The sequence below is a fragment of the Undibacterium sp. Ji49W genome (assembly GCF_049340205.1).
GTDB lineage: Bacteria > Pseudomonadota > Gammaproteobacteria > Burkholderiales > Burkholderiaceae_D > Undibacterium.
Map to the genome: position 1 here is coordinate 1 of NZ_JBMPOW010000019.1, position 56,854 is coordinate 56,854.

Here is a 56,854-nt window from a genome sequence, read left to right on the forward strand (position 1 = left end):
GCTTTGTGCGTTGTTGGGGCTCTCGCTATGCTTTACATGCTACTCTTTCAAAAATTGAATCGCGTACTTATATGACAAGCACGCAGGTAATAAAGAATGAAATAAAACAGGGTATGAACTATTCATTATTTGATGATGCAAGCAACATGCAGCCATGGGTCGAACCCATCTGCGATGGCGCTCTCATCCTCAGGCATTTTTCAGTACGGCATGAAACTGAAATCATGGAAGGTATACAGCAGGTATTGAGCAGCCATCCTTTCCGTCAGATGCGTACGCCGAACGGTCATCGCATGTCTGTCGCGATGACTTGCTGTGGTGACGTGGGCTGGGTATCGGACAAGGATGGCTACCGCTATAGCCCTTATGATCCGGAAAATGGCACGCACTGGCCAGACATACCGGAACATCTTGCTGCACTTGCCATGCGGGCTGCACTGGAAGCCGGCTACCCGGGCTTTCAACCCGATAGCTGCCTGATCAATCAATATCAGACCGGGTCACGCCTTAGCCTGCATCAGGATAAGGATGAGAAAAATTTTGCTGCTCCCATCGTGTCTTTTTCATTAGGCATACCGGCGACCTTTCTTTTTGGTGGCATGCAGCGCAGTGATTCCGTTCAGCGTTATCATCTGGCGCATGGGGATGTTGTGGTCTGGGGTGGCCCAGCCCGATTGCGTTACCATGGCGTCGCCCCCATCAAGGACGCAGCACATCCCTTATTAGGTACACAAAGAATCAATCTGACATTTCGCCAGGCCATGTAGTGCTGCGTTGAAATACAGACGGACTATCCAACATTTCAGACCAAGACAGACCAATCAACCATGCCAGTGTCACTAGACAATCTCCTCGTTATAGGAATTTCTTCCCGCGCCTTATTTGATCTGGAAGCAGAGGAAACGCTGTTTCAGGAACAGGGGCTGGATGCGTATCGCCAGCATCAACTGCAAGAAGAAAACAGCGTACTAAAACCAGGCGCAGGCTTTGGTCTGGTCAAAGCCTTACTGAAACTGAATGAACTGACACCCGGACACAGGTTGGTGGAAGTGGTTATCATGTCGCGCAATTCATCCGAAACTTCTTTGCGTATTTTCAATTCCATCGCCCACTACGGCCTGGATATTACACGTGCGGCCTTGTCTGGTGGTGCGCCTTTGGCACCGTATCTGCTGGCGTTTAATGTCAGTCTGTTTTTGTCACTGCATGAAGATGACGTACAGGCGGCCATCAATTCTGGCGTGGCATCGGCGATGCTGTATCGCTTACCGGATAACGCGGCAGATCCGGAACAGATCCGTATTGCATTTGATGGTGACGCCGTGATTTTTTCGGATGAATCTGAACGCATTTATCAGGAACATGGCGTAGAAGCCTTTGAAGCACATGAAAGAGAAAATGCCCGAAAGCCTTTGCCACAAGGCCCCTTTGCAAGGTTACTGGTGGCGCTTTCATATTTGCAGAACAATTTCAAAACACCAGATGGCCGTGCCTTCCCTTTGCGCACGGCATTGGTGACAGCGCGTGCCTCACCCGCTCATGAACGAGTAATACGTACGCTGCGCGCATGGAATATCGCAATCGACGAAACCTTCTTTATGGGTGGCGTGAATAAATCCGCCGTGCTGGCGGCCTTCAAACCACATATGTTTTTTGATGATCAGCACGGTCATTGCCTGCATGCGTCGAATGTCGTACCAACCGGACGTGTGCCCGTCAAGCAGGACAAATAAATCCCGCATAAAACAAAAAAGCCAGCCGTATCAGTCATACTGAATCAGGCTGGCTTTTTTACGTGCTATGAGTGCTTAACGCTGTGCCACCGCATCCACCACGCACAAGGCGGTCATATTGACGATACGACGCACTGTGGCCGATGGCGTCAGAATATGTACCGGTTTGGCGCAACCCAGCAAGATAGGGCCAATCGCCACATTATTACCCGCCGTTGTTTTCAGCAGGTTGTAGGCGATATTGGCTGCATCAATATTCGGCATGACCAGCAGATTGGCATCGCTCTTCAAGGTCGAATCGGGCATCATTTTCTTGCGATAGCTGGTATCGAGTGCAGTATCACCATGCATTTCGCCGTCGACTTCCAGATCAGGTGCGTCACGCTGGATTATCGCCAGTGCCGCACGCATTTTTTGTGCGGACTCGCTATTGCTGGAACCGAAATTCGAATGCGACAACAAGGCTGCCTTAGGGAACAAGCCAAAACGGCGCATTTCTTCTGCTGCCAGGATGGTGATTTCGGCGATTTGCTCTGCGGTCGGATTTTCATTCACATGGGTATCGACCAACACCACCTGACGGTCTGGCAAGACCAGGCCATTCATCGCGGCATAGACGTTCACGCCATCACGTTTACCCAACACCTGATTGATGTAATTCAAGTGCAGGCCAGTGGTACCAAAGGTGCCGCAAATCATGCCATCTGCATCGCCTTTATGGATCATCATGGCACCAATCAGTGAATGACGACGGCGCATTTCCAGCTTTGCATATTGCTCGGTCACACCCTTACGCGCAGTCATCTGGTGATAGGTTTGCCAGTAATCACGATAGCGGTCATCGTGCTCAGGATTAATCACCAGGAAATCTTCGCCCGCCTTGAGACGCAAGCCAAATTTTTCTATGCGCTGATCAAGGATGTGTGGACGTCCCACCAGGATAGGCGTCGCCAGTTTTTCATCAACAATGACCTGTACCGCGCGCAGGACTTTTTCTTCTTCACCTTCGGCAAAGACGATACGTTTGCGTTCTGCTGGCGCTTTTTTGGCGATCTGGAACAGCGGCTTCATGAAGGTGCCACTGTGATACACGAATTGCTGCAGCTTCTCTACGTAAGCCTGCATGTCTTTGATAGGACGTGCTGCGACACCGCATTCTTCTGCTGCCCTTGCCACTGCCGGGGCAATCTTGATCATGAGGCGTGGATCAAAAGGCTTGGGTATCAGGTATTCAGGGCCGAAAGACAGGTTGCTGATACCGTAGGCAGAAGCAACGACATCGGATTGCTCGGCCTGAGCCAGTTCAGCAATCGCGTGCACGACCGCAATTTCCATTTCACGTGTGATGGTGGTTGCACCACAATCCAGAGCACCGCGGAAAATGTAAGGGAAACACAGGACATTATTGACCTGATTAGGAAAGTCAGAACGCCCGGTCGCCATGATGGCGTCATCACGTACAGCTTTGACTTCGTCTGGCAAGATTTCTGGCGTAGGGTTAGCCAAGGCCAGAATCAGGGGATTTGCTGCCATCAGCTTGACCATGTCCTGCTTCAGCACGCCAGCGGCCGACAAACCGAGGAAAATATCGGCATCAGGAATCACATCACGCAGGCTACGGGCCGTCGTTTCTTGTGCGAAACGCTCTTTGTCCGGGTCCATCAATTCAAGGCGGCCTTTGTACACTACGCCGGCCAGATCGGTCACGAATATATTTTCCAGCGGGAAGCCCAGGTCCACGATCAAATCCAGACAGGCCAATGCCGCCGCACCGGCGCCAGACACCACCAGCTTGGTGTTTTTAATGGTTTTTCCAACGACTTTCAAGCCATTCAGGATTGCTGCGCCGACGATGATCGCTGTACCGTGCTGGTCATCATGGAAGACCGGTATGCGCATACGCTCACGCAGTTTGCGTTCTATATAGAAGCATTCCGGTGCCTTGATGTCTTCCAGATTGATACCGCCAAATGTCGGTTCCAGAGAGGCAATGATATCGACCAGCTTGTCTGGGTCAGATTCGCTGATTTCGATGTCAAATACATCAATACCGGCAAATTTCTTGAACAGGACGCCCTTGCCTTCCATCACTGGTTTGGATGCCAGCGGGCCGATATTACCCAGGCCCAGCACCGCAGTACCGTTGGTGATTACACCAACCAAGTTGCCACGTGCCGTGTATTTAAAGGCTGCTGTCGGGTCAGCCACGATTTCTTCACATGGGGCAGCTACACCGGGGGAATACGCCAAAGCCAGATCACGTTGATTCGTCAATTGCTTGGTTGCAGTGACACTGATTTTGCCCGGCGTCGGGAATTCATGATATTCCAGCGCCGCCTGACGCAATTGTTGACGTATTTGCTCTTTTTGATCTGACGAATCCATGTGCTTGGCCTTCTTTCTATTTTTGCTTACGGAAATCTTACTGCCCGTGATTCTAGCAGAGGGAACACTCTAACTTTATACGTATTTGTACGACTCATATGCTTTTGGCGCATAACCAAATGCGATTTATTCTGTTATACCGAGCAATATAGCTATTAACTATTAACTTAATAAAATCAATTGTCTTTTAAAATCAATTATTAAAATCTATTATTCTTCTCACGTTGATAGCAAACGCAAGCAAATTCCAGTAAATCACCAAGGAGAGCATTATGAGCACCCAGGCAAACCCATCCGTCACCATCAAGAATCTTGAATCCGCTTTTGCCGGCGAATCCATGGCCCACATCAAATACCGCTACTTTGCCAAACTGGCACGTGAAGCCGGCGCCATAGAAATTGCCGAAGCATTTGAAGCCACCGCCGACCAGGAAGTCATGCATGCCTTTGGTCATCTGGATTTACTGTATCCCAAAAGCCAGTTGACGCCACAACGTGCGCTGGAAATTGCCATTGAAGGTGAAACCTATGAATACACTGAAATGTACCCAACATTCCGCCATCTCGCTGTGGAAGAAGGCAACCACGCTGCTGTCGCTGAATACGATGAGCAAATCGCAGAATCTAAGGAACACGCTGAAAACTTTAAGCGGACTTTAGAAATCGCGGCCAAACGCTTCGCCGCGCTGGCAAGGGTAGAAGAACGTCACGCCAATCACTATCGCGCCGTGCTGGAAGCCAATCAGGCTTGAATCCGGCAAGGCTGGCACTGAATCAAGAATCAATCAAACAAAATCAAACAAAATCAAACAATACAGAGGACAACATGAAAACCTACCAATGCATCGTATGCGGCTTTATTTATGACGAATCCACAGGCTTGCCAGAAGAAGGCATCGCCGCTGGCACACGCTGGGACGATATCCCGGCAGACTGGGAATGCCCGGATTGTGGTGTCGCCAAAGCTGATTTTGACATGATAGAAATCTGAGGTTTGCCATGAAACCCATCACCATCATCGGCTCTGGCCTGGCAGGCTACACTCTCGCCAAGGAATTTCGCAAGCTCGACAAAACCACGCCCTTGCTGATCATCACTGGCGATGATGGTGGTTTTTATTCCAAACCCATGCTGTCAAATGCTTTTGCCTTGGGCAAGCAGCCGCAACAATTGCAAAGCCAGACGGTAGAGCAAATGGCTGCTCAGTTGAATGCCCATATCCTGACCCGGACCATGGTCAGCAGCATCAACACCGCCACGCAAACAGTGCGGACCAATATGGGTGAATTTGAGTATGCACAACTGGTGCTGGCACTGGGGGCGCAAGCAATACGCCTGCCCATCGCTGGCAATGCCGCTGATCAGGTCCTGTCAGTCAACAATCTGGCTGACTACAAGATATTTCGTGAAAGGCTGACGCAAGCGGGTGACAAGGTGAACGTCACCATACTCGGCGCCGGACTGATAGGTTGCGAATTCAGTGATGATCTGGCCAGTGCAGGCCACATCGTTACGCTGGTAGACCCCAATGCCCTGCCGCTGGCTGCACTGGCACCAGTCGCCATTTCGCAAGGCTTGCAAACTGCGCTGACAGAAAAAGGCATACAACTGAAACTCGGCGTCACGGCCAGCCAGATTTATCGGCGCGACCAGGCATTGCACGTCACCTTGTCGAATGGTGAAAGTTTTGTCACGGACGTCATCTTGTCGGCAGTAGGTCTGCGTGCCGACACCCGCCTGGCGCAAGCAGCCCAGTTGCACACCGGACGCGGAATCATCGTGGATGAATATGGTCAAACCAGCGCCAGTAAGGTCTATGCACTGGGTGACTGTGCGCAGTACACCCTTGACGACGGCAGTCAGAATACCATGCCCTATGTAGCACCACTGATGGCAGCAGCCCGATCAATTGCATTAAGCCTGAGCGGCCAGCCTTCACGCATAGAAATGAAGCTGGCAGCGGTCCTGGTCAAAACGCCCAGCTATCCGGTCGCCCTGATCGCGCCTGCCGCCCACGTCAGCCCATCAGGCACATGGGAATCCGAGCACGGCGCCGGTGTCACGACCAGTCGTTTCTTTGACGAAGACAGGATAATACGCGGCTTTGCCGTTGCGCCACACAGTGCCAAATCGAGAACCACACTGATCGGTGAATTGACAGAAGCACAGACTACAGCCATGACATCCCTGGCTTGATTGTGCTGATTGTGCTGAATGTGTTGATTATGTTGATTGGCAAACACCAGTCAACGCCTGGGTAGGTAAGCATTTGTACCGAATTAAGCCAGTCCATGTTGTATCCCCGGCTTCATTCGGTACAATGCAAGCATGCTTTCCGAATTTGACCTCATCAAGCGCTATTTTGCGCAACACCATATTCAAGACAGTCGCGTCGCCCTGGGTATAGGGGATGATTGCGCCCTGCTCAACCCCAGTCCGGGCATGCAAATGGCGATTTCCAGCGACATGCTGGTTTCTGGACGTCATTTCTTCCCCGATGCTGACCCACGCATGCTGGGCCACAAATGTCTGGCCGTGAACTTGTCTGACCTGGCAGCCATGGGGGCAAAACCTGTTGCATTCACCCTTGCCCTGTCGCTACCGGAAGCCAATCCAGCCTGGCTGGCTGAATTTTCAGCCGGCTTGCTGGCCCTGGCGGATGAACATCAATGCCATCTCATCGGTGGTGATACCACCAAGGGCCCATTGAATATCTGCATCACGATTTTTGGCGAACTGCCCCCCGGCACAGCGCTGCGTCGTGATGCTGCCCGCAGCGGTGATGATATCTGGGTATCGGGCAGTCTGGGTGATGCCCGCCTGGCGCTGGCGGCTTACTGGAATGAAGTATCACTGGACCCGCAAGTACATCAGCAGGCAGCATTGCGCATGCATACTCCCAGCCCGCGTATTGCTTTGGGTATGGCGCTGCGCGGTATCGCCCATGCGGCACTGGATATTTCAGACGGACTGGCTGGCGACCTGGGCCATATCCTGGACAAGTCGGGCGTCGGCGCTACGCTGTTGATAGACCAGTTACCGGCAGGGCCAGTATTACAAACACAGCCACAGGATTTACGCAGGCAATTTACCCTGAATGGCGGTGATGACTATGAGCTGTGCTTTACCGCAGCAGTCAGCAACAGGCAGCAGATATTGGCTGCGGCAGCACAATCGAACACCGTCGTCACCCGCATAGGCCAGATACAAGGTGCCAGCGGTTTGCGCCTGCTGGATGATGAAGGCAAAGACCTGCATCTGACTTATCAATCTTTTGATCATTTCGTCAATCCATGACTACTCTCGAACAAGGCCAGACAGCCATCGTCACCCACCCCACCTGGCGTTTCATGCTGCGCCACCCCGCCCATATACTGGCGCAGGGTTTTGGTAGCGGCCTGTCGCCGATTATGCCGGGTACATCCGGCACCTTGTTTGGCTGGCTGAGTTTCCATGTTTTTTCCACGCGCTGGCCAGAAATTTTTACCACGACCAACTGGGCTATCATCATCCTTCTGGGGTTTATCGTGGGTGTCTGGGCTTGCCACATTACCGGCAGGAACATGGGAGTCGCCGATCATGGCAGCATGGTATGGGATGAAATCATCGCCATGTGGCTGGTGCTGTTGTTCATCACGCCTGCCAGTTGGCAAACCCAATTGTGGGCCTTTATCATTTTTCGCTTTTTTGATATGGCAAAACCGCCCCCTATCGGCTATTTTGACCGCCGCTTCAAAGGTGGCTTTGGCGTGATGTGGGATGACATCGTGGCGGCCTTCTTTTGCCTGCTGACTTTTGCCCTGTGGCGCGCACTGTGAATACATTAATTTTCACGTAAACAAGAAGGGGGACATGCTTGCATGTCCCCCTTCTTGTTTCACGATCACTTCAGCGTTTACATCAGCATTCACACCGGGCAAACGATTGCGATTTTATTCGTCCTTTACACCATCAATACCCAGTTCCTGGATTTTGCGTGTAATCGTATTGCGGCCTATGCCCAGGCGAATGGCGGCGTCATTCTTGCGGCCATGGGTATGGCGCAAGGCTGCCTTGATGACGACAGATTCAAAGCTGCGACCCAGCTTGTCAATGACTTCAGACTGGCCTTCTGCCAGCATGGCTGCCGCTTCGGCTTCCAGCAAGGATATCCAGCTTTCACCGCTGCGATACACAGGCTTTTCCATAAAGGCACTGGCACCAGCCTGCACAGGCGCTGCTGCCGTATATTCCGCCGGACGTGCATGGAGATCGCTGCCATTCATACCGGCTGGCGGGCTTGCCGGTGCTGCGATTGGCACCAGATCTTGCGGCAAATCAGGGATTTCTACTGTCTGCCCCGGTGCCATGACGGTAATCCAGTTGCACAGGTTTTCCAGTTGCCGGACATTACCCGGAAAATCCAGGCTGGATAAAAACTGCAATGCCGGTTCTGACATGCGCTTTACATCAACACCCAGTTGCTTGGCGCTTTGATTCAGGAAATATTTGGTCAATAGCGGTATGTCTTCGCGGCGTTCGCGCAGGCTTGGCAAGCGCAGGCGAATGACATTTAAACGATGGTACAAATCTTCACGGAACAGACCGTCTTTGACACGGGTTTCCAGATTCTGGTGCGTCGCCGCGATCACGCGCACATTCGCCTTCATAGGCTGATGCCCACCTACACGGTAAAAATGGCCGTCCGACAAAACGCGCAGCAGACGTGTCTGCAAATCAAAAGGCATGTCACCGATTTCATCCAGGAACAGGGTGCCGCCTTCGGCTTGTTCAAAGCGTCCGCGTCGTGTGGTTTGCGCGCCGGTAAAAGCGCCACGTTCATGGCCGAACAATTCTGACTCCAGCAAATCCTTGGGGATAGCCGCTGTATTCAATGCAATAAACGGCTGGGATGCGCGTGGGCTATGCTTATGCAGTGCACGTGCCACCAATTCTTTACCGCTGCCGGATTCGCCGGTAATCAGCACCGTCACATTCGATTGTGACAAACGACCTATGGCGCGAAACACATCCTGCATGGCTGGTGCCTGCCCCAGAATTTCCGGGGTTTCTGACATGCTTTGCTCAACACTGGATTCACGCAGACTTTCATCCAGTGCACGGCGTATCAGCTCGACTGCCTTGTCCAGATCAAAAGGCTTGGCCAGGTATTCAAATGCGCCGCCCTGAAATGCCGCGACCGCCGATTCCAGATCCGAAAACGCCGTCATGATAATTACAGGCAAACCCGGATACTTGGCCTTCACGGTTTGCAAGAGTTCCAAACCGGAAGCACCATGCATGCGTATGTCAGAGACCAGCACTTGCGGTGTATCGCTTTGCAAAGCGTTCATCGCATCTCTTGCATTGGTGAAGCTGCGCGTTGCCAGATTTTCCCTCGCCAATGCTTTTTCCAGCACCCAGCGAATTGAATCGTCGTCATCCACTATCCAGATTGGTTTCATATTGTCGTTCTGCATTCTGTGTTAAGCATATCAATAGAAGGAGCACTTTTGGTGCAACCACTTTTCCTTTACCTCACTTCAAGGTAAGGGAATGAGTATCCGGAAATCTGTGTACCCTGGCCTGCTTTCACATTCGATGACACCCAGATGCTGTTCAACGAAAGTTTGCGCCAGTGTCAATCCCAGACCGCTGCCGCCCTCCTTACCCGAGACCAATGGGTAAAAAATCCGGTTGCGTATCTCGGGTGGAATTCCCGGACCGTTATCAATGATATGCAAATCTAATGCCAGCCTGTAGCGAACCTTCGCCAGCGTGATCTGGCGCACCACACGCGACTTGAAAGTCAGCACTGCATCGCCCTGTCTGATTCTTTCATGCAAGGCTTGGGCAGCATTATGGGCGATGTTCAACACCGTCTGTATCAACTGTTCTTTGTCACCACGAAATTCAGGTATCGATAAATCATAGTCGCGCTTGATGGTCAGCCCCTGCGGGAATTCAGCCACAATCAGGCTACGCACGCGCTCACAGACTTCATGGATATTCACGTCGCCAACGATATGCGGCAGCCGGTGCGGTGCCAGCAAGCGGTCCACCAGAGTCTGCAGGCGGTCAGCCTCCTTGATGATGACCTGTGTATATTCGCGCAATTCACGCAGGTGGCGCTCGGGCAATTCCAGTTCCAGCAGTTGCGCGGCACCACGTATTCCACCCAGAGGATTTTTGATTTCATGGGCCAGATTACGTATCAGTTCCTTGTTGGCCTTGCTTTGATCGAGCATGCGCTCTTCTCTGTCGAGCTTGAGTTGCTGCACGTTTTCGCGCAACTCTATCAGTACCGGCGTATCAGGATTATCCAGCGCTGTCACGATGCTGTGCACATGCAATGCTTCACGCCCGGCGCGTTCCAGCGTCAGGTCTTGGCGCTTGTCGGCAAACTGGTGTGCCACCGCCTGATGAAACACCTCGATCAACTCTTCGCCGTTCAGGAACAGGTCTGTCAGCTTTAAATTCGTGAGTGATTTGAATGAACTGTCCAGCAAATTTTCAGCAGAGGCATTGGCAAATAAAATACTGCCCTCCGCATCCAGCACGATAACGGCTGAGGTCAGCAAATCCAGTCCGGCAAATGAGGTAAGTGGAGTTTTCAAACGTTATCCATAAAAAAAGGCCGCACACAGCGACCTTTACGCAAGCATCATGCCCGGACTGGTGCCTGTTGGCACCATTTCCCGACATGGGCGACTTATTTCGAATTGGCTATCTCTCGTTTAAGCGCTTCTATGTTCTTTTCGGTGCGACTGATGTCTTCTTTCATCAAATTGGTGCGTTCCTGGTATTTGGCGTAATTCTTTTCATCGCCTCGCCTTTCCGGCTCACCATTATTGAACTCTTTTTTCAAATTCGCGAGCTTCTGCTCTTCCGCCTTCAATTCGTCCTGCAAAATCTGCTTGCGGTCTGAGTCCCTGGCTTTTTGCGTTCCCTCATCTACTTTGGGAAAGTCGGTAGGGCTGCTGGCTGGCTTACCTTGAGGCTTTTTGCCTGCCGCCGGTAAAACAGGGGCCGGTACCACCGTAATGCCCTGCAATTCCACCTTTTTGCAACCTTTGACTGCGCCCGTGTTCTTGTATTCTTTTTTACCGTTCTCGTCGACGCATAAATACACATCGGACTGTGCATGGGCGTAAGCCTGCACACCAATCAGGAGAATGAAAGCTGACAATAGTCGATTCATATTAAAGCAATAATCAATCACGGACTTGTAGTGTATGCGATGCAGCGATGCAACACAATTACGAAAAAATTAGCATTTGTAACAAAAAAAGCGGGGTTGCCCCCGCTTTTTCTGTTTTTACCCTAATTACAGAGAGTAGTACATGTCGAATTCGACTGGATGAGTCGTCATGCGGAAGCGTTGTACTTCTTGCATTTTCAAGTCAATGTACGCATCAATCATGCTGTCACTGAACACACCACCGCGTGTCAGGAATTCACGATCTTTGTTCAATGCATTCAGTGCTTCTTCGAGGGAAGCGCAGACTGTCGGGATCAATGCATCTTCTTCTGGCGGCAAATGGTACAGATCTTTGCTCGCTGCTTCGCCAGGATGGATTTTGTTTTGAACGCCGTCCAGACCTGCCATCATCAGTGCAGAGAAGCACAGGTATGGGTTCGCCAGTGGATCAGGGAAACGTGTTTCAATACGGCGACCTTTTGGATTGGCAACGTAAGGAATACGGATGGAAGCAGAACGGTTACGTGCGGAGTAAGCCAGTTTAACCGGTGCTTCATAACCTGGGACCAGACGCTTGTAGGAGTTGGTACCCGGATTAGTGATCGCGTTCAATGCTTTTGCATGTTTGATAATGCCGCCGATGTAGTACAGGGCGAAATCAGACAAACCGGCATAGCCGTCGCCAGCAAACAGGTTTTTGCCATCTTTCCAGATGGATTGATGCACGTGCATGCCAGAACCGTTGTCGCCAACGATAGGCTTAGGCATGAAAGTCGCTGTCTTGCCGTAGGTATGCGCTACGTTCCAGACTACGTATTTCAGGTTTTGTGTCCAGTCAGCACGCTCTACCAGAGTAGAGAACTTGGTGCCGATTTCGTTTTGACCAGCGCCAGCCACTTCGTGGTGATGCACTTCAACCGGGATGCCCAGGGATTCCAGGATCAGGCACATTTCAGAACGCATGTCCTGGAAGCTGTCGACTGGAGGAACCGGGAAATAACCGCCTTTAACGGTAGGACGATGGCCAGTATTGCCGCCTTCCAGTTTTTCGCCTGTTGTCCAGGAAGCTTCTTCGGAATCGATCTTGACGAAGGAACCGGACATGTCCACTTTCCAGCGTACGCTGTCAAAAATGAAGAATTCTGGTTCTGGGCCAAAGTAGGCGGTATCACCAATGCCGGAAGATTTCAGATACGCTTCAGCGCGTTTTGCGATGGAACGTGGATCGCGGTCATAGCCTTTGCCATCGGATGGCTCGATGACGTCACATTGCATGAACAATGTTGTTTCTTCGAAGAAAGGATCGATATTGGCAGTATTAGGATCAGGCATCAACAACATGTCGGATGCTTCAATACCTTTCCAGCCAGCGATAGACGAGCCGTCAAATGCGTGGCCAGATTCGAATTTATCGATATCGAACTGGGAAACTGGAACAGTAACGTGCTGTTCTTTGCCTCGGGTATCAGCAAAGCGAAAATCAACGAACTTAACTTCGTTGTCTTTCGCCATTTTCAAGACTTCTGCGGCTGTCATTGCCATGTGAAACTCCTCAAATAGAGCTAAAAAAAATTCGGAAATTGCTGAGCCCTGCACCTGCCAGCAACCAAGAACGAGTGAACAGTCCTACCTCATCCACTCTTGAATTCAACTGGCGGCTAAACTCAGTGAGAGATGATAGCAGAATCCATGCCATCAACCAGCCAAAGCATATTCAAATTTGATATTTGTTAAATGCTTGTTTTTGTGGCGTTTTCTTTGTGCATGTCGGCACATTGCCACAAATAAACAAATCACGAACCGCTACAATTTGGTGCAAATATGAATTTATGCACCAATTAAATGCATTTATCTTGTGAAAATATATTTTTGCACAGCTTAGGTGCGCATCCATGATGCTTGTTTAAATGGTATTGCTTTGTACTTCATACACATTCAATTAATCTGGAGTCGCTGCGTAGTCTTGCCTGGTAGCATAGAAATACTGAGGTACTGAGGCATTGTCCGTGGCAACGGCACCTTGCCAGCTTAATCTTGCAACTGCCTCTTATTCAACTCGTCAATCACAAAGTATCTGGATGGTCGTCGTTTGATCAGCATCAAGCAAGTGTCAATAGGTCGACTAAATTCAACAAATGAGATTGACTCTCATTTGTTGAATCGCTATCGTCACCCTGCCTGTTTATTAAATCGCATTCTTTGCCGACAGGTTTTCGCCCGTAGCAATTGTGCGAAGCTCTCTTGTGCGCCGTCCGCCACATTCATTGATCATCATGCATGCATATTTACGCCAATTTTTTACCCGGCCTTTGCTGTTCGCCTTAGCGATCTTTTTGCTGTCCCTGTTTGTCAGCTTTTCGCTCATACCAGAACTGCGGGACTGGAATATCGATGACACATCTTCCGTAAAATTGGCACATGCGTCGAACACTGCGAGGCACGACCTACTGTTCAACTATCTGATCGGCTTCGTTTTCAGTGCCATGCTGGCTTATCTGGTCAGGTTACTGCTGGAAGCACGCCAACAAAAGCACGGTTTGAAAAAAATCATCGAGAAGAGAACTGCCCAACTGGCGCAACGCGAGGCAGAATTACGCCGCGCCCAGGCCATGTCAAAAACCGGTAGCTGGATCAGCAGCCTGGATAATCAGGATATACGGTATACAGAAGAAGCCTGCCGCATCTGGGGCATCAGCCCGGGTAGTAAAATAACTTGTACCACCCTCATACAACGCATCCATCCGGACGACAAAACCTTGGTAATCAATACCTGGGCCAAGGCGATGACAGGCCAGGATATGGAAATCGAACACAGGATACTGGTCGACACCCAGACCCGCTGGCTACACATACAAATCAAGCTGGAACGGCAGGCAGACGGCAGCGCCATCAATCGCTATGGCACCGTGCAAGACATCACCGAACGTAAGCGCGTAGAAGAAGATTTACGTATTGCCGCGATTGCCTTCGAAGGCCAGGAAGGCATGGTCATCACCGATGAACGCAGAACCATATTGCGCGTCAATCAGGCATTTACCCGCATCACCGGCTACACCAGGGAAGAAGCCATAGGCAAGCAAACTAGCCTGCTAAAGTCCGGCATGCACGGCAACAGCTTCTATGCCGAAATGACTGCCTATCTTGAAAAGAGTGGCTATTGGCAGGGCGAAATCTGGAACCGCCGTAAAAGCGGTGAAGTGTATCCCGAATGGCTTACCATCACCGCAGTCAAATCCGGCAATGGCAACGTCGTCAACTATGTTGCCACCATGCTGGACATCACCCAAAGAAAAACCACAGAAGCAAAACTCGAACATCTCGCCTACCACGACGCCCTGACAGGCCTGGCAAATCGCCGTCTGTTGCTGGACCGGTTACAACACACGCTGCTGAGCAAATCCCGTCATAACCGCTTTGGCGCCCTGCTGTTTCTTGACCTGGATAATTTCAAGAGCATCAATGACACCATCGGCCATGGCAAAGGTGATCTGTTATTACAAGTGGTTGCCAAGCGCCTGGCGCATAGCATAAGGCAAGGCGATACGCTGGCACGCCATGGTGGCGACGAATTTGTTTTACTGCTGGATGATCTCAGCGACAATCTACGCGAAGCAGCAATAGAAGCGCAAATGATCGCCGCCAAAATACTGTCCGACCTGCATCAGCCATATGACCTGGAGCATTTTGAATATCACAGCAGCGCCAGTATCGGTATTACCCTGTTTGGCAGACAAAACGACAATGCAGAAGAATTGTTGAAGCAAGTTGAAGTCGCGATGTACGAAGCCAAAGCCAGCGGTGGCAACCTGTTTCGTTTCTTTGACCTGGACATGCTTGATATCGTCAATGCCCGCGCCGCCATGGAAGCAGATCTGCGTCTGGGATTGACGCAACAGCAGTTCGTCCTGCACTACCAGCCCCAGGTAAATGCGGCAGGTACCATCATTGGCGCAGAAGCGCTGGTACGCTGGCAGCACCCATTGCGCGGCCTGGTTTCTCCCGCCGAATTCATTCCCCTGGCTGAAGAATCAGGGCTTATCATCCCACTTGGTATCTGGATCTTGCAGACCGCCTGCCAGAAGCTGGCCGAGTGGCAGCGAGATCCGGCAACATCAGCGCTGACGCTGGCTGTCAATGTCAGCGCCCGCCAATTCAAGCAGATTGATTTTGTGGCCCAGGTGCAGGACATCATCCGTCATGCAAGCATCGATGCCAGCAAACTGAAACTGGAATTGACAGAAAGCCTGCTGGTAGATAACGCAGAAGAAACCATCGCAAGAATGAATCAGCTCAAAATGCAGGGAGTCGGTTTTTCCCTGGATGATTTCGGGACTGGTTATTCTTCCCTATCCTATCTGAGGCGCCTGCCCCTGGATCAATTAAAAATCGACCAGTCTTTCGTACGTGAGATGCTCAACAATACCAATGATGCCGTCATCACCCGCACCATCATAGGACTGGGACAAAGCCTGGGACTGGCAGTGATTGCCGAAGGCGTAGAAACGAGCGCGCAGCAAAAGTTTCTGGTACAGCAGGGCTGCCAGGCATTTCAAGGTTATCTATATGGTAAGCCGAGCCCCGATTTAATATACACTAAAGGCTAACCCATTCAGCAACAATGCACGGAGACCAATATGTCCACCACTGATCATCTTCAGACAGCGCGCCAGCGTGGCCAGGAACAAGCCCTGGATTATGCCGGCGCAATCACCCCGCAAGAAGCTTTTGAATTATTGCAAAACGATAGCAAGGTCTTGCTGGTGGATGTACGCACCAATGCCGAACGTGACTGGGTGGGTCGCGTCAACATCAATCCATCGCAACATCAGGCCGTGCAATGGAGCCTCTACCCAGGTGGCGTCCCCAATCCTGATTTTCTGACACAACTGCAAGCTGCGGCACCCGACAAAACCACAGCCCTTCTTTTTCTATGCCGCTCTGGCGTGCGTTCGCGCCATGCAGCCAAACTGGCAACAGAGAATGGTTACACCAGCTGCTTTGACATCCTGCAAGGCTTTGAAGGCGACAAAGACGCCGACGGCCACCGAAAAACCGTAGGCGGCTGGTGCCAACTGGGCCTGCCATGGCTGGGTGCTTAAGTCTTTTTCAACAAAAAAGAAAAAAGCTTCCAAGTTGAATTTTATTTTGCTAGAATAGCGGACTTCGCTGTTACGGCAAATGACTGCGAATGTAGTAGGAGAGGTGGATGAGTGGTTTAAGTCACACGCCTGGAAAGCGTGCGTAGGTTTATCCCTACCGGGGGTTCGAATCCCCCCTTCTCCGCCAAGAACAATGAAAAAGCCCTTGATGATCAAGGGCTTTTTCTATTTCTGCATCTGACTCTGAATATCTGAATTAAGCTACGCGGTCGCTTCAGTCACCGCCAGAGGATATCCGAGACGGCAATCCCATCTTCAATTGGCATCAATCAGACAACGTATGACGCCTCATCGCAGCAAGGTGCATGTCTGTGTAGTTTGTACTCTCTTAAAGCGAAAATCTTACAGACCTTGTCTGTATCCATCGCATCCATCCATTGTTGTACCTGATCCTTGGCCTTGTCGGCCAGCCACTTGCCGTGATCTTCCACGCACAATACAGCTGAGAGCATTGTTATTTTGTTTGTCCCTGCATTGATGCGAACAGGCATCTGGCCTCTGGTAGTGGATAACTGATCTTACGACCTTGCCTGCGTTTTATGGGCGTGCGCATTCCGAAATGCTCAGCACATGCATATTCTTAGTCGAAAAGATTCGTTTTGTCGTACAAAACTGACTCCTATACTGGGCCGACTATCCACCTGTCCATTACCATATATGAAAAAAAATCTGCGTGTCCTTGCCCTCGCCGCCAGCGTCTTCCTTATGGGGAATGCCGTGGCCGAAACCAAAGAAGTCGTCATCGCTTATCAGGACATGGTGGTGCCTTGGCGCTATGCGCAGGAAACGCAAAATCTGGAACAAAAGACTGGATATAAAGTCACTTTCCGCAAACTGGCCAGCGGTGCTGATGTCATCCGGGCACTGGCTTCTGGCTCGGTGCAAATCGGTGAAGCAGGCTCGGCGCCGATTGCATCAGGTTTGTCGCAAGGTTTGAATATCCAGTTGTTCTGGATTCTGGACAATATCAATGATGCCGAAGCGCTGGTGGTACGCAATGGCAGCAATGTCAAATCACTTGCTGATCTGAATGGCAAACGCATCGCTGTGCCATTTGTTTCGACTTCACATTTCCATACGCTGCTTGCGCTGGAACATGCCAAAGTGGATGCACGCAACGTCAAGATTATCAACCTGCGTCCACCAGAAATTGCTGCTGCATGGGAGCGTGGCGATATTGATGCGACCTTCATCTGGGATCCTGTACTGGCCAAAGTCAAGAAAACCGGAAAGACCCTGATCTCCTCTGGCGAAATCGCCAAACAGACCGGCACCGCGACCTTTGACGGCATTGTGGTGAATAAGGATTTTGCCAAACAGAATGATGCCTTCCTGACCGAACTGGTGAAGCTGCTGGCAGAAACAGATGCCGACTATCGCAACAACAAGGCGAACTGGAAGGTGGATTCTGCGCAGATCAAGGCGGTAGCCAAATGGGCTGGTGCTGATGCTGCCGAAGTCCCCGCCAGCCTGGCGCTGTATGAGTTTCCGACCTTGCAACAGCAGGCTTCAGCACAATGGCTGGGTGGCGGTGCTGCCAAATCGCTGGCTGCTACGGCAGCCTTCCTGAAAACCCAGGGTACCATCCAGACGGCATTGCCAGACTACAGTGTAGGAGTCAATGCAACATGGGTACGCAAGGCAGCACAATAAACCAGCCGGCTGCGCACAGTGGCGGTCAGCTTGACATACGCCGGCTCTCGGTGCGCTTTTCTGGTGCCGAGTCTGGGGCTGGGGCTGACGAAGCGTTGGCCTTGTCCGATGTCAATCTGTCTATCGCCCCTGGCGAATTCGTCGTCGCACTTGGCCCGTCAGGATGTGGCAAGACCAGCTTGCTGAATTGCCTGGCCGGATTTATACAGGCTTCGGAAGGCGAGGTCATGCTCGACGATGTAGCAATCACCGGCCCCAGTCCTGAAGTGGGCGTGGTGTTTCAAAAACATGCGCTGATGCCGTGGTTGAATGTGCTTGACAATGTCGCGCTGGGATTGCGCTTTCGTGGCATTGCGCGTAACGAGCGCAATGCGCTTGCACTCGATAAATTGCGCCTGGTCGGGCTGGAGCAATTTGCTTCAGCGCCAGTCTATCAATTGTCAGGTGGCATGCAACAACGTGTCGGAATCGCCCGTGCGTTGGCCAATAATCCCCGCGTGCTGCTGATGGATGAACCGATGGGTGCGCTTGATGCCTTAACGCGGGAATCGATACAGGAGCTGCTGGTCAATGTCTGGCAACGCAGCAAGAAAACCATTTTTTTCATTACTCACAGCGTTGAAGAAGCGCTGTTTCTGGGCTCGCGTGTGATTGTCATGTCACCACGCCCAGGCCGCATCGCCCATCAATTCGAACTGCCGTTTTCAGGTGACTATCTGGCGTCTGGCGATGCGCGTGCGGTAAAGTCATCGCCTGAGTTTATTGCCTGGCGCGAACGCCTGCTGCAACTTGTGCACCACCCTGTCTGAACTGCCACGCCATGACTCTTTCATCGACTTCACCTGCTGTCCCTGATATCGCCTATGCAGAACCTGCACAGCGCAAGATCACGCCGCTATTACCAGTGGCAAAAGTGTACCCTCGCCCGGGAAGTGGAAAAACGCTGGGCGTCACCGTCGCCACTATCGCAATTCTGTTGCTGGGCTGGTGGATCATCACGGCAAGAACCTGGATAGAACCTTTATTTTTGCCTTCACCTGCGGCAGTATGGCTTGCCGCTGTACAGGCCTGGAACGGCAATATACAAGGCGGGCTGCCATTACTCCAGCATCTGGCCTGGAGTCTGTTACGGGTGTTTGGTGCATTTTTTCTTGCTGCTATCAGCGCCGTGCCGCTGGGCTTGCTGATGGGTACCAATCGTATCGTGCGAGGTATTTTTGATCCTCTCCTCGAATTCTATCGTCCGCTGCCGCCGCTGGCCTATCTGCCTTTGATCGTGATCTGGTTCGGCATCGACGAGACGGCCAAGATATTGCTGATCTACCTGGCCTGTTTTGCGCCTATCGCAGTCGCTACCCGCGCTGGCGTCATCAAGGTGGCATCGGAACAACTGCATGCAGCGCTATCGATGGGAGCGAGTCAGTGGCAATTATTGCGGCATGTGATTTTACCGGCAGCGCTGCCGGATATTCTGACCGGTTTGAGGATTGCCATCGGCTTCGGCTGGACGACCCTGGTTGCGGCTGAAATGGTGGCAGCCACGGCTGGCGTGGGGCAGCTGGTATTGAATGCATCCAGCTTCTTGCGTACCGATATCGTGATCATGGGTATCATCCTTATCGGTATCGTGGCGTATTTGTTCGATCTGCTTATGCGCCGCCTCGAACGCAAACTGGTGCCCTGGAAAGGACATGACTGAAACAGCAGCAGGCTTGCAGCCGGACACAGCACAGATCAATATTTGACACTGTGCATTCCAGGGCAATACTGGGCGGGGTAGTGATCACACAACGATCACACCCGCAAGCAATCCCGCGCGCGCAGTCAATCTGTTATCCATCCGGCAGCCAGCCTCTGCTCATCAGTCCATTAGCCCATTAGGCAACAAGGCGCATGGATTTGTTGTTTGATGGTGCTGCTTCCACAATTTTAAAGACCCTGACCGCATCCATCAATTGTTGTGCCTGGTCCTGGGTACTGCCAGCTGCGGCTGCGGCCTGTTCAACCAGGGCGGCATTTTGTTGTGTTGCTTCATCCATCCGTATTACTGCGGTGTTGATCTGATCAATGCCCTGGCTTTGTTCAATACTGGCGGCAGTAATTTCGCTCATGATGTCGGTGACGCTTCTGATGGAGTTCACGATCTCATTCATGGTCTTGCCTGCATCATCGACGAGTCTGCTGCCAGCATCCACTTTTTCTACCGAGGTATCGATCAACTGTTTGATCTCTTTCGCGGCACTGGCGGACCGCTGGGCCAGGGTGCGGACTTCGCTGGCGACCACGGCAAATCCACGGCCCTGTTCACCGGCGCGTGCGGCTTCCACGGCGGCATTCAATGCCAGGATATTCGTCTGAAACGCGATGCCGTCAATCACGCCGATAATATCCACGATCTTGCCTGAGCTTTCTTTAATCGAATTCATCGTGGTGACCACATCATCCACCAGAGTACCGCCACGTACCGCCACTTCCGAGGCAGCAATGGATAAGCGGTTTGCCTGCTTGGCATTGTCTGCATTCTGCCTGACTGTTGAAGTCAGCTCTTCCATGGAGGAAGCAGTTTCTTCCAGGCTGGCTGCCTGCTGTTCGGTGCGGCCAGACAAATCCATATTACCCTTGGCGATTTCGTCGGTTGCAGTGGCGATGGAACTGCTTCCCTTGCGGACACGGGCAACCGTTTCAACCAGACTGACACGCATTTTTTCCAGACCTGCCATCAAGTGACCCATTTCATCGCGGGAAGTGGCGTGGACGGGTGCAGTCAGGTCACCAGCGGCAATCGCATCAAAATGTTGCAGCATCTGATCAAGGGGCCGGGTAATGGCGCGCAATAACAAGACGCTGGAAATAATCACCAAAATCAATCCAACAATCAATGCACTGATGCTTAACCAGCGGAAGGTACTATTCATGGCCTGGCTGGCCAGGTACTGTTGTTCTGTGCTCTTGGTTTGATAAACAACCAGTTCATCCGCTTTTTCTGAGAACGCGGTATACAGCTTTGCGGCCTTGCCCATGACGATGGCATCAGCATCTTCCTGTTTGCCAGCTTTTAACGCAGCTACCAGGGGCCTGAAACCTTCGTTGAGGAAATTGTTACGTTTTGCAGTGACATCATCTGAAATCTTTTTTTCTTCAGCGTCGCTAGGCAGTGATAAATATTTTTCCCAGGCTTTATCAGATTGGCTAATAAAGTTTTCAGACCGCTTGATGGTTGCCGCCGCTTCGCTGGCATCCGGATGCATGACCACCCTGTCAATCGCAGCTCTTGCGCGCAATGCATTTACTTGAGTCTCGCCAATGGCAATGGCGGATGGTAACTGGTTGGTAAAAATATCGTTGATCGCGCTGTTGCTGCGCTCACCACCAACAATACCCAGTACCGCCACGATGACCAGCAGACATCCCATGACTGCCATGGTCAGAATAAGCCTGAGTCGAATAGTAAGATTGAACATCATGGTCTCCTCAATTTAATCGTTATAAATCATTGCCCTTAAACAATAACTATTGTCCTCCCAAGTCTTCACAAGATATGGTTTTGCTGGTGAATTATTGTTAAATGTTTAGCTTTTTTTGACAAGCCGTTGCTACAGGATAGTAAATATTTGACTTTCCCGATTATTAAGTTGATATAAAAACACAAGTCGGTACATGCGATATCAAAAGTCACGTGCGCCAGGTTGCCGCGTCCAGGCATGAAAGTTGATTCAAGAACTTCGCTTCAACAGTGACTTTGGGCCTGATTCAGTTGCGTTTGCTCACAACAAGCAACAAAGAACAAGACTGTTATTTTTTAGAACCACCATATAGACTGACTCGTTCTTTTTCACGACAAGGGCATCAATATGAATCACTGGATTTTTCTGGGAATCGCCATCGCCGGCGAGGTCATCGCAACGTCTGCACTGAAGGCAAGCGAGGGGTTTTCGAAACCGATACCGTCGATAGTCGTTGCAGTTGGATACCTGATTGCTTTTTATTTCCTGTCTTTGACACTGAAGACCATGCAGGTCGGTGTCGCCTATGCCATCTGGGCCGGGCTTGGTGTGGTATTGGTAAGTGCAATTGCCTGGATAGTGTATGGCCAAAAACTGGATCTGCCAGCCATCGCGGGAATGGCACTGATCATCTCGGGCGTCATGGTGATGAACCTGTTTTCAAAATCTGTTTCGCATTGACTGGGCACGATTAATTCTTGACCGAAAGTCCTGATCGAAAGTCTTGACCGAAAGCAATATTGACTCTACTATTTTCCTCTTCCTGGATAAAGCCCTGTATGCTCGTCCTCAAGTGCTAAAGTGCACCTGGTGATAGCCTACGTATGGGCGAACTGCAAAGAGTGGACAGGCTTGCCGGTAAGAGCAGTGCTGCCTGAGCGCCCTCCCTCCTGAATTCGTTCCGGGTAATCAATCTGGAACTCATTTCATCAATAGAAATGCGTTCTAATAATCCAGGCCATATATCAATGATGGCATCTCAACCGCTTGTCCACACCACTTGCAATGAAGACAGTGGTTAAATTTAAGGAGCCGAATGGACCACAGTATTTCTTTGATCACGACTGTTGCTGCAGCTTTTGCTGGCGCTTTGGTCCTCGGATTCATTGCTGAAAAAATTAAAGTTCCAGCCCTGGTCGGTTACCTGCTGGCAGGGATCATGATAGGCCCCGCCACACCTGGTTTTGTTGCAGATGTAAATATCGCCTCACAGTTATCAGAAATTGGCGTCATGCTGCTGATGTTTGGCGTAGGTCTACATTTTTCACCCAGTGATCTTTTGGCGGTAAGGCGGATTGCCATCCCTGGTGCCGTCTTGCAGATGGGCCTGACTACTGCGGTGGGCGCTGCCATTGCGTCCTGGTGGACCTGGAGCCTGGGCGGTTCACTGATTTTTGGATTGTCACTGGCCTGCGCCAGTACGGTCGTTTTGTTGAAATCACTGGAAGCGCGCAACTTACTGAGCACCATGAACGGCCGCATAGCGGTAGGCTGGCTGGTGGTTCAGGATTTGGTCACCGTACTGGTACTGGTGTTATTGCCGCCGCTGGCAGGCGTGCTGGGTAGTACAACAGCCATTGCGCCAGACGCGGCACCGTTGTGGATGACCATAGGCAAGACACTGCTGCAGGTATCTGTATTTATCGCCTTGATGCTGGTTGTTGGCCGCCGTGCGCTGCCCTGGTTGCTGTGGCAGGTTGCACGTACTGGTTCGCGCGAACTCTTCACCCTGTCGGTGATTGCAACCGCTATCGGTATTGCTTATGGTGCGTCGGTCATATTCAGTGTGTCTTTTGCACTGGGGGCGTTCTTTGCCGGTACCGTCATGCGTGAATCTGAATTCAGTCATCGCGCCGCTGAAGAATCACTGCCATTGCGTGATGCTTTTTCTGTGCTGTTTTTTGTATCCGTCGGCATGGTATTTGATCCTGCCATTCTGACAGCACAACCTGTACGCGTTCTTTGTGTGGTTGCCATCGTCATCCTGGGTAATTTTTTCACCTCGGCAGCTTTGGTCATCCTGTTGCGTTATCCGCTCAACACTGCACTTTCCATCGGTGCCAGCCTGGGGCAAATCGGTGAATTTTCCATCATCCTGGCCGGACTTGGATTGTCACTTGGCCTGTTACCTGCCGAAGGGATGAGCCTGATACTGGCAGGCGTACTGATTTCCATAGGCTTGAATTCTTTCCTGTTCACGCTGATAGGACCGCTTAGAAAATGGGCATTATCCCATTCTGACCTGGCACGAGAACTGGATCAGCGCCAGGACCCGTACGCAGAACTGCCCATGAGTACCGAACGCAAATATCTGGAAGGCCAGGTCGTGCTGGTGGGGTATGGCAGAGTAGGCCGCCGCATCGCCAAGGCGATGGATGAAAGAGGCATCCCTTACGTCATCGCTGAACAAAATCGTGAAATAGTGGAAGACATTCGTAAAAAAGGCATGGCTGCCGTTTCCGGCAATGCAGCAGACCCGGCAGTATTGATACAGGCGCATATTGCCAATGCAGCGATGCTGGTGGTGGCAACACCAGACACATTAAATGTTCGGCATATGGCAAAGACTGCCCGTGCACTGAATCCAGGCATAGAAATTTTACTGCGCACACATAGCGAAGATGAGTCGATTCTGTTGCGTAAAGAAGAAATAGGTGATGTTTTCTTTGGCGAAGAAGAATTAGCAAAAGGCATGGCCCATCATGTATTGAATCGCTTCAAACCAGGTGATGACTGGTCAGAAAATACACATGCCTGATGCTGGTGTAGCGCTACCCACTCACTGATTCTCAATCGGTCATCATACATTTGGCGCAATGAATCAGTGGGTGTAATAAATCCTGTGATCAGAACTCATTTCATCAAAAGTGCGTTCTGATTTTTCCAGTCAAATTGCAATGGCGTGTCGGCATTCACTGTCAGGGAACGAATTTCCTGCATGTACTCTACCAGCATGACTCGTTTGCGCGGCGCTTTCAATGAAGCCGGCAAGCGACTCAACCAATGGCTGTTTGGCCCGAGCTCGGTCCCCCTAAGCGCTGACAGATGGCGCGTGGTCGGCAAGGGTTTGGCCGACAGGGTACGGATAAAATGATCAAGTTGCGCTGGTGAACTGAAAACCAGTTCATGCTTTTCAAATACCACGTGCAAAAAAACATAGCCTTTGCGCGGTACCAGTGGCGGCGCAGGCGGTGCCCAGTTGTCTGGCTGATGTGGCACCGGCACATGTACCCAATACGCAAGCGGCGCATGTCGCCAGTGCTGTTGAAAACTGAAGAAAAAGTCAGCTTTCATGGCTGAATCCCGGATAGCATCTTGATGCGCATAACATAGTCAAACACGTCGATAATTGCATGCAAACAGAGACGGGCACATTATCCCGCTCTGCGCAGGGTAATTGCCTTTTCCGGACAAGCTGTCACACACAAGCCACAGGCGCGGCAGGCATCGGCATGAGGAGTATAAGCGACCTTCATGCCATGCACGCGTTGCTTGATTTGTGCCAGCAAACCCAGTTTTTTATAATCTTCACTGCTAATGCGGCGAATTTCAAAAACATGCTCAGGACAGACCGGCACACAGTCGGCCTTGCCTTCACATTTACTGAAATTCACCACCGGGACGAAGATACCGGGGTCTTGCTTGCAGGCGTCTTTTTCTTGCGTCTGCATGTCAGGCCTGCTCGTTATTTTTAGCGTGTGTCTCATCCCAGTGTTTTCTACGACCAAACAAGCCATGCTGGAATTTTTCACGCTGTTCCGGTGTCAGTTTTTCCCAGCGCTGATGCCAATGATGGTCACCATGTCTATGCCAGCCACCATGATGTCCACGGAAACCGCCAAACAGGATTTTACTCAGCACCAGCAAAGCGACTGCCTGCAAGAAGTCAATGCTGCGTGCGCCGACAAACAAGGCTGGCATGAGCCAGTTCCATAACATCATGACGACCCAGCTCAATGCGGCGATGCCGCCGACAACCAGGATCATAAACTTCAATAGTTTAAAACGATGTAACATGGTGATACTCCTCTTTCAATTCAATTCAATTCGTCAAATATGTCCTGCAAGCGGATCCGCAGATGCAGGACGGCATAGCGCTTGCGCGCCAGCAGGGTATTCACGCCCAGACCAGTTTCTGCTGCCATTTCTTTAAAACTGCGGCCTTCTATCTCATGGCCAATGAAGGCATCGCGCTGTTCTTCAGGTAATTCTTCCAGGGCATCGTACAGTTCCGCCAGCAAGGCATTGCGTGCATAGGCAGCTTCCGGCCCTTCGTCTGTCGATGGCAACAGCTTGTCCAGCCAGATGTCATCATCGTTCCCCTCCCCGGCTTCAGGCAAAGGCAGTTCCTTCTTCTTACGAAAACGGTCAATAATGCGGTTGCGCGCCACACGAAACAGCCACGCACCTATTTGCTCTATGGGTTCTGGCAGCCGGTAAGCTTCGACCAGTTCATAAAACACATCCTGCAAGATATCTTCCGCTTCACCGGCATCGGCAACGCGTTTGCGTATGAAACTCCCCAGGCGGGCACGCTCGCGCAATACCGTTTCAGTGATGTGATTATCTTGATCAGTCATCAATTCGTCAGGGCTTAATGTGGTTTCCATGATGGTGTAGACGCATCATGACAAGCAATATTGTAGAGAAACGAGAAAACCACAGAAAAGTCAGGCCGGCATGTCTGCATGCCGGCAATGGCTTTTTTACCAGAACCCATTGCATCAACAGGGATGAGATGCGTTTTATGCAATTATGGAGCGGAACCAGCCTCGAAACCAGTTTCTTTATCTATATCCCTTGGATTATTTTCATTGACAATCTGAGGTGCCACCAGTGGCAGGGTCATGATGAAGGTGGTTCCTTGATCTGGCTGGCTGTGTAGTTGTATCTCGCCCCCCAGCACGCCAGTCACCAGGTTATACACAATATTCATTCCCAAGCCCGATCCACCCTGCCCCAGCTTGGTGGTGAAAAAGGGATCAAATACCCGCTTCCTGACATGTTCATTCATTCCCATGCCATTGTCTGAGAAGGTGATCTGCACACTATCATTATCCAGCAGATGAGTAACAAGGCGCATTTCACCACTGGCACGGTGCTCGAACCCATGCGTCAGTGCATTCGTCATGAAGTTGGTAACGATCTGCCCCAGTGGTCCTGGATAGCTATCCATATTTACCCCGGGTGCCAGATCGGTTAGCAGTGTGTAGGAGCTATTCTTGTACATCGGTGCCATGGTCACGATCAGCTCTTCCAGCACTGTTTGCAAATCGAAATTGCGCCGGTGGCTACTCGACTGGTCAACGGCCACCTGTTTGAAACTACGTATCAGTTCTCTGGCCATGCCAAGAGTGCGCATCAACAGTTCAGTGCCCTTACTGGCGGTATCCACATAGGCATCAAGTGATGAACGCTTTAGTTTACCTTCCTTGATATCCAGCATTAATTCCCTGGTTTTGTCCTGCAAGGTACTGGCAACGGTCACGCTATTGCCGATGGGAGTATTCAATTCATGTGCAACCCCGGCCACCAGTGAACCCAGTGCCGCCATTTTTTCAGCACGCACCAGCTCATCCTGGGTATGTCTGAGTGAGGCCATGGCCGATGCCAGCTCGGCGTTAGCCTGTTGCAGATTCAGGGTGCGTAATTTCACCCTTTCTTCCAGTTGCGCCGTCATCTCGCGGATTTCATGCTCGACTTCCACCTGTCGGGTCACATTCAGCAATGAAAAAATACACATGCGCTTGTTGCGCATTTTGATTAACCTCGCTGACAACAGGAAAATCAGTCTGGCACCGTCTTTGATTTTCAGATGGATTTCCATCTGATCCACTTTTTTATCGCGCAATAGCGCCAGATCAAATTCTTTTCGTTTTTCCAGTTGATCATCAAAACCAAGGGCACTGGTAAGCTGTCCAACGACTTCATCCCTGGTATAGCCAAACTCCGTCAGCCAGACATCATTGACTTCGACGATGCGGTCTGTCTTCACATCCACCAGTCCCAGGGGAATTGGTGACAACTGAAACAGGGTGGAATATTTATGCTCGTTTTCGCGCAGCAGCGACTCCACTTGCAATCGCGTTGCTTCTGCTGCGATTTCGTTATCAATATTGCGTGAAGACAGTAATAAATATTCTTCATTTCCCGCCTCAAATTTGGAACCTGAAATCCGGCTTTGCGTCACCAGACCCGTTTTGCGGCGGAACGACACTTGCATATCCCTGACTTCACCATCCTTTTTGATGCGGGCGATCAGTTCGTCGCGCTGTTCCGGCTTTGCCCATAAATTCAGGTCATTGGAGGTACGCCCTATGGCATATTCACGTGAGTAACCAGACATGGGCTCCCAGTTACGATTGACATCGATATACTGGCCTGTACTCATTCTGGTAATGGTAAGTATGTCGGGCACCAGTTGAAACACGGTAGCCAGAAGCTTTTCGCGCTCATGCAGTTCCCGCTCTACCTGTACCTGCAGTTTTTCCACCCGGCGCAAAGCCGTCACATCCTGCATGGCATAAGCGATATAGGGCTCACTACCTGCATCAAACCGGGTGCCGGAAATCAGTACCGGATACTCATGACCATTTTTGTGCCGGTATATGGTTTCATAATTATTGACTTCACCTTCGCGCGCGAGGATGGCAAGCATTTCTGGACGTTTTTCCGGGTCTGCCCATAAATTCATTTCAAGCGAAAAGCGCCCCAGCGTCTCATCCCTAGAATATCCGGTGACGGTTTCCCAGTGGCGATTCACATCCAGATAACATCCATCTTTTTCGCGGCAAATGGCTAGCACGTCAGGCACCATCTGAAAGACTTTTTCAAACAGCGCACTCCGTTCTTTCGACATGCGCTCTACCTGTTGACGCCCATGTATTTCCTGCAACAGGTTTTCATTGATGCGGTAAGCGTCTTCCTGCTGACGCAATAAGGCTGCCACCATAAACAGCATGCCTATGGCAAGATCAAGAAAAGCGCCAATACCAAAACCCAGCGAAGCAAATTCTGCATGCTCCCTCAGTAAGGGAAAATCCAGCAGGTGCACACCCTTCAAAAATATCAGCACACCAAGGACAAGGTAACCCAGACTATGTTTGTCACTTTTCATGCGCCAGAAAGTGACGCCAGCAGCGATGAGCATACATCCTGCCAGGCAATACACCGGCAGCGTGCGCCAGAACAGCGTGGCCCCCGTCAGGAAGGTCATCAACAGCCACATGACAGCGAGTGCAAAACCCAGCATGACAGGCATGACATGTACCGTCACACCGTAAAAAATTCTTGTACCTGCCCATAAAAAACAGACGTAAGCAAGCATGAAAATATCGGCTGCAAGAACCAGCAGGGGCGCATGGTTTACTGCAAGCAAATTGCAGACACTACGCAAAACCAGAAAGGTATATGCCAGCGTCCAGCAACGGGTAGTCCTGACATGCACGTTCAAATGCTGTACATAAAACAGCACCAGCATGGTCAGCAAGGAAGCGATCAGAGAACTGCTAATGGCAGCGGGAAGAAGGGAGGAAGGCATGATTATCCCGCGACGCTATCGAAAGCGGAAACCTGGAGTTACCATCAACATCTCCCAAATGAGGCTTTTTAGGACTAATCGCAAAGCATCAGGCGGTGCAATACCTGGCGTTTGTTTGCACTCTATCTGATTCATTTTAATTGAATACCAGCACTTATCTGCAAATTTAATTGCTGGTCCAACGCTACTGCTTATCAATTAATAAAGGACATGCTGCATTTTCGCTTCGCAAGCCAGTGGCCTACGCAATCAGAAGCAGATCAAGTCGGCCAGCAATGGTGTACTACCCTATGCAATCCGGTTATACCAGTCTGTTTTTTGTGGGCCAGTTTAGCAAGATCATGGGGCAGTTCCAGCAAACACCCATTGACTGTGTTGCAATAAGCACTATTTAACATATTTCATTTCTTTAGGCTTGATTAAGCTGAGCGCTTCACATAAGATTAAAAGGAAAGTAAGACAATTCAAGCAACAGGGAGCGCACTGATGAAGAATCAATACAGTAGAACACCCGGCTTGTTACAAAATGATCTTTATGCCGCCGTCATGGCTTGTGATGCGATGGTGAAAAGTGAAAGATCATCGGGTAGTAGTTTTTTTTCGTATCTGAACAGTGAATTTTCGTCTGACGCTGCACTTGGCAGCAACCAGGACGATGATATTATTGATTTTATTGAAGAAGACGAAGAATCATTACAATCCAAAATTGAATTACATCCTTGGAAAATACTGATTGCGGATGATGACAGCAACGTTCACGATACGACCTTGCTGGCATTAAGTGGTGTCAAAATACACGGCCGTCCACTGGAATTTGTGCATGCTTACTCGGCAAAAGAAGCCGGTACCGTCATCAGCAAGAATCCGGATATCGCTCTGGTGCTGCTGGATGTGGTGATGGAAACTGTCGATGCTGGCTTGAAACTGGTCAGCGTGATCCGCAATGAAATGGGCTTGACCAATTTGCGTATCGTCTTGCGTACCGGGCAACCAGGCTATGCACCAGAACAGCAGGTCAGTGAAGCTTTTGCGATTGACGGCTATACCACCAAATCCAAACTCACACGCTCGTTACTGATTTCCGTGTTGAACGACACGCTGAAAATTGATAGTGAGAATTCCGAGTTACCTAACTGAATCTGCACCCTCCATACACATAAAGCAAGGGCCTCAATAGAGGCCCTCGTCTTTTATATTTTTATATTCTTATACTGTCATTCTGCACCGGCACGCCGCCATCTACGTACAATTACTTAATGTCGTCGCGACTCAGTGCATCACTATTCGGCATCAGGCTGATTGGCTGGTGCAGCCTTGATGAAGGCAGGATGTTCAAGGCAAGCCTGGTGTATGCGCATCGTTACCGGCAAACCCGATAAATCGCACTTGAAACGCTGGGCGTTGGCAATCTGCGGCACCAGGAAACAGTCTGCCATGCCTGGCTCGTCACCAAAACAAAAACGTCCGGTACGCGCATCTGCCGCCAGCTTTTGCTCCAGCACTTTCAGACCTTCGTCGCACCAATGTCGGTACCATGCATTCTTCTGATCTTCACTTACCTGTAAAGTTCCAGTCAAATACCGCAATATCCGTAAATTGTTAACCGGATGGATTTCGCAGGCAATGGACAAAGCCAATGCACGTACATGCGCACGCTCCAATGCGGTGGATGGCAACAGGGCTGGCTGTGGATAAACCTCATCCAGATATTCAATCATGGCCATGGACTGCGTCAACGTCACTATCTCACCGTCATGCTCATCCTGTAAGACTGGCACCAGGGCATCTGGATTGAGTGCGCGGTAAGCCGGGGCAAATTGCTCGCCCCCGTTTTTGACCAGATGCACGGCCACCTGTTCATAGTCCAGCCCCTTCAGGTTCAACGCAATTCTTACCCTATACGATGCCGAGCTGCGGAAATAGCCATAAAGTTTCATCATATATCCGCCACTTAAACCAGTTTGACTTTCAAGTCACTCAGGCCGGCAATACTGGCCTCAAGCAAATCACCACGCTGCACGGCTGCAACGCCTGCGGGTGTGCCGGTATAAATCAGATCGCCAGGCTGCAAGGTATACAACTGCGACAGGCAGACAATGATTTCAGACAGATTCCAGATCAGTTTTCCGGTATCACTGTCCTGGCGGGTTACACCATTCACGTCTAGCCGTATGCTCGCCTGTTCCATGCCAGACACTGTATCGGCTGTATGGATGGCACCGATGGGTGCAGAAAAATCAAAGCCTTTGGATGTACACCATGGTCGTCCCTGCGCTTTTGCTTCAGCCTGCAAATCACGACGTGTCATGTCCAGGCCAACTGCATAGCCCCAAATATGGCTGATCGCATCTTCTTCACGAATATCCTTGCCACCCTTGCCTATGGCCAGCACCAGCTCGACCTCATGATGCAGATTGCTGGTCATGGAAGGATAAGGCATTTCCCCCACGTTACCAGGGGCGACAGGCACGATCGCGTCAGCCGGCTTCATGAAGAAAAACGGTGCTTCACGACCGGTTCCGCCCATTTCTTTTGCGTGCTCTACATAATTACGGCCAACGCAGTAAATTCTGTGTACAGGGAACAGGCCCGTGCTGCCAGCCACCGGAACAGCAGCCTGGGGCTGAGGGGGAATAAGGTAATTCATGTCATCTCCGATCAATGCGTATGCGTCTCCCGAGGTCAGTAAGCCTACTGCCTGAGACTCGCTCTATTATGGCATTTTCCCTTCCAGCATGCCATGCCTGCCATGCGCTTGCTTTCCGGGAAGAATATGGACATAGGCACAGACTCACGATATTGATTGTTCTCGTTATAATGTACGATCAACCGCGGAGTAAAAAATGAAGACTTGCCTACATCCCAAATACCTGATCCCCATAGAACCGGCTGCCACAGTCCTGCAAAATCATGCGCTGGTCATGCAGGATGAAAAAATTCTGGCTGTACTCAGCAGTGCCGACGCACGGCAACAATATCCTGATGCCCTGCATATAGAACTGGCGGAACATGCGCTCATGCCCGGCATGGTCAATTTGCATGGACATTCCGCCATGAGCCTGTTGCGTGGCCTGGCGGATGATCTGAGCCTGATGGACTGGCTAAACAACCATATCTGGCCAGCAGAAAAGAAACACGTATCGGAAGAATTTGTGTTTGATGGCAGCGTCTATGCCATGGCAGAGATGCTGCGCGGTGGTACCACCACCATCAATGACATGTATTTCTACCATGAGGCCGTGGCACGTGCGGGCCTGCATACCGGCATGCGTACCATTGTAGGTTGCAGCGTGCTCGAATTCCCTACCGGTTATGCGGCTGATGCCGATGCCTACCTGGACAAGGCCATGGCAGCACAGCAGGTGTTCCAGGGCCAGAGTGGCGTAGCGTTCCGGCTGGCACCTCATGCTCCCTATACGGTGTCGGATATCACCTTCAAGAAAATTGTCGCCCTGGCTGACAAGCATGACATGGGCATACATTGCCATATTCATGAAAGCATGGATGAAGTCAATGACAGTCTGCGTGACCACGGCATGCGCCCCCTGCAACGTCTGCATCAACTGGGCTTGCTGTCGCCACGCCTGATAGCTGCCCACATGGTGCATGCGAATGAAGATGAAATTCAATTGCTGGCACAACAGGGGGTGCATATTGCGCATAACCCTGCCAGTAACCTGAAACTGGCTTCCGGCTTTGCTCCCATCCACGCCATGCAAAGTGCTGGCGTGAATGTAGGCATAGGTACAGATGGTGCAGCCAGCAATAACAAACTCGATCTGCTGGGCGACTTGCGTATGGCGGCCCTGCTGGCAAAAGCCGTGTCTTCCAACCCGACCGCCCTGAATGCGAGCAAGGCGTTGGAAATGGCGACCCTGGCTGGTGCCAAAGCATTGGGCCTGGACCAACAGATAGGCAGCCTGGTCGCCGGCAAGCTGGCCGATATCATCGCGATTGACCTGTCGGCGATTGAAACCCTGCCCCTGTTTGATCCCGTATCGCAAATCGTCTATGCGGCTGGCCGCGAGCAGATCAGCCACGTCTGGGTCAATGGCCGTTGCCTGATGGCAGAACGCCAGTTACTGAATCAGGATGCAGCACAATTGAAAGACAAGGCCATCTGGTGGCAACAGCGCATTACGGCTGCCTGAACAATTTACCGTTAACTTCATCATGAAATCATTAGCTGCTTTCATCAAAACCCCTCTTTATTCAGGATTGGCCGGGCTGCTGGTCAGCACCCTGCCGCTGTCATCTGCCCTTGCGGGCAATAATCTGCTCACCACGGTGGCAGAGCAATCCGGCTTTCTGAAAACCGGCCGCTATGAAGAAGTGGAAAAGCTGTGTCTGGCGTTTCAGAAAAACTACCCCAAAGAAGTGCGCTGCCTGGAATTTGGACGCACACCAGAAGGCCGCCCCATGCTGGCCTTATTGGCGACACGTACAGGTGTATTCCAGCCTGCCGAAGCAGCAAAGAAAAACTTGCCTGTCACCCTGATACAGGGCGGCATTCATGCCGGTGAAATTGATGGCAAGGACGCCGGTTTCCTGGCCTTGCGTGAAGTGCTGGACAACAAAACGGCAGCGCATGCACTGGATCATCAGATACTGTTGTTTGTGCCGGTATTCAATATCGATGGACATGAACGGTTCGGCGCATGGAATCGCCCCAATCAGCGTGGACCGGAAGAAATGGGCTGGCGCACGACGGCACAAAACTTCAATCTGAATCGCGATTACGTGAAAGCCGATTCTGCTGAAATGCAAGCCATGCTGGCACTTTTCAATACCTGGAATCCGTTGGCTGTCATCGATTTGCATGTGACCGATGGCGCCAAATTTGAACATGATATTTCCATCCAGGTTGAACCTGTCAATTCCGGCGATGAAGATCTGCGCAAGGCAGGTAAAGTCTTGCGTGACAATGTCATCGCTGACCTGGCAAAACAGGGCTCATTGCCATTGTCCTTCTACATGACATTTACACGCGAAGACGACCCCATGTCTGGCTTTGTCGACAATGTGGCACCACCGCGTTTTTCGAATGGCTACCTGCCCTTGCGCAATCGCTTTGGCATGCTGGTGGAAACACATTCATGGAAGGATTACCCTACCCGTGTACGCATTACCCATAACACCATTATTTCAGTACTGGAGCAAGTTGCACAACATGGTGAAGCATGGCTGAAGACTGCGCAGGCGGCAGATCAGCGTGCTGCGCAAATGGCGGGGCAGACTTTGGCTGTAACTTATAAAACCAGCGACAAGAGCAAGGATATTGCCTTCCGTGGTTATGCCTATACCCGCAACATGTCGGATGTGTCAGGTGCCTTGATGACACGTTACGATGAAAGCACGCCACAGGTATGGAACGTCAAATTACGTGATGAAATTCTGCCCGATACCACGGTCACCCTGCCCAGGGCTGGTTACGTGGTACCCGTTGCCTACAGCAAGGCGGTCAAAGAAAAACTCCAGCAACATGGCATACAGTACAGCATCATTCAGAAAGAACTGGCCAATGTCGATACTGAACAGTTCAAGGCAAGCAAAGTGAATTTGCAGCCGCAATCATTTGAAGGACGCCAGACCCTGAAATTGCAGGGCCAGTGGGAAAGTAAAACGCAAACCCTGCGCAAGGGAGCGCTGTTTATTCCAATTGCCCAGGCAAAAGCGCGCCTGGTGGCAGCCCTGTTTGAACCATCTGCACCAGATGCCCTGGTCAACTGGGGCTGGTTTAACGGTGCATTTGAAAGAAAAGAGTATATGGAAGCCTATGTGGCAGAAGATGTCGCGCGCCAGCAACTTGCCGCAGATGCCCAACTGAGAGCTGCATTTGAAAAGAAAATTGCCGACGAGCCAGAATTTGCCAAAAGCCCTGCTGCCCGCCTGGAATTTTTTGCCCAGCGCCATTCATCATGGGACCAGCGTTATCAGGTATATCCCGTACTGCGCCTGAATACCAAACCCTGAAGCAGAAACGGCATGCAGCAAATGCATGCCGTTTCAGATGTGTTGCGGTATTAATGAAAGAACAGGTAAGCCACAAATATGGCCGCCACAACACCAGCAAAGTCGGCCAGCAAACCCATGGAAATGGCATAGCGGGTCTTGCGTATGCCGACTGAGCCAAAATACAGGGCAACGATATAAAACGTGGTATCGGCAGAACCCTGGAAGATACAGGCAAGACGACCAACGAATGAATCCACGCCATACGTCTTCATGGCATCCACCATCATCGCACGTGAGCCACTGCCACTCAGCGGTTTCATTAATGCGGTCGGCAAGGCAGCGGTGAAATCCGTGTTCACTCCCATTTGCGTAAATAGCCAGTTAAAGCCAGACACGACAAAACCCAGTATCCCGGAATTGCGCAAGACACCAATTGCCACCAGCATACCCACCAGATACGGGATAATCGTCAGCGATGTCTGTATGCCGCCCTTGGCCCCTTCGATAAAGGCTTCATACACATTCACTTTTTTGCGCATCGCCCCCACAATAAAGCTGACGATGATGGTGAACAGCAAAAGATTGCTACTGACCTTGGAAAACACTTCAATCTCTGGCCGCGTCATATGCTGGCTTAAATACCAGACCATGCCAACGATAAAACTGCTCAGACCACCGAGCCAGGCGAGTATCACTTTATCGAACAGGTTGATACGCTGCCTGATGGCCACAGCCACCAGACCAACCACCGTGGCGACATAGGTGGCGATCATGCAGGGGATAAAAATATCTGATGGGTCTTTTGCCCCCAGCACTGCACGTTGCGCCATGATGGCCAGCGGTATCAGTGTCAGTCCGGATGTATGCAGGACCAGGAACATGATCTGCGCATCGGTGGCTTCTTCCTTATTGGGATTCAGGCTTTGCAGGCTTTCCATTGCCTTTAGTCCGAATGGTGTAGCGGCATTGTCCAGCCCCAGCAGATTGGCGGAAAAATTCATCACCATGTGACCGTTGGCCGGATGGTTTTTTGGTACTCCAGGGAAAATACGTGCAAAAAACGGCGCGATCAGTTTCGCAATAAAATCGATGGCTCCGGCTTTTTCTCCTATATTCATGATGCCCAGCCACAGGGTCATGACACCAGCCAGCGGCAAGGCAATGTCCATAACGCCGATGCGCGCAGAATCAAAAGTCCCATCCATGATGCGCTTGAACACCTCCACATCCCCAAACACCAGCCACTGCACCAGGGCGGCAATGAAGCCAATCAGAAAAAAGCCGGTCCAGATATAGTTAAGTAGCATGACTTGTCAGTTTGATCTGAGTTTGATGTAGGAGTGCAAGCTTTTTATCATGAAAAGCCTTTACCGTAGTATGAAAATTTCATTCCCTGTCATAGACGGCAGACATACCTGAAACATCCTGTTGCAGTTTTTCCACCTCATATACAAATTCATGTAGCCGTAACGGCGCTGGCTTGCGTTATAAGCACATCGCAACAAATAAGAGGTGGTGTCATGAAAACCAGCTTACTGATGAAATGCCTGTTGTCTGTAGCAGTTTTGTACGCTGCCGGCACGGGAGTGGCTGCTGCGCATGATTTTGACCGTGGCTGGCGCAATTATCCGCCACCACATCATGTAGTGCGCAATTACAACTATGTGTATTACCCTTCTCACCAGGTGTATTACTCACCTGATCACCGCGCCTGGTATTGGACCAATGGCCGTGGCTGGGAGACTGGTAGCCGCCTGCCCTACTTTGTGAATGTGGACACGCGACTCGGTGGGGTACCTATCGTTTTGCGTTCTGCCACACCCTATGTCGAACATGTATATGTGGAACAGACCTATGGCCGCCCATGGCGCGACAGGCATGGCTGGCACCAGGAAAGACGCTATGAACGTGAATGGCGCGAAGAAAGACGTGACCACCATCATCACTGGCGGTAGTAAATACCACCTTAGAACTCATTTCATAAATAGGGATGAGTGCGAGCAAGGCGATTCGGGATGCAGTGCAAGGCGTGACGCGCAGCCAAGGCTGGTGCCTTAGCAAGCGGCGCAACGCTGCAATGCGCCCGAATCGCCAGCTCCCGGAGGGTTTGCTTCATAACGCGTGCTGGACTGCGTTGGACTCGTTATCAATAGCACCGCTATTGACTGCCTCGTCCGCCTTGCCAGCCCACGTTATGAGGCAAACGCATCTCACCCCTATTTATGAAATGAGTTCTAGTTACCAACCAGGGCAGCCGCAATATTGATGGAAAAGCCCACGACGGCAACATTGAAGAAAAAGCTCAACACAGATTGAGCGAGCACCGTCTTGCGCACCTGCCGGTTCATGACACACACGTCCGAAGTTTGTGCAGCGACCGCAATGGTGAAAGAGAAATACAGGAAATCCCAGAAATCCGGCATTTCCTCGTCATCCGGGAAGTGCAAGGCGCGTTTTTTCTCGGGTGAATTGTAAAACAGCAGCGCGTAGTGAAAACAGAAGACTATCCCCAGCAAGGCCCAGGAGCCCAACACGGTGGAGGCGGCAAACAGGTATTTCATTATCCTCACTTCGCTACTGAGCCCGGCCATGCCTGAGAGTTCATGAATAATGGCCAGCAGGCTGATGGTCGCCGACAGCGACATAATCACCAGCACTGCCACGGCACCTTCATCTTCCTGCTGCGCCATCCTGCGCACAGCCTGCTTGTCAGCACGCATCATCAGCCATCCCATCGAGATCAGATAGAGCCAGACCCCCACGTTCCAACCGCATAGTGCCCGCGTCACCAATGGTGTCGTCCCCGGTAGGGCCAGTGCTGCCACGGTGCCCAAACCAAGGGTGATCAACAACCTTGGCCGTCTTTTGATGAAATTTTTGATAATTTATCCTGTCAATAAAATTCTGAACATGCGAAATCAATCACGCCCCTGATTGCCGTCAGTTCTTACCTGACGCCGTAACAGGGCCGGGTGTAGTATATACAATGACAAGTGAATAAACACGGCAGCTAAAATTACCGCAAAGTATTTGACGCAAAAAGAAACTTTCAAATGGGCAATTTTTTATTACACTGAACATACGCATTTTCACTATAAGCTTGGCTCGAATCCTACTAAGAGGCAGCTCGCATGAATAAACGTACGCACTATGTAGCACTTTCCAAAGTCACTGCCGGAGCCGTGCTGGCCGACGATTTGCTGGACAAGGTTGGGCATGTGCTGTTGCCGGCTGGCGTGACGCTCACCGATCATATGCTGCATTCCATTGCGCATCATGAAATACACCAGCTATCCATCGTTGCTGCTCCAGTCTCAGAACAGCAAGAAACCGAAGAACGCGAAATCAGGCTGGCACGCCTGGAACGATTGTTCCGCCATGCCCCTGACAGTGCACCCGCCAGCCTGTTGAAAGCCTATGTCTTCCATTACCGCCATGGTGACTATCAATGAACGACACGAACGAGTATCAGGTACACCTGGAAGATGTGGTCAAGCATATCAAGGACTTGCCTACCCTGCCGGCCGTTGCCATGGAAATGCTGCAAAACCTGGAAGATGAAGACAGCAGCCTCGACATGATCACTGAAAAAGTGGCCATGGACCATTCTGTTTCCGCCAAATTATTACGGCTGGCCAATTCATCCTACTATGGGAATAATTCCAAAGTAGTGACCTTGCAGCAGGCAACCGCCATGCTGGGGGTGAAAAATGTAAAAAATTTAATACGGACCACCATATTAAGTGACAGGTTTCCAACTTCCAAATGCCCTGCCTTTGATTTTCGGGCATTCTGGCGCCACAGCATAGGAACAGCCATCTGTGCCGAACTGATCTCGCGAGCCTTGCACATGAAGCATGATTTTGCGTTTACCGCAGGCTTGCTGCACGACATAGGGAAGCTGGTGCTGGTGACTGGTTATCCTGACAACTACAATCAGGTACTTGACTATAAAGCAGCAAATGATTGCCGTCTGTTGGATGCAGAACGGCACATCATGCATATAGATCATGTCGCTGCCGGCCTGGCATTGGCACATCAATGGCATTTCTCGGAAGCAGTGTGCGATGCCATCCGCGGCCACCATGATCCCGAGCAGGAAAACCTGCACGCGCTGGCTTCGGTCGTGCATGTGGCCAATGCCATCGTGCACGCGCTGGACTTGTCTGCGGAAGAAAACGACATGCTCCCCTTGCTGTCGCAGGCCGCTTGGGATACGCTAGGGCTTAGTGAAGCTGACTATATAAGCATATTTCGTGAAACTGAAATGCGTTTCGATGCTTTGGATCAGATCGTACTCTGACTTTTTCTTTTTGGCCCATGTATCTGGATAAAACAATTTTGGAACACCTGATGCTTTTCAGATCAACGGACTATCGCATAGAAGATATCCACCTGTTTCGTGACATCAACGAAGAAAACCGAAAACTCATCGCCGACATCATCAAAGACTGCCAGGTCGTCAAGGCCCGTACCGGCCAGATCGTGCTGGATGCCAATAGCTCCGGCGCCAGGTTATTCATCGTACTGAAAGGTGCACTGGGTGTCAGCCGCCTGACAGAAAACAGCAATCATCTGGAAAACACCATTACCCAATACCTGCCGGGTGAATGCGTGGGCGAGATTTCAGTGCTGGATGAAGAAATCCATTCCGCCACCATCTCTGCCATCAGCGACAGCGAATTGTTGCTGATTGAAGCCGAAACCCTGTGGAAACTCATTGATGAATCAAACGGTGTTGCCCGCAACCTGTTGCAGTTGTTGTCCTTCCGCATCCGGGCGGCGAATGCACAGATACGCAACCGCCAAAAAGTAGGTGAATTTTATCGCCAGCTTTCTATGGTGGATGGCCTTACCGGCCTGCACAATCGCGCCTGGCTCAACGCACAACTGCCAGGCATGATCGAATATGCCCACGCAGCCGGCGCGCCACTCAGCATCATCATGGTGGATCTGGATCATTTCAAACGCTTCAATGATGACTATGGTCACCTGCTGGGTGATGACGCCTTGCAGACCGCAGCCAAAGTCTTGAATGCGGGCCTGCGCCCCAGTGACTTTGCTGCCCGCTATGGCGGCGAAGAAATGATGGTGATCTTGCCTGGTGCCAGCAATAAATCAGCCATGGGTGTTGCTCAGCGCCTGTGCAATCGCCTGGGTAAAACCAAGATATTTAGTGACCGGCAAAAAATTCTTCCACATATTACCGGTTCATTTGGAGTGGCAACGCTATCGCCTGGCCAGGACATCAATGCCCTCATCAGCACCGCAGATGCGGCGCTTTACCGCGCCAAGGCGGCTGGCCGTAATCAGGTGGCCAGTTAAGCCGTCGTTGCCACACACTGTGCCCTTCCCACCAACATTTTCCAATGCATGAAAAGGGCAAGCGAGCTATCGAATCTTGATAACGACCTTGCCTTTGGCCCGTCCTTTTTCAACATAAGCCATGGCTTCGCCCGTTGCTTCGAATGGAAAGACTCTGTCCACAACCGGACGTATGGCTCCGGAATCGATAAGCGCAGTAATCTCGCGTAGCTGTGATCCGTGGGCTCTCATGAACAGAAAAGAATAGTCTATATGACGACGCATGGCTTTTCTTCTGACACCAGAACTCAGCAGGCGCATGATGAATTGCACAAACCACGGTGCGCCGATTTTTTTTGCAAAATCAACATCCGGCGGGCCAGAAATTGAAATCAGTTTTCCACCAGGTTTGAGTATTTGCAAAGACTTGTCGAGTGTCTTTCCATCCTGGCTATTTAAAACCACATCGTAGTCGCGCAGGATTTTTTCGAAATCATCCTTCTTGTAATCAATAACGATATCTGCGCCCAGGCTCTTCACCAGATCAATATTCGCGGTACTTGTGGTGGTGGCCACTGTTGCCCCGATATGCTTCGCCAACTGAATCGCAAATGTGCCGACACCACCAGAACCAGCCTGTATGAATACCTTTTGCCCTTTCTTCAAATTCGCCTGTTCTATCAACGCCTGCCACACTGTCAAACCCACCAGCGGGATAGACGCAGCTTCTTCCATACTGAGCGTTTTTGGTTTCAGTGCCAGTGAATCTTCTTTGATGGCAATCAATTCCGCGAAAGCACCAATTTGAAAGTCATCTGGACGCGAGTAAACCTCGTCCCCTGGCTTGAATTGCCGCACCTCAGACCCTACCTCAAGCACCACTCCAGCCACGTCGTGACCCAGAATCAGCGGCATCTGATATGGAAGGATAAGCTTGAATTCCCCATTCCTGATCTTTGAATCAAGCAAATTGACACCAGCAGCGTGGATCTGCACCAATACTTCATCTGCCCTTATCTCCGGAATGGGCATAGGACCAATCCGGCCATTCACTTTTTTTCCGTAGCTGTCAACAATAAAAGCTTTCATCATGATTCTGACTCCAATTTAATTTAAATAGGCTTACTGGCAAAATCTGATCACAAGATATTGCTGCCAGGGGCTGTGCATTTCAGGTCTGCGTTATCTGATGTTTTTGAACAAGAGGCAGGATTATTTCCAGGCTTCAAGCCGCAGGTCTTTGCGTATCCCGGCATCCATCAGGCCCGCAGGTGCATATGTGCGCAGCAGGCTCAGGCGACTGGCCAGGCTGCCAGCGGTGTAACGTAACCGGGGATGCGGCGCAGTTGCTGCCTTCAGCACGACCCCGGCCACGACTTCAGGCCCCTCAGCCGTCGCCATCACTTCTTTTATCCTCTTATTCACCACTGCACGCACTGCGCGATATTCGTCCAGCTTGGTGTCGGGCTCCAGCATGTTGGCGTCAAACGGGGTCTTGGTATATGCAGGCTCAACCACAATGGCACGGATGCCCCAGGTACGCAGTTCATGGTCCAGGGATTCTGAATAGCCTTCCACCGCATGCTTGGTTGCAGAATACAGGGCACCGTAAGGCATGGGTAAAAAACCGAGCACCGAGCCGATGTTGATAATGCGCCCCGCCCTCTGCTGTCGCATATAGGGCGCGACTGCACGTGTCACGCGCAAGAGTCCAAAAAAATTCGTGTCGAAAATAGCCTGAGCCTGTGCAATGGAAACTTCTTCTGCGCCAGCCGGGGCGATGCCTATCCCGGCGTTATTGACCAGCAGATCAATACGCCCACTCCGACGTATCACCTCACTGATGGCGGCGTCGACTGATTCATCACTGGTCACGTCCAGCGACAACATGTCGAATGAGCGTTCACCAGTTGTGGCCCCACGCCGGCTGGTGCCATACACTTTGTAACCCGCTTTCACGAGCCGGTTGGCGGTTGCCTCACCTATGCCCTGTGACGCGCCGGTCACCAGCGCTATTTTGTTATTCATCATGCTCTCCAATCTATATGGACTATGTATTAAGGGCTGCAATATTTCAATTTCACTTAAAAATATGATGCTCATCATATTTTTAAACAAACAAAAACCGGCAAACATCCACCGGCATCAATTATGAATTGGACACGATCTTTTCCCGCGCAGCGCTGAGAAAACTTTCTGACAGCCTGACATCATCAACGGCGCGCGCCAACAATAGCGTACCGACCATGGTGGCCACTGTCATTAGTGCCTGCTCATGCGCCCCAGGCTGCCCCCAATCGGGCAACTGCCGGGCGACGACATCAATCATTTCCTTGATGCGACGGGTAGCTGCACGCCGCACCTCTGGTGCCTGCCTGGGCATCTCTGAACCCAAAGCACAGACCGGACAGCCAGTCTCTATGCTGTCGAAATGCTGCTTCGATAAGTAAGCCTGTACCAGCGCCTGCAAAGCCTGCTCTGGCGGCACGGCAGCGGCAATCTGCGCCGACACGGCCACCGCTTCGGCACCGGCACGATCTGCGGCCTCGGCAAGTAATGCTTCGCGCGACGCAAAGTGGCTATAGAAACCGCCATGCGTCAATCCGGCCTCTTTCATGATGTCGGCGACGCCGGTGCCATCGTAACCACTGCGCCGTATTGCACGCGCAGCAACTTCAACGATACGCTCGTGCGTTACTTCCTTGCGGCTGATGCCTTTTGGCTTTGCTGATTTATTTCCCATGATGGTCATCATATACTATTTCAAAAAAATGTGCTGACCGGCCTTAAAATACCCGGAGCACACAGGCGTCTTGATACTGCTCACGCATTCCACACAGACTGCGTATGCCAGAAATGGAACTGGCAAACACGCCAGTGCAATAAAAAAGGGTCCCAACTCAACGTTGGAACCCTTTTCATACTACCGAAGAAGAATCTTAGAAGCTATAACCCACGCACAGACCATACACAACTGGCCGGAAGTTGATGGTGGTTTTACGTTCTATGCTGCCGGTTGTGGCTTTCATATCCGTCTTGACGTCTGCAGCCGCGATGGATGCATTGACGGACCAGCGATCACTGACTTTGTAGCTGATACCTACTTGTCCTGCAACGCCGAATGAATCTTTCAATTCAATCTTGGTCGGGCCACCGGTTGCGATATTACCGATCGCTGTGGATGTAGCGTCAAAGAATTGGGTGTAATTGAAACCCAAACCTACATACGGACGCCATGTATTGGTTGGTGCGCCAAAGTTGTAGTTGATGAAGAAAGTCGGTGCACGTTGTTTAACCTTGGCAATAGTGCCATAAGGTGCCAGCGTGCCACGGCCTTTGACATCATGCTCCGGTGGGATACCAGCGAGGAAATCAAAGTCAAAATTATCATTGAGCCTGCGCGTGTACCCCAGCAACACTGTCGTTGCATTACCAACTGTCAGGCCGGCTGGTTGTGGCGTCAGGAAAGCCGGACCATTGCTGGTGAAATCAGGAGACTCGGAATGCACCTGCACATTGATGATACCGGCACGTACCGTATTGTCATATGCCATGGCGGAGACAGAAGCCAGACCCAGTGCAACGGCGATAGCGATTTGTATTTTTTTCATGATGGCGTCTCCTCTTATTTAGCCAAAACTTGCTGGAAGAAGGCGCGTGCTGCAGCGTTGCAGAACGGTGGGACCAGCGTGCCATGGTAAGCAGCGGCGACCGCTGTGGTTGGGTCCTGCTTGGCTGCAATGGCTGCATTGATAGCTGCCGTTTTGCTTTGACCAAAACCGACCTTGGCAGCAGCGAACGGATCTGCTGCGCTGGTTGGAGCGGAATCCACGTCCAGCACTGTCAACGCTGCTGCTGGCAAACCTTTAGCCTGGAAGTAACCTGCCGTTGCCTGAGTGCTCGCAAAGAACACGGTAGGGTCACCATTACCGCCGCACAGGAACACTGGTACGGTAGGCACATAGTTACGCAAGTCATTCTTCACGCCAGCCTTACGGAAAGGATTGGCAGGCGTACAGTTCAAAGGATCTGCGGGATTGACGTTGCAAGGATTTTTCTGTGCATCAGCCAGATAGGTGTTGCGATAGCTGGTTTTCACCAGGTTACCGTCACCGAAGAAAGCAGCAAAGGCAGCAGATGAAGGACCTGGCAGAGAATCCTTGGCAAACATTGCATACGCTGGCAATTTTCCTGTCGTGAACAGATCATTGAAGGTCAGCGCGCCTGGCAACAAGGTTTCGATGCCGGTTGCGTATTTGTCTTCGTAGACTTCATTCGGGTTGGCATACAAACCACCATAGGATTTTTGCCAGCTGGTCGTGATCAGAGGAATGAACACCGTACCACCCGCATTCGGGCTACCGGCAAACGTTGCGTCACCCAACAGGGACATGGCGTAAGGACCAGACATACCGGCCAGGGCAGTTACCTTGAATTCAGACGCATACGTAGTCTGCATCGCACGCTGTGTCGCCATAGCCACGTGGCCACCTTGAGAATAGCCGCTGATGACCAGCTTGCCGGAATCCTGTGCACCGATAGAGCCGAATGCCTTGCGTGCAGCGCGCAGAGAATCCACCATATCATTGGCTTGCTGTTCAGCATTCAGGTAAGGATGGTAGCTCAGTGCCGAGGTATCGTAACCAGCATAGTTAGGCGCAACAACGATGAAGCCCTGGGCGGCATACATGGCTGCCAGCAGAGTGGCTTCCGAGTTGTCACGCAGGTTGGCCATGTTGAAGGATTTTTCTACTGTCGTGCCATGCGCATACAACAGCACAGGACGTGGGCCGGTACAGGCAGCATCCGTGCCGGAAGGTACCATGATGGCGCCAGTTGCATCAGTCGCTTCGTTTGCGCCGCCAACGGTGGTGTACTTCATGTAGTAGGTGCTGATTTCGCACTTGGGTGCGCCAGTGATCTGGGTCAGACCAGGTTTTGCTGCATCCAGCGAAGCCTTGAAGACGACTGGATCAAGTTTGGTCAATGCCGGGCCGCTCGCCTGAGGAATAGGCACCAGGACAGGGGGATTGGCAACCAGCGTACCACGCGCAGGTGTTGTATCGATTGTTGGACCAGCACTACCACCGCCACCGCAAGCCGAAAGAACGGCAGCCGAAAGCAGACCCAGCGCTATATGGATTTGACGCATTATTGTCTCCTGTTAAGTATTTTTTTTGGAAGTCAGTAGAACCACCGAAGTCCAAAATAAAATGGAACGAGCGTTCTAAAACTCAATGAGTAGTATGTCATTTACGCAATTTGCTGAATAGCGAAAATTTCATATCTAGAGTAAACACTCTTAAAATTCTGATTGAATTTGGTGCACGAACTGTCTACGCGTACCAAATACAACACAAGGCGTAATTTTAATGTCTGTTAAGAAAAAAACCAGAAATCATTTCACTCATTTCATCAAATGAGATGCCCCCGCAGGATCATCACGAAAATGGATCATGGTTGAATTTGTCTTTACAAACGCGAAAGAGTGCTGACTGTCGTACTTCGGTAAAAGTTCATTTGAGAAGGTATTTTATTTTGTGCATTGCAGCATTCAAAGTTTGAGGCTCCGTCCCGTTTTCGACAATGAACCTGAACATGCCAACCATCTGGTACAGGCGTTGATACAATGAAACATTGCGTGGAAAAATTTAACCGCGACTTCAGGATCACTATGAACTCAACCGTCATTTTTGACGTGACACAAGCGGGATACAAATCCTATCTGTTTCCAGCCGTTGGGCTAATCGCAGTCGCGACAGGACTTTATTATCTCTATCTTCATTTTTCCAATCATCCCCGCAAACTGCCTGTAGTTACCATACTGCTCGGAAAACCCCCATTATGGTTCTCTTGTGTCTTTTTCGGCTTTGCCTGTCTCTGGACAACTATCGCTTTTAAAAGCACTTATTCAGACTATAAAGAGTTACGTTCTGCTTTTGAATTGGGCCAGTGCAAGCTTGTTGATGGTGAGGTTGAGAATTTCCAAACGAACGTAAAAGAACGAGGTCAAGACGAAGAATCATTCGATGTCGGAGATGCGCATTTTTCATACTCCTCCAACATTATCAATGCAGGCTACAACACGACAACGTATCAAGGCGGGCAATTAAGAGAAGGCTTGCATGTCAGGATTCATCGTTGTGCTCTGGGTATTGCCCGGATAGAAATCGTCGAAGATGCCACGATGAAGAATTAACCAAGTGTGGATGGCAGTTATTATTTCAAAGCACGTCATACGCGTGTTTAGGCAAAGTTAGCACCCCCAATGTATATAGCAGTATTTACCTATCCGCTCAGTTTTTTTCATCAATTAAACATCACAAATATGCGAACACTTGATACCGATGAACGTGCCAGGGTTTGGAATAATTTCGACAAGAAATTCTCTTTTTGCCCTTCAGTTGAAGGTCCGTTTCCAGCGATAACTGAACCTACGGACTCAATTACATTTTTGCTGGCACATGACTACGATGACACATTGATCGATGAGCTTGGAACCGTTCTTTTTCAAGCTTTTATCGAATGTGGGTATGAGTCAAAAGAAATCTATTATCTTGATTGGCAGCACCAATGCTATGCCATCAATATGAATAAAAATAATCGCTCGCGGATATCTGGCTTTCCAGACGGTGACTATGCCATCTTGCTTTCGGAAGATATGCAAAATGGCACTTTCGGGCATCCCTGGGAATACAGTATTTGCGTTTTTGGCGAATCCTTCGTCCAGGCCATCATTAAGCGCAAGCCTGCTATTTTTCAGAAGGTCATCAGAAATGCTGGTGGCTACAACGTAGAATGAAATCTGGATTGAAGGATCCCGTCAATGCCATTATTTTATTGCTATGCAAAAGGACTTGGAACTGACCAGGCACAAAAATGACCTCCATTCGCTTCAACACAAACAAATTCGATGTCACGTTAGAACGCCCAAATCCGATCCATCCGATTCATGGCGAATCCTTACTTGTATGGTTGCGTGAGCAAACTTTACCAGATATCCAAGTCAGCGAACCCAACGTGGAAGATTGGGGATGGTATTCGTACGTTGACTGGAAAGGAAGAGTCTACTTACTAGGCAGTGCATGTACGTCAGAAGATGAGAAAGGAGAGCGTGAATGGGTACTACTGTTTGAAAAACAGCGCTCGCTAACAGAAAAATTATTGAGTCGCGAAAAAATGACAAAGGACGACCCATGTATGCATTTTTTCAAACAACTGCTTGAGCGCGAGCCTGAATTTTCAAACCTGACTGAAGATGACGATTAGCGTAGGCTCTATTCAAATAAAATGTTTTTACTATTACGCATTACTCCCTATCTTGACAGGGTAGCCTCTATATTTAGATCGTCAACACGTTCCAAGTAAATTTCTCATCACATAGCGGCCACTCACCAACATGCCACCAATTTCAGCACTGGCCCTTTCCTAGCCTCATCTCCTGCAAATTCAATTCCCCCGTTTAGCCAACCACTCATCCACAGAAAACTTACCCGCCCCAAAACTGACGAGTACCAGCAACAGGATGCCCCAGTAAAAATGGGCGTTGATAGCTGCCGGACATTCGAGCATGAACAAAGCAGGGTAAGAAATCACAGCCATGGCGTTGACGGCAAACAGGGCAAGTGCTGCGGGGCGGGTGAAGATGCCGACGACCAGCAGCACAGGCAAGATCAGCTCGCCCCCTGCCCCCATCCAGGCAGCCAGTTCAGGCGGGATGACGGGGACCATGTATTCTTCCTGGAACAAAGATAGCGTGGCAGACCAGTCAGAGACTTTGACCATGCCGGCTTTAAAGAATTGCCAGCCCACATAAATTCTGAGTGCCAGACATAAAACCGAACCGGCCCAGATATTCAGGTTCTGGTCAAAGCGACGACTTAAAGTATGAACGTATTGCAGGATGTACATTGAGATTCTCCAGTTTTAAACTCCTGCAACTTAGTCAGACCAGCAACCGTATCCTTACAGGCTATCGTCAGAAAATCTGACCCCGGTAAACACGCCTGCATGAAACCAGGCTTGCAAATTGCTGTTGATATCAAAATCACAGTCTGCAACGACCGCCGTTTCCAGTGCTTCGGATAAGCTTGCACCTGCCTGTAGGGCCTGCAAAGCCAGGTATGCTGGCTGCGGAATATCTGTCAGCTCTACTGACCACAGCGTGCGCGAGATCAGTCCGTGGCTGCTGTGCCGGATCTGTTCAGGAAAGCCTGCCTGTGTTCCCGGTTGATGGGCAAGCCAGATTGCAACTGTGGCCCAGTCTGATGTATGCAGACCAAAAGCCGGATGCAAATCGAAGCGTGCTTCCTGCAAATCCTGGCCGGTTTCACCAACCAGTTGCACCAGCGCCGGCAGACTCAAGATGTCTGCATCCGTCGCATAGTAAGCGCGATGGATGTGCCATTCCAGCGCAGCCACGTCGGGAAAATAAGGGTAATCGGCGGCATCTGGTGTCTGCCTCAGAAACGCTGGCAGGTGTGCGCCAAAATCATTCAGGTCACCAGATTCAGAAGGAAAACTGCGCCCGAAGCTGCGTGCCATTTGCGCAAAATAGTCTTCGCCAACCAGTGCATGCAATACCGGATAGGCGTTGCGCAAGGCGGCGGTCCAGATGGCTGTCAGATTGCCACGGTACAGAGCCAGACGATCATCCTGCGCTGGGTGGGCAGCAAACAGTTTGCTGGCATCCATAGCCGTTTCGGGCTGTAGCAAGGCAGTGGCAAATTGCTGCTGTATCTGCGCAAGTGATGATGTACTCATGACGCACTCATAACGTTACCAGTTCCATCGAATGACGGTAGCGATGCCGTATTTCGCCTGCCTTGGCCGCCTCGCCCAGCAATACCGGTAAGGCAGGGATTGCCGTGTCCCACTCTATTAATACGGGAATATCGGCGGGCAGCAACTGGCAGGCCTGTTCATACAAATCCCAGACCGGGCTGGCAACCTGGCTGCCATGATCATCAACCAGGCAGATATCGGTCTGCAAATGACCCGCCAGATGGATTTCACCAATCGCGCCTGGCGGCAATGTCGCCATGATGCGCAAGGCATCCCGTGCACTTTCACCATGATTGGATTGGTTCACATACAGGTTATTAATATCCAGCAATACACCGCAGCCGGTGCGACTGACTAGTGCGGCTAAAAATTCAGCCTCTGACATATCGTCGCGGGCAAAACGTACATAGGTCGATACGTTCTCTATCAGTATCTGGCGCTGCAACAGCATTTGTAGCTGGTCAACACGTTCACATACCAGATCAAGTGCACTTTGCATCAGTGGTAAAGGCAGGAGGTCGTTCAGGTGCTGCCCGGCAATAGCGCCCCAGCATAAATGTTCGGACACCAGTCCTGGCTCGGTGCGTTCGACCAGACGTTTTAGTTTATCCATATGGGCGGCGGAAAACCCATCGGCCGACCCCAGCCCCATGCCGACACCGTGCAGGCTGAGCGGGTAATCACGGCGCAGTGTCTGCAATACGTGCAGATCATAGCCGCCGTCACCAAAATAATTTTCTGAATGCACTTCCAGCCAGTCGATGTCTACAGGCGCATTCAGAAAATCACGATAATGCAGGCTACGTAAACCCACGCCCACCCCTTGCAGGGTGGGCGTGGAATTGGGTATGGCATGTGGACGGGCAATGTCAGTCAACATCATTTCAGCCCGCCAGAAAACCAGCCATCAAGCACACTCAGGATTTAGGTGCATCCAGTTTGCCGCCCATTTTTTCGCAGGTACCGGATGGTACTTTTTTCCATTCTGCTGGATCATTGTCCTTTTTGCCCTGACCAGCGCAAGAGTGAGAACCGGATTTGGTCGCGCAGTCATTTTGACCTGCTTTTGCAATACCAAAGCATTTTTCTGTTTTTACTGGCTCTGCAGCCATTGCTACGCTTGAGCCAAGCAAACCAGCCAGTGCTACTGCAACCATTGCCTTGTTATTCATTGTCTTCTCCTGAAAAAGTAAAACATCCCACAGCGGGAAAAATTAAGAACTACAGCCTGTAGTCGGAGCAGAAACGGCAAACTTACAAAAATCTCTGAAAAAATTTTCATAAAAACAGATCTGCATCACAATATACGGGAAACTGGTTTGTCTGGATTCAAGCCATAGTTCAAATATCGTACTATCTTATTACTTTTTTTCAAGAAAAAACTTTCTTTATGTTTAACATCATCCAGCAATTGGACGCCAGCATCACAGATTTGTCTGAGGAATGTATCAATATCCGCCAATTTTGCCAGCTATGGCGTACACAAACGGATTTACTGGCAGCCTTGCCACCCCAATTTGCAGAAGTGATGGAAAATTTGCTGAGCAGGATGGAAGCCAGCAGCCTGTTCACTGAAGAAAGCTGCTCTTTCAGCCAGGCGGATCTGACGGCACAACTGCGCATCTGGCTAAAGAAAGCAACAGCGAGACTCAACGCACCTGCATAAATAGTGTAAGCTGCGCCCCTTTTTACTACCTTTCGTAGGAATTATTATGCAAAAACTGAGTTTTAGCCTGGAAGGCGAATATGTAGAGTTGAACCAGTTGCTGAAGCTGGTCGGTCTGTGCGAAAGCGGTGGTGCCGGCAAGGCGATTGTCGCCAGTGGTGACGTCAGTGTTGACGGTGAGCAAGAACTGCGCAAGACTGCCAAGATCCGTGCAGGTCAATTGGTCAGCCTTGGCGATATTGAAATCCGGGTTCAGGCAGGTTGAGTCTGTCCCTGCGGATCCGTTTGTTGTTCAGGTAGCTACTCAGTCAGTTGATTGGCTTGTCCTGCCGCCATAAAGCGCGCCAGCATATTGTCCATGGTATCGACATGATGCTCAAACCATAATGGCAACTCTTCTGCCAGCCGGGCCGCCAGGTCTGCTTCACCGATTGCAACACGACGCCTGACTTCTTGCATGACTTCCAGCACAGCATCATGTTCCTGCCTGTGACAACCGATGGGTGGAAAGGCTGTTTCTTCCATCCAGCGATTTTCCTGCTCGAAATGGGAAATGGAATGCACGATGAGGGCATCCAGCCGGTTCAGGAAGGTATCCGGGTTATCTTCAGACAGGGCAGCACATAATTCCACGAATTCTTTGTGTGTCTCGTCCATAGGTTCATAACTGAGGCTGAGGCGGTCGGACCAGCCCCAAGAATTTTGCTCCATGCTTTTTCCTGAAATCAATGTTGACCCAGATTATCGCTGATCAGCGCCAGGCTTGCTTGCGGCATATCAGCACATCCATCCAATGCCCACAAAAAAACAAAGCGCGCCCATGGCGCGCCCCTTGATTCAACACATCAGGCAAAACAAACCTTACTACTCAAGCCTGACTACCTAAGCCTGATTACTCCAGCTTCATGCAGTCGTGTTGATGTTGCGACCCAGATTGGGTGGCAAGTTGGCAACAGACTTATTGTCAGGCACCGCCTCAATCAGCGCAGTTGCACTTTCGGCAGTAATGTCATTTGCTTTTTTCAATACGGCAATACTCACCGCCTGGCTCGTACCCACATCCGCCAGCGTTGTTGCCAAATTAGCTATACCAGTCACATCCATGACAATTCTCCTTATCTGTCTACCTACGATAACGACAGCTTCAGTGAGATTCTTTAGGGCTGCTTGCGTTTTTTTTCAATAAACTGTTCTGCATCGCAGCAAGCAACCAATCCAGCACCTGCTGAGGCTGGTTCAAATCCAGCCACGCCAGCCCTGCACGCAGATTGGCTGGTGTCGGAATATCAGACGCCACCGCCAGAATGCGGGCATCGTGTGGATAAATTGCCGGTTTGCCGAGCACTGGGCGGTGTACCTCCAATTTGGGGATGCCTTCCCATTTATACCCTTCCACCAGGGTCAGATCGGCTGGTGACATGCGCAGCAACAAATCACTGAGCGGCGGCTCAGCTTCTTCGCGCAGCTCGCGTGTGATGACATAACGGTATGGCGAAGCCAGCAATACTTCGGCGGCACCGGCCAGACGCAGCCTGGCACTGTCCTTGTGGGGTGGTTCAATGATGATGTCGTGATGGCTATGCTTGACGATATTGATCTGTTTGCCAGCCGCTGACAATTCCTTGACCAGGTATTCCAGCAGACTGGTTTTACCACTGCCCGACCAGCCTATGACACCAAGTATCTGTCCCTGCATATATGCTGCGCTCCATTTGTCTTTACATTAACGAAATTGGCGAAAAATTAGCTTTTCGGGCAAATTGGCTTTACACATGCCTCTCCACCCAAGATGTAAGATCGCATTACGTCTACACCATACATGCGCGAGCCCGCTCGTTTCTGTTAGTTAAAGCCAGCAATATACTGCATTGCACATTGATAAGCTCTCCGCTATCCGGCTTAGCCAAGGTGTGCCAACTTGCTTAGGCCACCCTTCTGGTGAGGGAGGATGCGTGGTGAATAGGGGACGCATTGATCTTGAAGGTACTCATGGTGCTGGAAAGTGTGCTGGCCTGATCATTCAGCGATTGAGTTGCTGCGGCAGCTTCTTCGACCAGGGCCACATTCTGTTGCGTTACCTCATCCATTTGAACGACTGCAATATTGACCTGATGAATACCCTCTGCCTGCTCCTGGCTTGCATTTGAAATTTCATTCACGATTTCAGACACCCGCTTGACGCTGGATACAAGCTCGCCAATCGTGCTGCCAGCCTGCTCGACCAGCCGAGCGCCTGCATCCACCCTGGATACCGTGCTGTCAATCAGGCTTTTAATTTCCTTGGCTGCTGACGCTGACCGCTGGGCCAGATTGCGTACCTCGGAAGCAACGACGGCAAAGCCCCTGCCCTGTTCACCGGCACGCGCAGCCTCAACCGCCGCATTCAAGGAGAGGATATTGGTCTGAAAAGCAATACCGTCGATCACACTGATGATCTCCACAATCTTGCCGGATGCCGCGTTGATGTCATTCATGGTGCTCATGACCTGCTCCATTACCTCACCACCACGGGCAGCAACCTGTACGGAACTTTCCACAAATTTTTTGGCATCTTTGGAATTGGCTGCATTATTTGCCACCACACTGGTCAGTTCTTCCATGGAGGCCGAAGTCTCTTCCAATGAACTCGCCTGACTTTCTGTCCTTGACGACAAATCCATATTGCCAGCTGCAATTTCTTGTGAACTCACATGAATTGACTCTGCGACGGTTCTTACCTGGCCTACAGTCCTGGATAAATCCCTGCGCATGCTCTCAATGGCAGCAATCAACTGACCAATTTCATTTGTGCTATCTACTTTGATGTCGGCAGTCAGATCCCCTTTGGCCACCTGATCAAGCAATTGAACTGCATGGTCCAGTGGCTTCAAGATGATTTTCTTTGTAGCAAGATGCGCGGCGACTGCAACAAGCAAAGCCGCAATAATTGCCAGCACATATACTTTTACAGTCGTTTGATATTCAAGCTCACGCGCTTCCATGATGGATTGAATCTGCTTGTCAGCATTCGATTGAAATTTTTCCAGCAGCGATGAAAACTCAGCCCCTTGCGAGGTTAATTTGTCTTTATTGATGGCGCTGTAATTATCGTAATCCTGCTTCTCCAGTGTTTTATATGCATCTTCGATTGATTTGATCAATCGTCCGCCCGCCTTCAACAAGTCCGATTTCAGGTTGGCATCTTCGTTCTGATAAGCAGGCAGATTTTCAAAATTCTTCAGCATCGTTTCAGCCTTCGATAAAGAATTTTTTGCACCTTTTATCGCAGCTTCTTTGTCCGTGCCCGCATCATTCTCTTTGGCCGAAGCATAAACCCTGGTCAATGCTGAACGGGCTCTGGTTGTGTCCTTGTAAGAGTCATTGATCATGATAATGCGCTGAGAAATTTCATGAACCAATGCCGTCGAAAAATTCGACTGTCTGACAACGTAAATGCCTATCACTCCTTGTGAAAGAATGATTGCTACAAGTACGAGCAGGATACTGTTCAAACTAAAATTGACGGAAAGGTTTTTCATGGGATTCATTTCTTAAAAATTCAACAGTTGCTTTTAAGATAGCAAATATTTCTACAAGGCAGAAGTTTTATACAAAATCTCACATTTTATGCAGGATAAAATTGTCCACCTCAAAATACTTTGCCATCAAAGTCATCAGATAAGCAAATAAAAACAAGCCAATCTACTTGTCTTTTTAAAAATTGCACTACTGACAATAGTAGTGCCACAACAATGCAAGCACGCCTAAAAATAACAAGTCAGAAATCGCATTTACGTTGAAAACAATGTTGTACGACATCATATAACAATGTATAGTTTTCCAGTTTTGTATTCAGGCTTGTGCATGACTTGCGACACAAAGTACATGCCAGGTCGTCAATTTTTTGCAATTGGAAACCCTATGACAGCATTGCAGTCACCATCGTCACCGTCAGACCAGACCAATACCGGCAACCGCACAAACATACGGTGGAGTATTTTGCTGATCTTGTTCATTGTCACCACGATCAATTATGCTGACCGGGCCTCTATTTCCATTGCCGGCCCGGAATTAAGCAAGACCCTTGGTCTGTCATCGGTGGAGATGGGCTTTATCTTCTCTGCATTTGCCTGGTCTTATGTCCTGGCGCAAATGCCAGGCGGCTGGCTGCTCGACCGGTTTGGCTCGAAAATAACCTATTTCTTCAGCATCTTTCTCTGGTCATTATTTACGCTGCTGATGGGAACGGTTGGTTTTCTTTCCGGAGCAGCAGCAATCACACTGCTGTTCGCTCTGCGCTTGCTGGTTGGGGCGGCTGAAGCACCTTCATTTCCGGGTAACAGCCGCATCACTTCTGCCTGGTTTCCGGTCAGTGAGCGTGGGCTGGCGGCTGCGATTTTCAATTCAGCGCAATATTTTGCCACCGTCATTTTTGCCCCCTTCATGGGATGGGTCGTGCATAACTGGGGTTGGCAAAGCGTGTTTTACGTCATGGGCGTATTGGGGATAGTGATGGCGGTCATCTGGCTGTTCACTATATATGACCCCAGGAATCATCCAGGAATCAACGCAGCTGAACTGGACTATATCGAAGCAGGTGGCGCCCTGGTTGATCTGGAGACCGTTCATCAGACACCAGAAGCAAACCGTATCGATACCTTTTCCATTATCAAGCAATTGCTGTCCAACCGCATGCTCTTAGGTGTATATATTGGTCAATACTGTATCAATACCCTCACCTATTTCTTTTTGACCTGGTTCCCGGTGTACCTTGTTAAAGAGAGACATATGACCATCCTCAAAGCTGGCTTTGTTGCCGCCATACCCGCCGTCGCCGGTTTCGCTGGTGGAATGCTGGGTGGCTTCATTTCTGATCGCATGATCAAATCTGGCATGTCGCTGTCTGTATCAAGAAAAACCCCTATTGTCATCGGTTTGCTCTTGTCGACTTGCATGATCTTGTGCAACTTCATTTCTACCGATGAACTGGTGATCGCAGTCATGTCCCTGGCATTCTTTGGTAAAGGGATAGGTGCACTTGGCTGGGCTGTCGTATCAGATACCTCCCCCAAAGAAGCAGGCGGTTTGAGTGGTGCCTTGTTCAATACTTTTGGTAATGTCGCCGGTATCACGACACCGATTGTGATTGGCTACATTGTTCAGGCCACAGGCACATTTGCCGGGGCACTGGTGTTCGTGGCAGCCAATGCGGCAGTCGCCATCTTTTGCTACCTGGTCATCGTTGGTGATATCAAGCGCGTTACATTTGACGATACTGCAAAAGGAAACGCAGCGTAATCTTTCAATGAGCAAGACCTGTCTTCATGCCGGGATTCAGCCAGATGCTGTTTCCCGGATGCCCTCCATAATCTGATCAGCTATTTATCCCGCGTTGCCAGCGACGCCCGCCTGGCTTGCCGTTTTCAGCCCCTGAAAGAGGTATAACTATATTACCTGTAGATATAACCAAAATGGTGCATCGTCATTGGGTCGTAATATTCTCATGACAGAATTGTTGCATTGCAATAAACAAAAGGTTATCCAGGATGATTTCTTTCCTCAGGCAATGCATCATTTGCTTTTGCTTAGTCTCCGGCATTTTTGGCGCGTCAGCTCAGGCTCAGGGCAATATGATCATTATTGGCCAGGCCATCGACTTGTCCGGGCCCAATGGCAGTATAGGCCGCGACTATGTTGCCGGCATCACTACTTATTTTGACAGTATCAATGTCTCTGGTGGCGTGGGTGGACGCCGTATCAAATATCTGGTGCGTGATGATCAGGGTGTGCCTGCACAGTCAGCCCAGGCCGTTACCGAACTGATAGAAAAAGACAAAGCAGAATACCTGTTGGGCGGTATCGGTGCCGCAGTCACAGATGCCGTGCTGGCTGCGCCCAAATTTGCACAAAGCGGACAAACCCTGTTTGCACCTTTGGTTGCCTCGGTAAAAAATTATAATTCGCGCGTATTGTTCTGGCGCCCCAGCCCAGAACAGGAGATGCAATACATTTT

At 50.6% G+C, this 56,854-nt stretch carries 56 protein-coding genes and 1 tRNA gene (1 of these 57 cut by a window edge); 29 read left to right on the forward strand and 28 right to left on the reverse strand.

The genetic code is table 11. The annotated features are described in order from the left end of the window. The first annotated feature begins 113 nt into the window (after positions 1-113). Both alkB and ACO0LK_RS21320 read left to right on the forward strand, forming a co-directional pair. Positions 114-767, forward strand: a complete 654-nt coding sequence (alkB, locus tag ACO0LK_RS21315; protein WP_422978620.1) for a DNA oxidative demethylase AlkB — start codon at positions 114-116, stop codon at positions 765-767. 60 nt (positions 768-827) lie between these two features. Continuing rightward, the gene (locus ACO0LK_RS21320; protein WP_422978622.1) at positions 828-1,733 is read left to right on the forward strand and encodes a 5'-nucleotidase; all 906 of its coding nucleotides are present in this window, start codon (positions 828-830) and stop codon (positions 1,731-1,733) included. Between the two features lie 75 nt (positions 1,734-1,808). Here the strand turns inward: ACO0LK_RS21320 and ACO0LK_RS21325 are convergent, their stop codons facing one another. Continuing rightward, a complete protein-coding gene (locus ACO0LK_RS21325) occupies positions 1,809-4,118 on the reverse strand; it encodes an NADP-dependent malic enzyme (protein WP_422978624.1) in 2,310 nt (769 codons plus the stop codon). Between the two features lie 272 nt (positions 4,119-4,390). On the opposite strand from ACO0LK_RS21325, the gene ACO0LK_RS21330 reads away from it, so the two are divergent. From ACO0LK_RS21330 to ACO0LK_RS21350, 5 genes are all read left to right on the forward strand, one after another. Next, positions 4,391-4,870, forward strand: a complete 480-nt coding sequence (locus ACO0LK_RS21330; protein ID WP_422978626.1) for a rubrerythrin family protein — start codon at positions 4,391-4,393, stop codon at positions 4,868-4,870. A gap of 74 nt (positions 4,871-4,944) precedes the next feature. Next, positions 4,945-5,109 (forward strand): rubredoxin, encoded by a 165-nt coding sequence (locus ACO0LK_RS21335; protein WP_186948704.1) that lies wholly within the window; start codon positions 4,945-4,947, stop codon positions 5,107-5,109. An 8-nt stretch (positions 5,110-5,117) separates the two neighbouring features. Further along, positions 5,118-6,314: an FAD-dependent oxidoreductase gene (locus ACO0LK_RS21340; RefSeq protein WP_422978628.1), complete on the forward strand. Its 1,197-nt coding sequence runs from the start codon at positions 5,118-5,120 to the stop codon at positions 6,312-6,314. 132 nt (positions 6,315-6,446) lie between these two features. Beyond that, complete coding sequence (gene thiL, locus ACO0LK_RS21345; RefSeq protein WP_422978630.1) at positions 6,447-7,415, forward strand: thiamine-phosphate kinase; 969 nt, start codon at positions 6,447-6,449, stop codon at positions 7,413-7,415. Next, positions 7,412-7,936, forward strand: a complete 525-nt coding sequence (locus ACO0LK_RS21350) for a phosphatidylglycerophosphatase A (protein WP_422978632.1) — start codon at positions 7,412-7,414, stop codon at positions 7,934-7,936. The genes thiL and ACO0LK_RS21350 overlap by 4 nt, the downstream gene beginning before the upstream one ends. A 114-nt stretch (positions 7,937-8,050) precedes the next feature. Here ACO0LK_RS21350 and ntrC read toward each other — a convergent pair whose 3' ends face one another. The 4 genes from ntrC to glnA all read right to left on the reverse strand — a co-directional run bounded on the left by ntrC (position 8,051) and on the right by glnA (position 12,840). After that, positions 8,051-9,562: a nitrogen regulation protein NR(I) gene (gene ntrC, locus ACO0LK_RS21355; protein WP_422978634.1), complete on the reverse strand. Its 1,512-nt coding sequence runs from the start codon at positions 9,560-9,562 to the stop codon at positions 8,051-8,053. Between the two features lie 78 nt (positions 9,563-9,640). After that, entirely contained in the window at positions 9,641-10,714 is a 1,074-nt protein-coding gene (gene glnL / locus ACO0LK_RS21360) for a nitrogen regulation protein NR(II) (protein ID WP_422978636.1), read from the reverse strand. 95 nt (positions 10,715-10,809) lie between these two features. Beyond that, on the reverse strand, positions 10,810-11,298 hold the full coding sequence (locus ACO0LK_RS21365; protein ID WP_422978820.1) for a DUF4124 domain-containing protein: 489 nt from the start codon (positions 11,296-11,298) through the stop codon (positions 10,810-10,812). 126 nt (positions 11,299-11,424) lie between these two features. Next, a complete protein-coding gene (gene glnA, locus ACO0LK_RS21370) occupies positions 11,425-12,840 on the reverse strand; it encodes a type I glutamate--ammonia ligase (protein WP_186948698.1) in 1,416 nt (471 codons plus the stop codon). Between the two features lie 731 nt (positions 12,841-13,571). Between glnA and ACO0LK_RS21375 the strand changes: the two genes are divergently transcribed. The 6 genes from ACO0LK_RS21375 (at position 13,572) to ACO0LK_RS21400 (ending at position 19,809) form a co-directional block, all read left to right on the forward strand. Continuing rightward, a complete protein-coding gene (locus ACO0LK_RS21375) occupies positions 13,572-15,902 on the forward strand; it encodes a bifunctional diguanylate cyclase/phosphodiesterase (RefSeq protein WP_422978638.1) in 2,331 nt (776 codons plus the stop codon). Positions 15,903-15,932: 30 nt separating this feature from the next. Further along, on the forward strand, positions 15,933-16,397 hold the full coding sequence (locus ACO0LK_RS21380) for a rhodanese-like domain-containing protein (protein WP_422978640.1): 465 nt from the start codon (positions 15,933-15,935) through the stop codon (positions 16,395-16,397). A gap of 97 nt (positions 16,398-16,494) precedes the next feature. Further along, positions 16,495-16,584: transfer RNA gene (locus ACO0LK_RS21385), tRNA-Ser, on the forward strand. Positions 16,585-17,114: 530 nt separating this feature from the next. Beyond that, on the forward strand, positions 17,115-18,110 hold the full coding sequence (tauA, locus tag ACO0LK_RS21390) for a taurine ABC transporter substrate-binding protein (protein WP_422978642.1): 996 nt from the start codon (positions 17,115-17,117) through the stop codon (positions 18,108-18,110). Then, complete coding sequence (locus ACO0LK_RS21395; RefSeq protein ID WP_422978644.1) at positions 18,086-18,919, forward strand: taurine ABC transporter ATP-binding protein; 834 nt, start codon at positions 18,086-18,088, stop codon at positions 18,917-18,919. Before tauA ends, ACO0LK_RS21395 begins: the two co-directional genes overlap by 25 nt. An 11-nt stretch (positions 18,920-18,930) precedes the next feature. After that, entirely contained in the window at positions 18,931-19,809 is an 879-nt protein-coding gene (locus tag ACO0LK_RS21400; RefSeq protein WP_422978646.1) for an ABC transporter permease subunit, read from the forward strand. A 178-nt stretch (positions 19,810-19,987) separates the two neighbouring features. Here ACO0LK_RS21400 and ACO0LK_RS21405 read toward each other — a convergent pair whose 3' ends face one another. Continuing rightward, complete coding sequence (locus tag ACO0LK_RS21405) at positions 19,988-21,574, reverse strand: methyl-accepting chemotaxis protein (protein WP_422978648.1); 1,587 nt, start codon at positions 21,572-21,574, stop codon at positions 19,988-19,990. Positions 21,575-21,961: 387 nt separating this feature from the next. On the opposite strand from ACO0LK_RS21405, the gene ACO0LK_RS21410 reads away from it, so the two are divergent. Both ACO0LK_RS21410 and ACO0LK_RS21415 read left to right on the forward strand, forming a co-directional pair. Continuing rightward, positions 21,962-22,294 carry a DMT family transporter gene (locus ACO0LK_RS21410; RefSeq protein ID WP_186948688.1) on the forward strand — a complete coding sequence of 111 codons (333 nt, stop codon included), beginning with the start codon at positions 21,962-21,964 and terminating at the stop codon, positions 22,292-22,294. A 355-nt stretch (positions 22,295-22,649) separates the two neighbouring features. After that, positions 22,650-24,371, forward strand: a complete 1,722-nt coding sequence (locus tag ACO0LK_RS21415) for a cation:proton antiporter (protein ID WP_422978650.1) — start codon at positions 22,650-22,652, stop codon at positions 24,369-24,371. Between the two features lie 95 nt (positions 24,372-24,466). On the opposite strand, the gene ACO0LK_RS21420 is transcribed toward ACO0LK_RS21415, so the two are convergent. From ACO0LK_RS21420 to ACO0LK_RS21440, 5 genes are all read right to left on the reverse strand, one after another. Further along, positions 24,467-24,907 (reverse strand): hypothetical protein, encoded by a 441-nt coding sequence (locus tag ACO0LK_RS21420; protein ID WP_422978652.1) that lies wholly within the window; start codon positions 24,905-24,907, stop codon positions 24,467-24,469. 80 nt (positions 24,908-24,987) lie between these two features. After that, on the reverse strand, positions 24,988-25,284 hold the full coding sequence (locus ACO0LK_RS21425) for a 4Fe-4S dicluster domain-containing protein (RefSeq protein WP_422978654.1): 297 nt from the start codon (positions 25,282-25,284) through the stop codon (positions 24,988-24,990). Position 25,285: 1 nt separating this feature from the next. Further along, positions 25,286-25,630, reverse strand: coding sequence for a hypothetical protein (locus ACO0LK_RS21430; RefSeq protein WP_422978656.1), 345 nt, complete (start codon positions 25,628-25,630; stop codon positions 25,286-25,288). Between the two features lie 20 nt (positions 25,631-25,650). Continuing rightward, positions 25,651-26,223 (reverse strand): RNA polymerase sigma factor, encoded by a 573-nt coding sequence (locus ACO0LK_RS21435; protein ID WP_422978658.1) that lies wholly within the window; start codon positions 26,221-26,223, stop codon positions 25,651-25,653. Between the two features lie 143 nt (positions 26,224-26,366). Further along, a complete protein-coding gene (locus ACO0LK_RS21440) occupies positions 26,367-29,153 on the reverse strand; it encodes a PAS domain S-box protein (RefSeq protein ID WP_422978660.1) in 2,787 nt (928 codons plus the stop codon). Positions 29,154-29,639: 486 nt separating this feature from the next. Here ACO0LK_RS21440 and ACO0LK_RS21445 point away from each other — a divergent pair, with 486 nt between their 5' ends. Beyond that, a complete protein-coding gene (locus ACO0LK_RS21445) occupies positions 29,640-30,290 on the forward strand; it encodes a hypothetical protein (RefSeq protein WP_422978662.1) in 651 nt (216 codons plus the stop codon). 143 nt (positions 30,291-30,433) lie between these two features. Here the strand turns inward: ACO0LK_RS21445 and maiA are convergent, their stop codons facing one another. After that, positions 30,434-31,090, reverse strand: coding sequence for a maleylacetoacetate isomerase (gene maiA, locus ACO0LK_RS21450; protein ID WP_422978822.1), 657 nt, complete (start codon positions 31,088-31,090; stop codon positions 30,434-30,436). 14 nt (positions 31,091-31,104) lie between these two features. After that, positions 31,105-31,800: a fumarylacetoacetate hydrolase family protein gene (locus tag ACO0LK_RS21455; RefSeq protein WP_422978664.1), complete on the reverse strand. Its 696-nt coding sequence runs from the start codon at positions 31,798-31,800 to the stop codon at positions 31,105-31,107. 196 nt (positions 31,801-31,996) lie between these two features. Between ACO0LK_RS21455 and ACO0LK_RS21460 the strand changes: the two genes are divergently transcribed. Together ACO0LK_RS21460 and ACO0LK_RS21465 are read left to right on the forward strand one after the other, a co-directional pair. Beyond that, positions 31,997-33,304 (forward strand): TRZ/ATZ family hydrolase, encoded by a 1,308-nt coding sequence (locus ACO0LK_RS21460; RefSeq protein ID WP_422978666.1) that lies wholly within the window; start codon positions 31,997-31,999, stop codon positions 33,302-33,304. A 22-nt stretch (positions 33,305-33,326) separates the two neighbouring features. Beyond that, positions 33,327-35,126 carry a M14 family metallopeptidase gene (locus ACO0LK_RS21465; RefSeq protein WP_422978668.1) on the forward strand — a complete coding sequence of 600 codons (1,800 nt, stop codon included), beginning with the start codon at positions 33,327-33,329 and terminating at the stop codon, positions 35,124-35,126. Between the two features lie 50 nt (positions 35,127-35,176). Here ACO0LK_RS21465 and ACO0LK_RS21470 read toward each other — a convergent pair whose 3' ends face one another. Beyond that, positions 35,177-36,415 carry a nucleoside recognition domain-containing protein gene (locus tag ACO0LK_RS21470; RefSeq protein WP_422978670.1) on the reverse strand — a complete coding sequence of 413 codons (1,239 nt, stop codon included), beginning with the start codon at positions 36,413-36,415 and terminating at the stop codon, positions 35,177-35,179. Between the two features lie 213 nt (positions 36,416-36,628). Here ACO0LK_RS21470 and ACO0LK_RS21475 point away from each other — a divergent pair, with 213 nt between their 5' ends. After that, entirely contained in the window at positions 36,629-37,063 is a 435-nt protein-coding gene (locus ACO0LK_RS21475; protein WP_422978672.1) for a hypothetical protein, read from the forward strand. Positions 37,064-37,342: 279 nt separating this feature from the next. Here the strand turns inward: ACO0LK_RS21475 and ACO0LK_RS21480 are convergent, their stop codons facing one another. Continuing rightward, positions 37,343-37,957 (reverse strand): DUF1345 domain-containing protein, encoded by a 615-nt coding sequence (locus ACO0LK_RS21480; protein ID WP_422978674.1) that lies wholly within the window; start codon positions 37,955-37,957, stop codon positions 37,343-37,345. Positions 37,958-38,239: 282 nt separating this feature from the next. Here ACO0LK_RS21480 and ACO0LK_RS21485 point away from each other — a divergent pair, with 282 nt between their 5' ends. From ACO0LK_RS21485 to ACO0LK_RS21495, 3 genes are read left to right on the forward strand one after another with little or no spacing between them, the layout of a single operon-like run. Continuing rightward, positions 38,240-38,560 (forward strand): hypothetical protein, encoded by a 321-nt coding sequence (locus ACO0LK_RS21485; RefSeq protein WP_422978676.1) that lies wholly within the window; start codon positions 38,240-38,242, stop codon positions 38,558-38,560. Next, positions 38,557-39,411, forward strand: a complete 855-nt coding sequence (locus ACO0LK_RS21490; RefSeq protein WP_422978678.1) for an HDOD domain-containing protein — start codon at positions 38,557-38,559, stop codon at positions 39,409-39,411. Before ACO0LK_RS21485 ends, ACO0LK_RS21490 begins: the two co-directional genes overlap by 4 nt. A 50-nt stretch (positions 39,412-39,461) precedes the next feature. Next, on the forward strand, positions 39,462-40,433 hold the full coding sequence (locus tag ACO0LK_RS21495) for a diguanylate cyclase (RefSeq protein ID WP_422978680.1): 972 nt from the start codon (positions 39,462-39,464) through the stop codon (positions 40,431-40,433). Positions 40,434-40,499: 66 nt separating this feature from the next. Here the strand turns inward: ACO0LK_RS21495 and ACO0LK_RS21500 are convergent, their stop codons facing one another. From ACO0LK_RS21500 to ACO0LK_RS21520, 5 genes are all read right to left on the reverse strand, one after another. Next, entirely contained in the window at positions 40,500-41,501 is a 1,002-nt protein-coding gene (locus ACO0LK_RS21500) for an NADP-dependent oxidoreductase (protein ID WP_422978824.1), read from the reverse strand. Between the two features lie 123 nt (positions 41,502-41,624). Next, positions 41,625-42,440, reverse strand: coding sequence for an oxidoreductase (locus ACO0LK_RS21505; RefSeq protein ID WP_422978682.1), 816 nt, complete (start codon positions 42,438-42,440; stop codon positions 41,625-41,627). Between the two features lie 121 nt (positions 42,441-42,561). Beyond that, positions 42,562-43,167, reverse strand: coding sequence for a TetR/AcrR family transcriptional regulator (locus ACO0LK_RS21510; RefSeq protein WP_422978684.1), 606 nt, complete (start codon positions 43,165-43,167; stop codon positions 42,562-42,564). 184 nt (positions 43,168-43,351) lie between these two features. Next, positions 43,352-44,023 (reverse strand): OmpW/AlkL family protein, encoded by a 672-nt coding sequence (locus tag ACO0LK_RS21515; RefSeq protein ID WP_422978686.1) that lies wholly within the window; start codon positions 44,021-44,023, stop codon positions 43,352-43,354. Positions 44,024-44,037: 14 nt separating this feature from the next. Continuing rightward, entirely contained in the window at positions 44,038-45,564 is a 1,527-nt protein-coding gene (locus ACO0LK_RS21520; RefSeq protein WP_422978688.1) for an alpha/beta hydrolase, read from the reverse strand. Positions 45,565-46,086: 522 nt separating this feature from the next. On the opposite strand from ACO0LK_RS21520, the gene ACO0LK_RS21525 reads away from it, so the two are divergent. The 3 genes from ACO0LK_RS21525 to ACO0LK_RS21535 all read left to right on the forward strand — a co-directional run bounded on the left by ACO0LK_RS21525 (position 46,087) and on the right by ACO0LK_RS21535 (position 47,681). Beyond that, entirely contained in the window at positions 46,087-46,611 is a 525-nt protein-coding gene (locus ACO0LK_RS21525; RefSeq protein WP_422978690.1) for a hypothetical protein, read from the forward strand. Positions 46,612-46,680: 69 nt separating this feature from the next. Then, complete coding sequence (locus ACO0LK_RS21530; protein ID WP_422978692.1) at positions 46,681-47,214, forward strand: DUF2716 domain-containing protein; 534 nt, start codon at positions 46,681-46,683, stop codon at positions 47,212-47,214. A 77-nt stretch (positions 47,215-47,291) separates the two neighbouring features. Continuing rightward, on the forward strand, positions 47,292-47,681 hold the full coding sequence (locus tag ACO0LK_RS21535) for a hypothetical protein (RefSeq protein ID WP_422978694.1): 390 nt from the start codon (positions 47,292-47,294) through the stop codon (positions 47,679-47,681). A 180-nt stretch (positions 47,682-47,861) separates the two neighbouring features. Here ACO0LK_RS21535 and ACO0LK_RS21540 read toward each other — a convergent pair whose 3' ends face one another. The 4 genes from ACO0LK_RS21540 to ACO0LK_RS21555 are packed head-to-tail and all read right to left on the reverse strand — an operon-like array spanning position 47,862 to position 50,368. Further along, complete coding sequence (locus tag ACO0LK_RS21540; RefSeq protein ID WP_422978696.1) at positions 47,862-48,323, reverse strand: DoxX family protein; 462 nt, start codon at positions 48,321-48,323, stop codon at positions 47,862-47,864. Positions 48,324-48,377: 54 nt separating this feature from the next. Continuing rightward, positions 48,378-49,175 (reverse strand): putative DNA-binding domain-containing protein, encoded by a 798-nt coding sequence (locus ACO0LK_RS21545; protein WP_422978698.1) that lies wholly within the window; start codon positions 49,173-49,175, stop codon positions 48,378-48,380. A gap of 7 nt (positions 49,176-49,182) precedes the next feature. After that, entirely contained in the window at positions 49,183-50,079 is an 897-nt protein-coding gene (locus ACO0LK_RS21550) for a DUF692 domain-containing protein (protein ID WP_422978700.1), read from the reverse strand. Between the two features lie 34 nt (positions 50,080-50,113). After that, a complete protein-coding gene (locus ACO0LK_RS21555; RefSeq protein WP_186948659.1) occupies positions 50,114-50,368 on the reverse strand; it encodes a DUF2282 domain-containing protein in 255 nt (84 codons plus the stop codon). A 218-nt stretch (positions 50,369-50,586) separates the two neighbouring features. Here ACO0LK_RS21555 and ACO0LK_RS21560 point away from each other — a divergent pair, with 218 nt between their 5' ends. Both ACO0LK_RS21560 and ACO0LK_RS21565 read left to right on the forward strand, forming a co-directional pair. Next, positions 50,587-50,862 (forward strand): hypothetical protein, encoded by a 276-nt coding sequence (locus ACO0LK_RS21560; protein ID WP_422978702.1) that lies wholly within the window; start codon positions 50,587-50,589, stop codon positions 50,860-50,862. Between the two features lie 46 nt (positions 50,863-50,908). Next, on the forward strand, positions 50,909-51,127 hold the full coding sequence (locus ACO0LK_RS21565; RefSeq protein ID WP_186948657.1) for an RNA-binding S4 domain-containing protein: 219 nt from the start codon (positions 50,909-50,911) through the stop codon (positions 51,125-51,127). Positions 51,128-51,162: 35 nt separating this feature from the next. On the opposite strand, the gene ACO0LK_RS21570 is transcribed toward ACO0LK_RS21565, so the two are convergent. The 4 genes from ACO0LK_RS21570 to ACO0LK_RS21585 all read right to left on the reverse strand — a co-directional run bounded on the left by ACO0LK_RS21570 (position 51,163) and on the right by ACO0LK_RS21585 (position 54,389). Then, positions 51,163-51,573: a hemerythrin domain-containing protein gene (locus ACO0LK_RS21570; protein ID WP_422978704.1), complete on the reverse strand. Its 411-nt coding sequence runs from the start codon at positions 51,571-51,573 to the stop codon at positions 51,163-51,165. Between the two features lie 192 nt (positions 51,574-51,765). Further along, entirely contained in the window at positions 51,766-51,966 is a 201-nt protein-coding gene (locus tag ACO0LK_RS21575) for a YjfB family protein (RefSeq protein ID WP_186948655.1), read from the reverse strand. A gap of 40 nt (positions 51,967-52,006) precedes the next feature. After that, on the reverse strand, positions 52,007-52,558 hold the full coding sequence (mobB, locus tag ACO0LK_RS21580; RefSeq protein WP_422978706.1) for a molybdopterin-guanine dinucleotide biosynthesis protein B: 552 nt from the start codon (positions 52,556-52,558) through the stop codon (positions 52,007-52,009). A gap of 226 nt (positions 52,559-52,784) precedes the next feature. After that, a complete protein-coding gene (locus tag ACO0LK_RS21585; RefSeq protein ID WP_422978708.1) occupies positions 52,785-54,389 on the reverse strand; it encodes a methyl-accepting chemotaxis protein in 1,605 nt (534 codons plus the stop codon). A 373-nt stretch (positions 54,390-54,762) separates the two neighbouring features. Between ACO0LK_RS21585 and ACO0LK_RS21590 the strand changes: the two genes are divergently transcribed. Continuing rightward, on the forward strand, positions 54,763-56,139 hold the full coding sequence (locus ACO0LK_RS21590; protein WP_422978710.1) for an MFS transporter: 1,377 nt from the start codon (positions 54,763-54,765) through the stop codon (positions 56,137-56,139). Positions 56,140-56,471: 332 nt separating this feature from the next. Beyond that, a protein-coding gene (locus ACO0LK_RS21595) for an ABC transporter substrate-binding protein (protein WP_422978712.1) crosses the window boundary here: on the forward strand, positions 56,472-56,854 show its 5' portion. The gene runs 658 nt beyond the window's last position; only the first 383 of its 1,041 coding nucleotides appear in the window; the start codon lies at positions 56,472-56,474; its stop codon lies beyond the right edge, outside the window.

Excerpts from the sequence above, each read along its gene's own strand:
- ACO0LK_RS21585 (WP_422978708.1), bottom strand. The coding sequence starts at position 54,389 with ATGAATCCCATGAAAAACCTTTCCGTCAATTTTAGTTTGAACAGTATC.
- ACO0LK_RS21495 (WP_422978680.1), top strand. The coding sequence starts at position 39,462 with ATGCTTTTCAGATCAACGGACTATCGCATAGAAGATATCCACCTGTTT.
- ACO0LK_RS21320 (WP_422978622.1), top strand. The coding sequence starts at position 828 with ATGCCAGTGTCACTAGACAATCTCCTCGTTATAGGAATTTCTTCCCGC.
- ACO0LK_RS21505 (WP_422978682.1), bottom strand. The coding sequence starts at position 42,440 with ATGAATAACAAAATAGCGCTGGTGACCGGCGCGTCACAGGGCATAGGT.
- ACO0LK_RS21410 (WP_186948688.1), top strand. The coding sequence starts at position 21,962 with ATGAATCACTGGATTTTTCTGGGAATCGCCATCGCCGGCGAGGTCATC.
- ACO0LK_RS21485 (WP_422978676.1), top strand. The coding sequence starts at position 38,240 with ATGAATAAACGTACGCACTATGTAGCACTTTCCAAAGTCACTGCCGGA.
- alkB (WP_422978620.1), top strand. The coding sequence starts at position 114 with ATGAACTATTCATTATTTGATGATGCAAGCAACATGCAGCCATGGGTC.
- ACO0LK_RS21380 (WP_422978640.1), top strand. The coding sequence starts at position 15,933 with ATGTCCACCACTGATCATCTTCAGACAGCGCGCCAGCGTGGCCAGGAA.
- ACO0LK_RS21470 (WP_422978670.1), bottom strand. The coding sequence starts at position 36,415 with ATGCTACTTAACTATATCTGGACCGGCTTTTTTCTGATTGGCTTCATT.
- ACO0LK_RS21520 (WP_422978688.1), bottom strand. The coding sequence starts at position 45,564 with ATGCGTCAAATCCATATAGCGCTGGGTCTGCTTTCGGCTGCCGTTCTT.
- ACO0LK_RS21365 (WP_422978820.1), bottom strand. The coding sequence starts at position 11,298 with ATGAATCGACTATTGTCAGCTTTCATTCTCCTGATTGGTGTGCAGGCT.
- ACO0LK_RS21325 (WP_422978624.1), bottom strand. The coding sequence starts at position 4,118 with ATGGATTCGTCAGATCAAAAAGAGCAAATACGTCAACAATTGCGTCAG.
- ACO0LK_RS21455 (WP_422978664.1), bottom strand. The coding sequence starts at position 31,800 with ATGAATTACCTTATTCCCCCTCAGCCCCAGGCTGCTGTTCCGGTGGCT.
- ACO0LK_RS21475 (WP_422978672.1), top strand. The coding sequence starts at position 36,629 with ATGAAAACCAGCTTACTGATGAAATGCCTGTTGTCTGTAGCAGTTTTG.
- ACO0LK_RS21560 (WP_422978702.1), top strand. The coding sequence starts at position 50,587 with ATGTTTAACATCATCCAGCAATTGGACGCCAGCATCACAGATTTGTCT.
- ACO0LK_RS21435 (WP_422978658.1), bottom strand. The coding sequence starts at position 26,223 with ATGGAAACCACATTAAGCCCTGACGAATTGATGACTGATCAAGATAAT.
- ACO0LK_RS21535 (WP_422978694.1), top strand. The coding sequence starts at position 47,292 with ATGACCTCCATTCGCTTCAACACAAACAAATTCGATGTCACGTTAGAA.
- ACO0LK_RS21425 (WP_422978654.1), bottom strand. The coding sequence starts at position 25,284 with ATGCAGACGCAAGAAAAAGACGCCTGCAAGCAAGACCCCGGTATCTTC.
- ACO0LK_RS21445 (WP_422978662.1), top strand. The coding sequence starts at position 29,640 with ATGAAGAATCAATACAGTAGAACACCCGGCTTGTTACAAAATGATCTT.
- mobB (WP_422978706.1), bottom strand. The coding sequence starts at position 52,558 with ATGCAGGGACAGATACTTGGTGTCATAGGCTGGTCGGGCAGTGGTAAA.
- ACO0LK_RS21570 (WP_422978704.1), bottom strand. The coding sequence starts at position 51,573 with ATGGAGCAAAATTCTTGGGGCTGGTCCGACCGCCTCAGCCTCAGTTAT.
- ACO0LK_RS21460 (WP_422978666.1), top strand. The coding sequence starts at position 31,997 with ATGAAGACTTGCCTACATCCCAAATACCTGATCCCCATAGAACCGGCT.
- ACO0LK_RS21510 (WP_422978684.1), bottom strand. The coding sequence starts at position 43,167 with ATGATGACCATCATGGGAAATAAATCAGCAAAGCCAAAAGGCATCAGC.
- ACO0LK_RS21375 (WP_422978638.1), top strand. The coding sequence starts at position 13,572 with ATGCATGCATATTTACGCCAATTTTTTACCCGGCCTTTGCTGTTCGCC.
- glnA (WP_186948698.1), bottom strand. The coding sequence starts at position 12,840 with ATGGCAATGACAGCCGCAGAAGTCTTGAAAATGGCGAAAGACAACGAA.
- ACO0LK_RS21490 (WP_422978678.1), top strand. The coding sequence starts at position 38,557 with ATGAACGACACGAACGAGTATCAGGTACACCTGGAAGATGTGGTCAAG.
- ACO0LK_RS21565 (WP_186948657.1), top strand. The coding sequence starts at position 50,909 with ATGCAAAAACTGAGTTTTAGCCTGGAAGGCGAATATGTAGAGTTGAAC.
- ACO0LK_RS21500 (WP_422978824.1), bottom strand. The coding sequence starts at position 41,501 with ATGAAAGCTTTTATTGTTGACAGCTACGGAAAAAAAGTGAATGGCCGG.
- ACO0LK_RS21340 (WP_422978628.1), top strand. The coding sequence starts at position 5,118 with ATGAAACCCATCACCATCATCGGCTCTGGCCTGGCAGGCTACACTCTC.
- maiA (WP_422978822.1), bottom strand. The coding sequence starts at position 31,090 with ATGAAACTTTATGGCTATTTCCGCAGCTCGGCATCGTATAGGGTAAGA.
- ACO0LK_RS21405 (WP_422978648.1), bottom strand. The coding sequence starts at position 21,574 with ATGATGTTCAATCTTACTATTCGACTCAGGCTTATTCTGACCATGGCA.
- ACO0LK_RS21525 (WP_422978690.1), top strand. The coding sequence starts at position 46,087 with ATGAACTCAACCGTCATTTTTGACGTGACACAAGCGGGATACAAATCC.
- ACO0LK_RS21395 (WP_422978644.1), top strand. The coding sequence starts at position 18,086 with ATGGGTACGCAAGGCAGCACAATAAACCAGCCGGCTGCGCACAGTGGC.
- ACO0LK_RS21545 (WP_422978698.1), bottom strand. The coding sequence starts at position 49,175 with ATGAGTACATCATCACTTGCGCAGATACAGCAGCAATTTGCCACTGCC.
- ACO0LK_RS21590 (WP_422978710.1), top strand. The coding sequence starts at position 54,763 with ATGACAGCATTGCAGTCACCATCGTCACCGTCAGACCAGACCAATACC.
- ACO0LK_RS21540 (WP_422978696.1), bottom strand. The coding sequence starts at position 48,323 with ATGTACATCCTGCAATACGTTCATACTTTAAGTCGTCGCTTTGACCAG.
- ACO0LK_RS21575 (WP_186948655.1), bottom strand. The coding sequence starts at position 51,966 with ATGGATGTGACTGGTATAGCTAATTTGGCAACAACGCTGGCGGATGTG.
- ACO0LK_RS21330 (WP_422978626.1), top strand. The coding sequence starts at position 4,391 with ATGAGCACCCAGGCAAACCCATCCGTCACCATCAAGAATCTTGAATCC.
- ACO0LK_RS21515 (WP_422978686.1), bottom strand. The coding sequence starts at position 44,023 with ATGAAAAAAATACAAATCGCTATCGCCGTTGCACTGGGTCTGGCTTCT.
- ACO0LK_RS21430 (WP_422978656.1), bottom strand. The coding sequence starts at position 25,630 with ATGTTACATCGTTTTAAACTATTGAAGTTTATGATCCTGGTTGTCGGC.
- ACO0LK_RS21420 (WP_422978652.1), bottom strand. The coding sequence starts at position 24,907 with ATGAAAGCTGACTTTTTCTTCAGTTTTCAACAGCACTGGCGACATGCG.
- ACO0LK_RS21550 (WP_422978700.1), bottom strand. The coding sequence starts at position 50,079 with ATGATGTTGACTGACATTGCCCGTCCACATGCCATACCCAATTCCACG.
- ACO0LK_RS21555 (WP_186948659.1), bottom strand. The coding sequence starts at position 50,368 with ATGAATAACAAGGCAATGGTTGCAGTAGCACTGGCTGGTTTGCTTGGC.
- ACO0LK_RS21440 (WP_422978660.1), bottom strand. The coding sequence starts at position 29,153 with ATGCCTTCCTCCCTTCTTCCCGCTGCCATTAGCAGTTCTCTGATCGCT.
- ACO0LK_RS21350 (WP_422978632.1), top strand. The coding sequence starts at position 7,412 with ATGACTACTCTCGAACAAGGCCAGACAGCCATCGTCACCCACCCCACC.
- thiL (WP_422978630.1), top strand. The coding sequence starts at position 6,447 with ATGCTTTCCGAATTTGACCTCATCAAGCGCTATTTTGCGCAACACCAT.
- ACO0LK_RS21465 (WP_422978668.1), top strand. The coding sequence starts at position 33,327 with ATGAAATCATTAGCTGCTTTCATCAAAACCCCTCTTTATTCAGGATTG.
- ACO0LK_RS21335 (WP_186948704.1), top strand. The coding sequence starts at position 4,945 with ATGAAAACCTACCAATGCATCGTATGCGGCTTTATTTATGACGAATCC.
- ntrC (WP_422978634.1), bottom strand. The coding sequence starts at position 9,562 with ATGAAACCAATCTGGATAGTGGATGACGACGATTCAATTCGCTGGGTG.
- ACO0LK_RS21415 (WP_422978650.1), top strand. The coding sequence starts at position 22,650 with ATGGACCACAGTATTTCTTTGATCACGACTGTTGCTGCAGCTTTTGCT.
- ACO0LK_RS21400 (WP_422978646.1), top strand. The coding sequence starts at position 18,931 with ATGACTCTTTCATCGACTTCACCTGCTGTCCCTGATATCGCCTATGCA.
- ACO0LK_RS21530 (WP_422978692.1), top strand. The coding sequence starts at position 46,681 with ATGTATATAGCAGTATTTACCTATCCGCTCAGTTTTTTTCATCAATTA.
- tauA (WP_422978642.1), top strand. The coding sequence starts at position 17,115 with ATGAAAAAAAATCTGCGTGTCCTTGCCCTCGCCGCCAGCGTCTTCCTT.